The sequence below is a fragment of the Rhizobium sp. BK538 genome, assembly GCF_014197575.1.
GTDB lineage: Bacteria > Pseudomonadota > Alphaproteobacteria > Rhizobiales > Rhizobiaceae > Rhizobium.
Window position 1 is genome coordinate 1 of the sequence record NZ_JACIFT010000029.1, and the last position, 55,064, is coordinate 55,064.

Annotated in this window: 51 protein-coding genes, 1 tRNA gene and 3 pseudogenes; 30 read left to right on the forward strand and 25 right to left on the reverse strand. The window is 60.3% G+C overall.

The window, feature by feature from the left end:
- Window positions 1–62: 62 nt before the first annotated feature.
- From FHX09_RS26290 to FHX09_RS26295, 3 genes and pseudogenes are all read left to right on the forward strand, one after another.
- Window positions 63–709 (forward strand): annotated as a pseudogene (locus FHX09_RS26290) (IS66 family transposase); the annotation flags it as partial.
- Window positions 707–847, forward strand: a complete 141-nt coding sequence (locus FHX09_RS30140; protein WP_246699516.1) for a transposase domain-containing protein — start codon at window positions 707–709, stop codon at window positions 845–847. The pseudogene FHX09_RS26290 and the gene FHX09_RS30140, both read left to right, overlap by 3 nt.
- 196 nt (window positions 848–1,043) lie before the next feature.
- On the forward strand, window positions 1,044–1,430 hold the full coding sequence (locus tag FHX09_RS26295; RefSeq protein WP_184450846.1) for a hypothetical protein: 387 nt from the start codon (window positions 1,044–1,046) through the stop codon (window positions 1,428–1,430).
- A 44-nt stretch (window positions 1,431–1,474) separates the two neighbouring features.
- On the opposite strand, the gene FHX09_RS26300 is transcribed toward FHX09_RS26295, so the two are convergent.
- Window positions 1,475–2,101, reverse strand: coding sequence for a recombinase family protein (locus FHX09_RS26300; RefSeq protein WP_184450848.1), 627 nt, complete (start codon window positions 2,099–2,101; stop codon window positions 1,475–1,477).
- Window positions 2,102–2,314: 213 nt separating this feature from the next.
- On the opposite strand from FHX09_RS26300, the gene FHX09_RS26305 reads away from it, so the two are divergent.
- Window positions 2,315–2,644 (forward strand): hypothetical protein, encoded by a 330-nt coding sequence (locus FHX09_RS26305; protein ID WP_184450850.1) that lies wholly within the window; start codon window positions 2,315–2,317, stop codon window positions 2,642–2,644.
- A gap of 900 nt (window positions 2,645–3,544) precedes the next feature.
- Here FHX09_RS26305 and FHX09_RS26310 read toward each other — a convergent pair.
- The 3 genes from FHX09_RS26310 to FHX09_RS26320 all read right to left on the reverse strand — a co-directional run bounded on the left by FHX09_RS26310 (window position 3,545) and on the right by FHX09_RS26320 (window position 5,159).
- Window positions 3,545–3,751, reverse strand: coding sequence for a hypothetical protein (locus FHX09_RS26310; RefSeq protein ID WP_184450852.1), 207 nt, complete (start codon window positions 3,749–3,751; stop codon window positions 3,545–3,547).
- On the reverse strand, window positions 3,748–4,119 hold the full coding sequence (locus tag FHX09_RS26315) for a hypothetical protein (RefSeq protein WP_184450853.1): 372 nt from the start codon (window positions 4,117–4,119) through the stop codon (window positions 3,748–3,750). Before FHX09_RS26315 ends, FHX09_RS26310 begins: the two co-directional genes overlap by 4 nt.
- 731 nt (window positions 4,120–4,850) lie before the next feature.
- Window positions 4,851–5,159, reverse strand: a complete 309-nt coding sequence (locus tag FHX09_RS26320; protein ID WP_184450855.1) for a hypothetical protein — start codon at window positions 5,157–5,159, stop codon at window positions 4,851–4,853.
- Here FHX09_RS26320 and FHX09_RS26325 point away from each other — a divergent pair.
- On the forward strand, window positions 5,146–5,646 hold the full coding sequence (locus tag FHX09_RS26325) for a hypothetical protein (RefSeq protein ID WP_184450857.1): 501 nt from the start codon (window positions 5,146–5,148) through the stop codon (window positions 5,644–5,646). The two genes, FHX09_RS26320 and FHX09_RS26325, sit on opposite strands and share 14 nt — an antisense overlap.
- 470 nt (window positions 5,647–6,116) lie before the next feature.
- Here FHX09_RS26325 and FHX09_RS26330 read toward each other — a convergent pair whose 3' ends face one another.
- The 5 genes from FHX09_RS26330 to FHX09_RS26350 form a co-directional block, all read right to left on the reverse strand.
- Window positions 6,117–6,635, reverse strand: a complete 519-nt coding sequence (locus tag FHX09_RS26330) for a hypothetical protein (RefSeq protein ID WP_184450859.1) — start codon at window positions 6,633–6,635, stop codon at window positions 6,117–6,119.
- 1,009 nt (window positions 6,636–7,644) lie between these two features.
- Window positions 7,645–8,682 carry a site-specific integrase gene (locus FHX09_RS26335; RefSeq protein ID WP_184450861.1) on the reverse strand — a complete coding sequence of 346 codons (1,038 nt, stop codon included), beginning with the start codon at window positions 8,680–8,682 and terminating at the stop codon, window positions 7,645–7,647.
- 100 nt (window positions 8,683–8,782) lie between these two features.
- The gene (locus FHX09_RS26340) at window positions 8,783–9,232 is read right to left on the reverse strand and encodes a DUF6538 domain-containing protein (protein WP_184450862.1); all 450 of its coding nucleotides are present in this window, start codon (window positions 9,230–9,232) and stop codon (window positions 8,783–8,785) included.
- A gap of 83 nt (window positions 9,233–9,315) precedes the next feature.
- A tRNA-Leu gene (locus FHX09_RS26345) sits at window positions 9,316–9,400 on the reverse strand.
- 120 nt (window positions 9,401–9,520) lie between these two features.
- On the reverse strand, window positions 9,521–10,819 hold the full coding sequence (locus FHX09_RS26350; RefSeq protein ID WP_007790709.1) for an MFS transporter: 1,299 nt from the start codon (window positions 10,817–10,819) through the stop codon (window positions 9,521–9,523).
- A 124-nt stretch (window positions 10,820–10,943) separates the two neighbouring features.
- Here FHX09_RS26350 and FHX09_RS26355 point away from each other — a divergent pair, with 124 nt between their 5' ends.
- Window positions 10,944–11,528, forward strand: a complete 585-nt coding sequence (locus FHX09_RS26355) for a TetR/AcrR family transcriptional regulator (protein WP_007790708.1) — start codon at window positions 10,944–10,946, stop codon at window positions 11,526–11,528.
- Here the strand turns inward: FHX09_RS26355 and FHX09_RS26360 are convergent.
- Together FHX09_RS26360 and FHX09_RS26365 are read right to left on the reverse strand one after the other, a co-directional pair.
- Entirely contained in the window at window positions 11,525–12,319 is a 795-nt protein-coding gene (locus tag FHX09_RS26360; RefSeq protein ID WP_184450864.1) for a class I SAM-dependent methyltransferase, read from the reverse strand. The genes FHX09_RS26355 and FHX09_RS26360 overlap by 4 nt on opposite strands.
- Before the next feature lie 72 nt (window positions 12,320–12,391).
- Window positions 12,392–13,372 (reverse strand): aldo/keto reductase, encoded by a 981-nt coding sequence (locus FHX09_RS26365; RefSeq protein WP_007790704.1) that lies wholly within the window; start codon window positions 13,370–13,372, stop codon window positions 12,392–12,394.
- Between the two features lie 183 nt (window positions 13,373–13,555).
- Here FHX09_RS26365 and FHX09_RS26370 point away from each other — a divergent pair, with 183 nt between their 5' ends.
- A complete protein-coding gene (locus FHX09_RS26370) occupies window positions 13,556–15,184 on the forward strand; it encodes an AMP-binding protein (RefSeq protein WP_132594018.1) in 1,629 nt (542 codons plus the stop codon).
- Between the two features lie 15 nt (window positions 15,185–15,199).
- Here the strand turns inward: FHX09_RS26370 and FHX09_RS26375 are convergent, their stop codons facing one another.
- The 5 genes and pseudogenes from FHX09_RS26375 to secA form a co-directional block, all read right to left on the reverse strand.
- On the reverse strand, window positions 15,200–16,489 hold the full coding sequence (locus FHX09_RS26375) for a GNAT family N-acetyltransferase (RefSeq protein WP_132594020.1): 1,290 nt from the start codon (window positions 16,487–16,489) through the stop codon (window positions 15,200–15,202).
- Window position 16,490: 1 nt separating this feature from the next.
- Window positions 16,491–17,903, reverse strand: a complete 1,413-nt coding sequence (locus tag FHX09_RS26380) for an oligosaccharide flippase family protein (protein WP_184450874.1) — start codon at window positions 17,901–17,903, stop codon at window positions 16,491–16,493.
- A gap of 109 nt (window positions 17,904–18,012) precedes the next feature.
- Window positions 18,013–19,116, reverse strand: a complete 1,104-nt coding sequence (locus tag FHX09_RS26385) for a D-alanine--D-alanine ligase family protein (protein WP_132594022.1) — start codon at window positions 19,114–19,116, stop codon at window positions 18,013–18,015.
- A gap of 24 nt (window positions 19,117–19,140) precedes the next feature.
- Window positions 19,141–19,759 (reverse strand): annotated as a pseudogene (locus FHX09_RS26390) (C39 family peptidase).
- A gap of 186 nt (window positions 19,760–19,945) precedes the next feature.
- On the reverse strand, window positions 19,946–22,660 hold the full coding sequence (gene secA, locus FHX09_RS26395; RefSeq protein WP_132594024.1) for a preprotein translocase subunit SecA: 2,715 nt from the start codon (window positions 22,658–22,660) through the stop codon (window positions 19,946–19,948).
- Window positions 22,661–22,906: 246 nt separating this feature from the next.
- Here secA and FHX09_RS26400 point away from each other — a divergent pair, with 246 nt between their 5' ends.
- The 6 genes from FHX09_RS26400 (at window position 22,907) to FHX09_RS26425 (ending at window position 27,025) form a co-directional block, all read left to right on the forward strand.
- Window positions 22,907–23,794 carry a peptidylprolyl isomerase gene (locus FHX09_RS26400; protein WP_132594026.1) on the forward strand — a complete coding sequence of 296 codons (888 nt, stop codon included), beginning with the start codon at window positions 22,907–22,909 and terminating at the stop codon, window positions 23,792–23,794.
- A 118-nt stretch (window positions 23,795–23,912) separates the two neighbouring features.
- The gene (gene argJ, locus FHX09_RS26405) at window positions 23,913–25,154 is read left to right on the forward strand and encodes a bifunctional glutamate N-acetyltransferase/amino-acid acetyltransferase ArgJ (protein WP_132594028.1); all 1,242 of its coding nucleotides are present in this window, start codon (window positions 23,913–23,915) and stop codon (window positions 25,152–25,154) included.
- 7 nt (window positions 25,155–25,161) lie between these two features.
- Window positions 25,162–25,944: a GNAT family N-acetyltransferase gene (locus FHX09_RS26410; RefSeq protein ID WP_184450866.1), complete on the forward strand. Its 783-nt coding sequence runs from the start codon at window positions 25,162–25,164 to the stop codon at window positions 25,942–25,944.
- Complete coding sequence (gene mutT, locus FHX09_RS26415) at window positions 25,941–26,354, forward strand: 8-oxo-dGTP diphosphatase MutT (RefSeq protein WP_007790678.1); 414 nt, start codon at window positions 25,941–25,943, stop codon at window positions 26,352–26,354. The genes FHX09_RS26410 and mutT overlap by 4 nt, the downstream gene beginning before the upstream one ends.
- Before the next feature lie 123 nt (window positions 26,355–26,477).
- A complete protein-coding gene (locus FHX09_RS26420) occupies window positions 26,478–26,795 on the forward strand; it encodes a hypothetical protein (RefSeq protein WP_007790674.1) in 318 nt (105 codons plus the stop codon).
- A 65-nt stretch (window positions 26,796–26,860) separates the two neighbouring features.
- Entirely contained in the window at window positions 26,861–27,025 is a 165-nt protein-coding gene (locus FHX09_RS26425; protein WP_007790671.1) for a Flp family type IVb pilin, read from the forward strand.
- 8 nt (window positions 27,026–27,033) lie between these two features.
- On the opposite strand, the gene FHX09_RS26430 is transcribed toward FHX09_RS26425, so the two are convergent.
- Window positions 27,034–27,918: a methyltransferase domain-containing protein gene (locus FHX09_RS26430; protein WP_037082237.1), complete on the reverse strand. Its 885-nt coding sequence runs from the start codon at window positions 27,916–27,918 to the stop codon at window positions 27,034–27,036.
- 120 nt (window positions 27,919–28,038) lie between these two features.
- Between FHX09_RS26430 and FHX09_RS26435 the strand changes: the two are divergent.
- The 4 genes and pseudogenes from FHX09_RS26435 (at window position 28,039) to FHX09_RS26450 (ending at window position 30,368) form a co-directional block, all read left to right on the forward strand.
- Window positions 28,039–28,786: pseudogene (locus tag FHX09_RS26435) on the forward strand (ComF family protein).
- A 32-nt stretch (window positions 28,787–28,818) separates the two neighbouring features.
- Window positions 28,819–29,076, forward strand: a complete 258-nt coding sequence (gene grxC, locus FHX09_RS26440) for a glutaredoxin 3 (RefSeq protein ID WP_007790656.1) — start codon at window positions 28,819–28,821, stop codon at window positions 29,074–29,076.
- Between the two features lie 9 nt (window positions 29,077–29,085).
- Window positions 29,086–29,943, forward strand: coding sequence for a carbon-nitrogen hydrolase family protein (locus tag FHX09_RS26445; protein WP_132594034.1), 858 nt, complete (start codon window positions 29,086–29,088; stop codon window positions 29,941–29,943).
- Window positions 29,940–30,368, forward strand: a complete 429-nt coding sequence (locus FHX09_RS26450) for a DUF1178 family protein (RefSeq protein WP_007790650.1) — start codon at window positions 29,940–29,942, stop codon at window positions 30,366–30,368. The genes FHX09_RS26445 and FHX09_RS26450 overlap by 4 nt, the downstream gene beginning before the upstream one ends.
- Before the next feature lies 1 nt (window position 30,369).
- Here the strand turns inward: FHX09_RS26450 and FHX09_RS26455 are convergent, their stop codons facing one another.
- Window positions 30,370–31,125 (reverse strand): SDR family NAD(P)-dependent oxidoreductase, encoded by a 756-nt coding sequence (locus FHX09_RS26455; protein WP_007790648.1) that lies wholly within the window; start codon window positions 31,123–31,125, stop codon window positions 30,370–30,372.
- A gap of 292 nt (window positions 31,126–31,417) precedes the next feature.
- Between FHX09_RS26455 and FHX09_RS26460 the strand changes: the two genes are divergently transcribed.
- From FHX09_RS26460 to FHX09_RS26480, 6 genes are all read left to right on the forward strand, one after another.
- The gene (locus tag FHX09_RS26460; RefSeq protein WP_007790646.1) at window positions 31,418–31,993 is read left to right on the forward strand and encodes a L,D-transpeptidase; all 576 of its coding nucleotides are present in this window, start codon (window positions 31,418–31,420) and stop codon (window positions 31,991–31,993) included.
- A 170-nt stretch (window positions 31,994–32,163) separates the two neighbouring features.
- Window positions 32,164–32,295 carry an ABC transporter gene (locus tag FHX09_RS30145; RefSeq protein WP_081499031.1) on the forward strand — a complete coding sequence of 44 codons (132 nt, stop codon included), beginning with the start codon at window positions 32,164–32,166 and terminating at the stop codon, window positions 32,293–32,295.
- 151 nt (window positions 32,296–32,446) lie between these two features.
- A complete protein-coding gene (locus tag FHX09_RS26465; RefSeq protein WP_183722957.1) occupies window positions 32,447–33,025 on the forward strand; it encodes a hypothetical protein in 579 nt (192 codons plus the stop codon).
- Between the two features lie 64 nt (window positions 33,026–33,089).
- Window positions 33,090–33,677, forward strand: a complete 588-nt coding sequence (locus FHX09_RS26470) for a protein-S-isoprenylcysteine O-methyltransferase (protein WP_132594040.1) — start codon at window positions 33,090–33,092, stop codon at window positions 33,675–33,677.
- A 10-nt stretch (window positions 33,678–33,687) separates the two neighbouring features.
- The gene (locus FHX09_RS26475; RefSeq protein ID WP_132594068.1) at window positions 33,688–34,473 is read left to right on the forward strand and encodes a hypothetical protein; all 786 of its coding nucleotides are present in this window, start codon (window positions 33,688–33,690) and stop codon (window positions 34,471–34,473) included.
- Window positions 34,470–35,327, forward strand: coding sequence for an SDR family NAD(P)-dependent oxidoreductase (locus tag FHX09_RS26480; protein ID WP_132594042.1), 858 nt, complete (start codon window positions 34,470–34,472; stop codon window positions 35,325–35,327). The genes FHX09_RS26475 and FHX09_RS26480 overlap by 4 nt, the downstream gene beginning before the upstream one ends.
- Before the next feature lie 32 nt (window positions 35,328–35,359).
- On the opposite strand, the gene ubiG is transcribed toward FHX09_RS26480, so the two are convergent.
- Complete coding sequence (gene ubiG / locus FHX09_RS26485) at window positions 35,360–36,106, reverse strand: bifunctional 2-polyprenyl-6-hydroxyphenol methylase/3-demethylubiquinol 3-O-methyltransferase UbiG (protein ID WP_132594044.1); 747 nt, start codon at window positions 36,104–36,106, stop codon at window positions 35,360–35,362.
- 190 nt (window positions 36,107–36,296) lie between these two features.
- On the opposite strand from ubiG, the gene FHX09_RS26490 reads away from it, so the two are divergent.
- Window positions 36,297–37,265: a FecR domain-containing protein gene (locus FHX09_RS26490; protein WP_132594046.1), complete on the forward strand. Its 969-nt coding sequence runs from the start codon at window positions 36,297–36,299 to the stop codon at window positions 37,263–37,265.
- Here the strand turns inward: FHX09_RS26490 and FHX09_RS26495 are convergent.
- From FHX09_RS26495 to FHX09_RS26505, 3 genes are all read right to left on the reverse strand, one after another.
- On the reverse strand, window positions 37,262–39,469 hold the full coding sequence (locus FHX09_RS26495) for an adenylate/guanylate cyclase domain-containing protein (RefSeq protein ID WP_183722959.1): 2,208 nt from the start codon (window positions 39,467–39,469) through the stop codon (window positions 37,262–37,264). The genes FHX09_RS26490 and FHX09_RS26495 overlap by 4 nt on opposite strands.
- Window positions 39,470–39,638: 169 nt before the next feature.
- A complete protein-coding gene (locus FHX09_RS26500; protein WP_184450868.1) occupies window positions 39,639–40,742 on the reverse strand; it encodes an NADH:flavin oxidoreductase/NADH oxidase in 1,104 nt (367 codons plus the stop codon).
- A gap of 67 nt (window positions 40,743–40,809) precedes the next feature.
- Window positions 40,810–41,022: a hypothetical protein gene (locus tag FHX09_RS26505; protein WP_132594052.1), complete on the reverse strand. Its 213-nt coding sequence runs from the start codon at window positions 41,020–41,022 to the stop codon at window positions 40,810–40,812.
- 370 nt (window positions 41,023–41,392) lie between these two features.
- Between FHX09_RS26505 and FHX09_RS26510 the strand changes: the two genes are divergently transcribed.
- The 5 genes from FHX09_RS26510 to FHX09_RS26530 all read left to right on the forward strand — a co-directional run bounded on the left by FHX09_RS26510 (window position 41,393) and on the right by FHX09_RS26530 (window position 48,144).
- Window positions 41,393–42,667 (forward strand): aspartate kinase, encoded by a 1,275-nt coding sequence (locus FHX09_RS26510; RefSeq protein ID WP_007790625.1) that lies wholly within the window; start codon window positions 41,393–41,395, stop codon window positions 42,665–42,667.
- Between the two features lie 90 nt (window positions 42,668–42,757).
- The gene (ptsP, locus tag FHX09_RS26515) at window positions 42,758–45,025 is read left to right on the forward strand and encodes a phosphoenolpyruvate--protein phosphotransferase (protein WP_007790623.1); all 2,268 of its coding nucleotides are present in this window, start codon (window positions 42,758–42,760) and stop codon (window positions 45,023–45,025) included.
- A 28-nt stretch (window positions 45,026–45,053) separates the two neighbouring features.
- Window positions 45,054–46,133 (forward strand): peptide chain release factor 1, encoded by a 1,080-nt coding sequence (gene prfA / locus FHX09_RS26520; protein WP_132594054.1) that lies wholly within the window; start codon window positions 45,054–45,056, stop codon window positions 46,131–46,133.
- Window positions 46,130–47,011 (forward strand): peptide chain release factor N(5)-glutamine methyltransferase, encoded by an 882-nt coding sequence (gene prmC / locus FHX09_RS26525; RefSeq protein ID WP_132594056.1) that lies wholly within the window; start codon window positions 46,130–46,132, stop codon window positions 47,009–47,011. The genes prfA and prmC overlap by 4 nt, the downstream gene beginning before the upstream one ends.
- 344 nt (window positions 47,012–47,355) lie before the next feature.
- Window positions 47,356–48,144, forward strand: coding sequence for a DUF4167 domain-containing protein (locus FHX09_RS26530; RefSeq protein WP_132594058.1), 789 nt, complete (start codon window positions 47,356–47,358; stop codon window positions 48,142–48,144).
- Between the two features lie 168 nt (window positions 48,145–48,312).
- Here FHX09_RS26530 and FHX09_RS26535 read toward each other — a convergent pair whose 3' ends face one another.
- Window positions 48,313–49,755, reverse strand: a complete 1,443-nt coding sequence (locus FHX09_RS26535) for an FAD-binding oxidoreductase (RefSeq protein WP_007790611.1) — start codon at window positions 49,753–49,755, stop codon at window positions 48,313–48,315.
- Between the two features lie 315 nt (window positions 49,756–50,070).
- Between FHX09_RS26535 and clpB the strand changes: the two genes are divergently transcribed.
- A complete protein-coding gene (gene clpB, locus FHX09_RS26540; protein WP_184450870.1) occupies window positions 50,071–52,674 on the forward strand; it encodes an ATP-dependent chaperone ClpB in 2,604 nt (867 codons plus the stop codon).
- Window positions 52,675–52,728: 54 nt separating this feature from the next.
- Here clpB and FHX09_RS26545 read toward each other — a convergent pair whose 3' ends face one another.
- Both FHX09_RS26545 and FHX09_RS29490 read right to left on the reverse strand, forming a co-directional pair.
- Window positions 52,729–54,669: a M23 family metallopeptidase gene (locus tag FHX09_RS26545; RefSeq protein WP_184450872.1), complete on the reverse strand. Its 1,941-nt coding sequence runs from the start codon at window positions 54,667–54,669 to the stop codon at window positions 52,729–52,731.
- Between the two features lie 111 nt (window positions 54,670–54,780).
- Window positions 54,781–55,064: hypothetical protein (locus tag FHX09_RS29490; protein ID WP_207911689.1), on the reverse strand; the 284-nt coding region annotated here is incomplete at its 5' end.

A 55,064-nucleotide genomic window follows, 5' to 3' on the forward strand; every position in this document is an offset into this window, starting at 1 on the left:
GGTTGCGATCGCAGCCTCTCATTCATGGCGATGAGACGACGGTCCAAGTCCTCAAGGAAAAGGACAAGGAAGCCACCAGCACGTCGTACATGTGGCGTACCGCAGCGGCGAGGACAGTGACGAGCCGATCGTACTTCTCGACTACCAGCCCGGCCGCGGTCAGATCCACCCGCAGACCTTCCTCGGTGACTACCGTGGCATACTCGTCACTGATGGCTACACGGCCTGGCGCACATTGAATGGCGCCATCCATGTCGGATGCATGGCTCATTCCCGGCGGCGCTTCGTCGAGGCCCTCAAAACCAGGAAGAATGCAGGCGGCCCGCCGGAACAGGCACTCCGGTTCTTCGAGCAGCTCTACCGGATCGAAAAGCAGGCAAGAGACAAAACCCCAGATGCTGGGGAGACGAAGGTCGACTGCATTCGCCGCTTCCGCCAACAGCACAGCTTGCCTGTCCTGAGCGCCCTAAAGACGTGGCTCGACAACATCGCGCCAAAGATCGTGCCGGATACCAAGCTCGGCGATGCCGTGTCCTACACCCTGAACCAATGGGATTACCTGACGCGTTACACCAACGACGGCAGGATGCCGATCGATAACAACATTCTGGAACGCGAGATCAGAGTTTTTGCCACCGGCAGGAAATCGTGGCTGTTCAGCGATACCGTCGACGGAGCCAGCGCCAGCGCCGTGATCTACAGTCTGATGCTGACTTGCCGTGCCTGTGGCGTCGACCCGCTCGCCTGGCTACGCCACGTGCTCACTGAGTTGCCGCAGCGGGGCGAAGCGGCCGACATCGGCGACCTGCTGCCATTCAACTTCTCCAAGACTACTCCGGCCGGGTAGAGCGGGATCACGCTACCCCGCGTGGGCGTTCATCAGTCCCGCAGACGTCAATGCGCATCGAAAATCGCGCTTACTGAAACACTACTCATTCACGGGATGGAGAGAGTAGCTGCACGGCGGAAGGTTCAGCCCAAGATCGACGTGATGCTGAAGGTGTGGAAGAGGCAGCCTGCCTCAGAACAGCGGAGTTAACGATATGTCATCACGAATTGAATGGCCGGAAAGTCTAAACTTCATGCTCCTCCAATTGGAGGCGACGAAGCTGGAGAATATCATAGAGACGCAGATGAGCGACGGCTCCATTAAAAGAAGGCACATCCGCACAGCCAAGGACGCTTGGAAAGGGGAAGCCCGATTTACCGAATTGGACGAACAGCTGATGCGCACAATAGTTGGAAAGCGTGCTGTAGCAGATGTCCCCGGCGAGAACGCTCGGAGGCTGGTGAAGCTGATGGGCGACGACCCTTTTTACCCCGGCTATGCTCCACGGCAACTGCAACATACCTGGAGTAATGTTGAACCCACGTCCTCCTTTATTCGGTACTTCATCCTTGATGAAGGCCCCTTGAGCGAGGGTGCCTGAGGGCGAAAACACATAATCAGGGTAGAAGAAACGAAGCCCAAGAATTAGGACGCGGCCTGACCCGAAACACGTTTCGCCAACCGAGCCAGCGTAGACCGTGAGCAGCCCGTGGCAGCAACAATAGTGTTCCAGCTCATGCCGCTCTCAAGCATCTTGACGATGCCTGCGTTCCGCTCCTGGTCCTCAGGGCGACCCTTATAGGCCCCATCGGCTTTCGCCTTAGCGATGCCTTGGGCCTGCCGCCGTCTGCGGTCCTCGTAGTCTTTGCGGGCAATGGCTGCCAGCATGTCGAGCATCATCCCGTTGATGGCATCAAGCATGCGGCTCTGGATGTCATCCTTGCCAGCAGTGGCCATCATCCACGAGGTCGGTAGGTCGAGTGCGACCACCTTCACTCTGCGGGTCTGTATCTCGGTCTTGAGCCTTTCCCAGTCCTCAGCGTTCAGACGGCTGAGACGGTCTACCTGCTCAACGAGAAGGACATCGCCGGGGTGGCAGTCATTCAGAAGGCGGAACAGCTCAGGACGCTTCAGGGAGGCCCCGCTTTCGTTCTCCACGTAGCTGGCAGCGATCTTCAGCCCACGCTCCTCAGCGAACCGGAATAGGTCATCTCTGGCGCGGTTGGCATCTTGGTCTTTAGTGCTGGCACGAAGGTAAGCGCGAACATGCATTGAAACCACCTTAGTTCGTTTTGGGTGGTTCGCTTATAGATGGTTCGATTTAGATTGTCAATGGGGATTTATCGAACCAGTACTTTAGTGGTTCGCAAGAGGTGCACTTAAATGACACCTCCGATTTCCACCGGGATAAACGGTTATCGATGTAGCCGTCACAGCGCCCATGTGAATACATAGCGCCCGCAAATCATCTTATCGGGGCATTCCATGAAACGCTTAATTTCCTCCGCTATCTTCATCACCCTCTTGTCGGGCTGCGCAATGACCCTTCCCTTGAAGGGACAAACGGAGAGCGGAGACGAGACCTTCACCGGCAAGGCGACAGGCTACGTGGACGGTGGCGGCACCTTGGAGCTGGCAAGCAGCAAGGGCCTCAAATGCACCGGTAACTTTGTCTACGTCACCCGTCGCAATGGTGAGGGAACGTTCACATGTGGTAACGGGCAGAGCGGTTCGTTCACCTTCGTCTCGACAGGCGTACGTGGCACGGGCACAGGATCGATAGGCGGTCGTCGTTTCACATTCACTTTCGGCTGAGACTGCGACTTCCGCCCCTCACTGCAGCATCAAGCGACTTCGCCGGAAAGCAGTGGCAGGATGATGCCATGTTTCGAATGAGACGGCTCAGGCCTGTGAAGATGTCTGACGGAGGGGCGGCGGGGGGAACTGGCGGGTTCCCTATATATGATTGGGGTCTCGAAATTTTATACTGAATATTTCGGGGTGGTCGATGATGACCACGCCCCCTCACAGGCAGCCTCTGGATAACTACAGTCCCGCATGGAACGCATTGGAAGGTTGCCCGCAAGGGAGATGGCGGGAGCGCTGTTTGCGGTTACGCGGCGAGGCCGTTTAGAGGCGTTGTCCGGAATTAGATAGCAACTGCCACCAAAGCCCGCTTGGCGATCAAACGCCGTCAGGAGGCGCAAAAAAGCAGTTCATATGATAACGTCCACTCCGTCCTATCCCATCCGCCTCAGTGGGTTCGTCCGTTGGTTGAAGGCAGATATGAAAATTACCGTCTCCAGAGAGTGATTCAGCTCCATAGGGAATCAGGAACGACTGGTTTCTCGTCACCAAGTGATGGTCCCCCGGATGAAGGGTAACAGAGAATCCGTTGGGTCCCTTCCCCACCTGGGATCGAGGTACGGCCCGGCAGTCTTTACCGCTGCAGCACGATAGCGGGTATGTCCAACTACTGCCGGATTGATGGGCATCGCCCTGTGCACAAATGCCGACCGATATGACTGCGAAGGACACCATGGACACTGTTGAAGGTGTGAAAGACATCGCCCCCTCCAAACGAACATTCCGCCCCCGAAGCACAGAATTCTGCGCTGGTTACTCAAGCGGTGTAGCGGAAACTTCTGCCTCCAAGGTTCCCTATTGTAGCCAGATTGTCGTTCAATTCCCAGTAGCGCGACTATCGGGAGGTGGTCATGCCGAGGCCGGGGGTGACCGGTGGCGACTTTCACGGCCAACTCCCTCGATTTGCAGGAAGTCCAGATGACGGAGAACTGTCGTCGCCTGTCTTCGACCGAGACCGAGGAGGGTTGCGAGTTCGGTGATGGTGATCCAATCACCTTTGTCGACCGAGACCAATTCACCGGTCTTCCTGTCCAATATCTCCTCCACGTAAATCATGTGGCTGCTTCCGTCGCGGAGGCGGAAGAAGGGAACGGCTGATAAGGCACGATGCGGGGACCATGCGCCGCATTCTCAGCGACCGTCAGTTTCGCCGCCTTGCTGATGTCGGGGATGATCAGCCGGGGAAATGGCCGCTCATCGTCCCAGACCTCCAGACCGCCTGAGAGACCGAGGGCGACCAGACTGCGGCAGGCATCGGCGGTAGGGTTGCGGGTCTTAGCGATGAGGGGTCTTCCTTCGAGGGAGACCGAGTAATTCCGCCCACGCTTGTCGAGGCAGATGGGCTTGATAACGATTTTCGTGGTCGGGGCGACTGGAGACATAGCTTCGCCGTCCTCCCGACCGGGGGAGGTTTCATTGTGCATGGATTTCTCTGATGGCTGTGGTGGTGGTGATGTTGGCGGGGTGGCGAATAAGACCGGCCCTCTCGTCAGCAGGACAGCGACAAAGAGGACCGGGGGTCACCACACCCACGAGAACGGGTCAGTCATGACGACCGACCACCGCACTCTCGGTTGTCGAGTGTCCATTGAAAGGGACGATGCGGGATGGGATGGTTTTCTCGGAGGCGTTCCCGGAAAGGGTACCTCAAGGGAGAGGTGAAGGAGACTATAAGTGCATCAGGGTTATTTATGAATATCATACCCATGAAGAACAGATAGAGATCGTCCTGATTTCATCAGATTTCATCAGTCATCCTCTATTCCAGTTCATTCTCGATATTGGTCCTCTCCTCTCTTCTTAAGGGCGGGGTAATTCAGGGTTGCTCCATCCTGTAGAATACAACTGCCTTCTTTCTCCTCTTCCCTTAAGTGGGTCGTAATTCTCGATTGTGATTTCTGGTCTTCACACCCGGGGTACGAGACGTGGTCTGATAAGCTTTTCCCGCGCTGTGAGAACCCACGAATCTTTGCGTTGATGATGTTGTCTGGTGTCTTGTATCGTCCAGACACGCGGAGCCCCAAAATGACCGACACCGCTTAACGGGAATTGGCGTTGTAGTGACGATGTAGCTGGGTATTTCCGCTGCCCAGGGAGTGACGAAGCGGGAAACCTTCCGGCCACCCGATCCAAGTTGAATGGTTGACGGTTGTGTTTAGGCGACGAGGCTCATTGCATGCCGTAGGAGCAGACGAGCCAGTGCGTCGTGCTCGATGAAGTAACGTAACTCCTTAGTTTCCTGGTCTTCGATCATCCGCATATCTCGTACGAGCGTCTTGTTCTCGAGAAGGATAGAGATGTGGGGAATGTCCAGCAGTAGGCAAACATCGTGGGCCAGATACCAAAACCCGTCCTCGGTCAGGTTGGTCTCGATATACGTATCCCACTTGATGCGATCGCCCTCGAAATGGGCGAGGTTCCACTCCGTCGTTTCATTCTTGGTGGCGGTCTTGGTGTTGGTCATAGCTAATCCTTTGCGCCTCGGGGCGCTCGTGGTTCTCGGGGTTGATGGTGAAGAAGTTGGAGACAGTCAGACGCTGATGCGGGCCGGGGCTTTAGTGTCAGGCGACAATGGGCACATCGCCCTGCCTGATACCATTCGCCGCTTGGAGGATGGCTCGAGCGTCGTCTCCCGCAAGCCCGTCAGCCGCTTCCATGCTGATCCTATCAGCCAGCGACGCTACATAATGAATGCCATATGCCTGCTCCAAGAGGTCAACCAGAACCTCTACTGTGGCCTCGCCTATGGTCATGTTTGGGTTTTGGGTGAGCAGCGCTTCGCGGCCATCGTTGTAATCTTCCGCGAGGCGCTTCGCCTTGGGGTGGCCGCTCTCGACTATACCTCTGATTACGCGGTCGATGATAAAGGCGGGGTATGGGTCATGGAAATTGTCATTGCTGATCCTCTCGCACCTCATAGGGCGCGTTTTCGTTGTCGTAGGTTGTGGTGATGGAGGACAGGCAGCGCGCACACGGAGACGCTGCGAGGAGGACCGGCGCAGGGCACTGGTCTTTCAAGTTGCAGAGGCTTGCCTCGTAGCGATCCTCGAATGGACGCCGCCTGTTTTGCTTAGGTGGGTAGTAATTGGCTGAGCCCGTGTTTCAGGGCCGCGCCGTGGGTTTGCTTAAGGGAGGGGTAATTGGTCTGGCGGAAACTTTCCGGAGGTCAGACGACACATGAAAGACTCGAGTGTTCACTCATCCCAATATTTCGTCGCGCTCGGCAGCGGACGAGCAGCGCATAGCATCACCATGTAGCCAGTGCGGATGTCGATTGGACGACGAATACCGACGGCAGCAGCAAGGCCATGTGGAGGTCACGGGTACTGAGAGTGAATGTATGTCAATGGCTTAGCGGAGAGACCCGTGGATCGATGGAGAAATTGGTAGGGTAAAGGCGCAATATTTACTCGTAGTCTCACTACCCGTTTCCGATGATCTTGTTCGCAAGCTCGATCACGCCATCCTTGGACCAAGGGTCATTTGCGCATTTCACGCCCATGACAACGGTGGCCTTCGACCTCGGACCGAGGAGGGCGTTGGCCTGACAGATGATCTTTTCGGAAAGCTCGCGATTGACGTCAACAACCTTCGAAGGATCGGACGTAGCCGGTGTTCGGGGAGCAACGATCACCGCACCCAGCAGCGTCTGCGTGGAGGCTGCTGGAGACCCGTTCCCTATTATCTTATTGGCAAGAATGATGACCTTGTTTGCTGCTGCTTCGTCTTCTGGCTCCACAGTGCCGCTCTCAGGCTGGCCGCCAACCTGGGAGACTTGCTTTAAAAGACAGATAATGCCGTCCTTTAGCGCCTGATTATTGCTGATGGTGCCCGGATCGAGGAGAGCCTCAGGGACAGAACACCCAGACGTTTGCGCCGCGCTGGGCAGACCCACAGCCAGCATCAGAAATGGAATGACAGCAACACGATTCCTCCACATCGAGACCACTCCCCACGGCACCAATACATTAGAACAATCTCATAGATTGTATGTTGCGTCCACCGGCTGCGCTAACGACGTTGCAAAGGCAGAAGGTTCGCTGTGCGGACCTTGAGATGCTGCTTAGGGCGTCTATCCACACCAAGGTCGTGGCGTCGGCGGGCAACCTGACGTACCGCAGACGAACGGCACGGCGAGACCCTCAGAGATTAAGATTTGTCCCACGTCCCGGCCATCGGCACGAAGTATTCCGCAGCTTCGCCCGAAGTTGCACTGCTCCGTTCCCTCGGTGCCAGGGCGACACGAGCAAGCCACCTTCGTCAGTTGCAGGCTTGACTTGCTGACGATCTCCTTCAAGCGAGCTGAGGCCCGATTACCGAGTTCCTGTTCACGCTCACATTGAGGCGAGAAGACTTCGGGGGTGTTGAAGCCCACAAGGCGGGTGCCGTTGGCCTCGCCATTTGCCCGTATGGTGTCACCGTCAGTAACCGAGAAGGTCTGCTGATCAATCGTCTTGGCGTAGGTCTTCTCGGCTGGGCCAAACCACAATGACCAATTCAGCCGCTCGAAACCTGAATGGCGAGCGCCAAGGACGACCAAGATGGCAATGATGGTCAAGTCTCGTATGAGGCGTCTCGTAGACCAGTGACCCGCTTTCGCGATGAACGACCTGCACCGTGTTCGTTGCCAACGTGTCTGCTGTGTCACAGGCTCTTGGCGTGGGCGAAACGGGACCACCTTCATGGGCTCAGCGCTGCCGACGATCTCTTCGAGCTTGCGGCGCTGCTTCTCAGTCAGGCGCGTGTTGTCACCGTACCGCGTCAGCCTTGATTGCATATCGAGAAGGAATGTGCGCTGCCAGTCACTCAGCCGAGCCGTTGCCAAGGTGGCATTGATCCTTGCGATCAAGCTGATGGTCGAATTGTCCACGGTCTCGGTGCCCTAATGATTGTCACCGGGAGTGTAGGTGAGTAAACGCTAAAGGAGTGTTTCAACCAACACTACAACTCTATGCGATCACGCGGCCATCCTGAGCGCTATCGACTGAAGGCGCGTTCAAACCGCAAGCTCGCTCCATAGCCCGCTTCAACCTGACCCGCTTCGCAGCTTCAGAGCCATAGTGTTTCTCACTGGCACTGACATTCAGGTGGCCAAGGATTGCCTCTTTGTCAGTTGGATGAACGCCAGCGAGGTCACACCGATCAGCCATGTTATGACGCAGCGAGTGGACGGCATGCAGCGGGTTGTCGGTGACCTTGCGAAGCCATTTCATCAGCGACTGTGAGGCCGTGTTAGGGCCTGTAGGGCCTGAGTAACGCGGGAAAGCGTAGGTGTTGTCCTTGGCTGCCCCTACGATTTCCTTGGCAATTGCGAGTGCGTCACCGACCAGAGGAACGTCACGTTTGGAAGAGGCGTTCTTGAGTTGCCGCGCTTCATGGGCGACGATCTTGATATGAGGCGTCCCGCCTTCGGTGCTGATGTCTTGAACCCGCAGGCCGGTGATTTCTGCCAGTCGGCATCCGGTCCCTTCGAGCAAGCGCCAGATGGCCTTGAGGTCTGGATTGGCGTTCTCGATGATGAGCTTGCGCGTCGCTGTCACCACATCATCGGGCAGTGCGTCTCTAACCTCCTTGTCGGAGATGAGGCTTTTAGGCAGCTCAAGTCCAGCAAACGGATTGTCCATGCTCCTGAGCTTCTTGTCCTTGTAGAGCGAGAACACGCCCCTCAGGTCGTTGAGGTCACGCCGCACGGTGGACGGCTTTATGCCTTTCTTCGACAACAGGAAGTCACGGACCTTATATGCATGGTCAATGGTCCAATCAGACAGCGCTGGAACGTCACCACCTAATGCCTCGCTGACCTGCCGCATCATCGCGGCGAGGCGGGTCTTGCGCTTCTTCTGGGCGAACTCGCTACCTGACACCCTCTCGGTGATGTAGAAGTTCTTGGCCTCCTCCAGCGTCGGTTTCTCCTTCGACAGGGTAACAGGCCCTGCTGGTGTCTTGGGGGTCTCCACCACAGCACCGGTATTGCGCTGGCGGCGCACTGCGCACCTCGTCCGCTTTGATTCGAGCCTTGTAGATTTCCCTGACCACCCTCGGCCAACTGAGGGAGGTCTCGGCTAAGTGAAGGTCGACATTCTCCCATCATAAAACCTCTGCTGCTTCGTCCAGCATGAAAGGCGAGAGCTTCCCACGGGCGAACTCATATCGGTTGTCCGCGTCCAGCATCTCCAGCCATTCAGCATCCTCGTCGAAGTTCCTGCCTTCAAAGCCTTCCTCACGGGTCTCCTCATCTTCCTCCAGCAGGTGAACGAAGTAGGCGTCATGAACGGCCTTGAGCTGTGCCTCAGTCAGTTCCTGAAGAGGAGGTTCCAGCAGTCGCGCCTGTTTCCGTCTGTGGTCTTCGAAGAGGGCAGTTACAGCAGCGCTCTCATGACGAAGCCGGTCAATGGCGATTCGCCTATCCTGTGTCCGCAGGGACTTCCAGATTTCCGACTTCCCCAAGGCCTTCTGGATGTCAGTCGGTACAGGGGCACGGAGATAGTAAGTACGGCTTCGTAGGGTCAGCCACGGGTAAATGGTCACGTCTTCCATGCCTCGCTGTAGCAGTTTGCTGTAGCAGATGGAAGCTCAAGCCATTGAAATCGCAGCAAGTATTTGACTTGCTTAGAGATTTTTGGTGCCCCATGCCGGGGTCGAACCAGCACTTCTTTCGAAACTCGATTTTGAGTCGAGCGCGTCTACCAATTCCGCCAATGGGGCAACGGATACCGACGAGGCGGCTGTCTAGCATGCGTTCGCCCGCGCGCGCAAGACGGCGGGCGAAGTTCTCGGCTTGATTTATTGGAGTTCCCGGCCTGCCACCTGCGGCCGGAAACAGCATCAATGCGCGCCAGCGGCGGCGGGCTGGTGGAGACCGGACTTCTTCAACGTGATCGCAAGGATCGAGGCGAGCAGGCAGAAGGCGCCGGCGATGAAGAAGGCGGGCAGATAGCTCTGCAGTTCGGTGCGCGACCAGCCGGCGCCGTAGGCGGCGGTTGCCGCTCCCAGCTGATGTCCGGCGAAGACCCAGCCAAAGACGAGACCAGCCTTTTCGCGGCCGAAGCGGTCGGCGGCGATCTTGACCGTGGGTGGGACGGTGGCGATCCAGTCGAGGCCGTAAAAGACAGCAAAAATCGACAGGCCGTAGAAGCTGAAATCGCTGAAGGGCAGGAAGAGCAGCGAGAGGCCCCGCAGACCGTAGTACCAGAAGAGCAGCCAGCGATTGTCGAAGCGGTCGGAGAGCCAGCCGGAGCCGATGGTGCCGAAGAAATCGAAGATGCCCATGACGGCGAGGACGCTCGCGGCAGCGACCGGCATGATGCCGAAGTCACCGCATAGCGTGACGAAATGCGTCTGGATCAGGCCGTTGGTGCTGAGGCCGCAGATGAAGAAGGTGGCAAACAGAATCCAGAAGGTCGACGTGCCGGAGATTTCCTTGAGAACCGTGATCGGAGTTGCCAGCATCGCCAGCAGGCCGGACTGCGTCGGCGGCGGCTGGGTGACGTGTTCTTCACCGAAGGCGGGCAGGTTGAGGTCGGAGGGGCGGTCGCGCATGAAGGCCAGCACGATGAGGGCGGCGAACATGATCATGCCGCAGACCAGAAAGACCGTTGCGCGCCAGCCGTAGCGCTCCGTCAGCTCGGCCATCAGCGGCAGGAAGACCAGCTGCCCGGTCGCCGAGCTTGCCGACAGCATGCCGACCACGAGGCCGCGATGCTTGGTGAACCAGCGGGCAGATACGGTTGCTGCGAGCACCATTGCGGTCAGTCCCGTGCCGAAGCCAACGACGACGCCCCAGAGCAGAAGCAGCTGCCAGAGCTCAGTCATGAAGAGCGAGCCGACGAAGCCACCGCCGATCAGGGCCATGGCGAAGACGATGACCTTACGGACGCCGAAGTAGTTCATGAAGGCGGCGGAGAACGGTCCCATGAGCCCGAACAGGATCAGGCGGACGGCGAGTGCGGAGGATATCTGCGAGGTCTCCCAGCCGAACTCGTCCTGAAGCGGCTTGATGAGGACGCCGGGGGCGCCCATCGCGCCGGCGGTCACCAGCATGGTGAGGAAGGTTGCCGCGACAACCACCCATCCATAGTGGATGTTGCGTCGCGCCAGCGATGAGGCAAGTGCAGTCGATACCATGTGGCCGTCCCGTCTTGAGGTTGTCGGAGACTATCGGAAGCTTTTAGATGATGGTCATCATAATTGTTGCGTATTGATGATGGACGTCATATAAATTGTCAAGCTGCCAATTGCGGAGAAGCGAATGCGGGTCAGCCGAGAGAAATTTGCCGAAAATCGCGAGAAGATCCTGCAGGTCGCAGGCGTGCTGTTTCGCGAAAAGGGCTTCGACGGCATCGGCGTTGCCGACATCATGAAGGCCGCCGGAATGACGCATGGCGGATTCTACGGTCATTTCGAATCCAAGGAAGAGCTGGCGCTGGAAGTCAGCCGCGCGCTGATCGAGAAGGTGAAGATCCGCTGGAATGAGATCATCGCTTCGGCGCCGGGGCGGCCGCTCGATGCGCTGCTCAATCACTATTTGTCGCGTTGCAGCGTCGACGATCCGGGCGGCAGCTGCGTCTTCGCCTCGCTTGCCCAGGAGGTTAGCCGCAGCCGCGGGGCGGTGCGCGAAACCTTTAACGATGGGCTTTCAATGCTCGTCGACGTTCTGTCCGAGATCGTTCCCGGCGAGACCTCGGAGGAGCGACGCGAGAGGGGGTTTACAACGCTTTCCGCGATGATGGGGGCGGTAATTCTGGCGCGCGCCGTCGAGAGCCGCGAACTCTCCGATAGTTTTCTTTATACGACGCGCGACGCACTTTCCCTAGCAAGCAGGACCGACGGTTAGCCTCGGCGCGCGATCAGACCGCCGATTTCCACCACCTCCGCGAACGTGCCCTCGGGCGAAAGTTTGAGAAGGGTGGCGCGAAGTTCGGTCTCGAAGGCTGCAGTCCTTTCGCCGAGCGCCTGTGGCGGCGTCACCGAGGTCGAGAAGGCCCGGCCGACGACATCGTCGAGGCTGAGCCTGCGTTCCCTGACAACGGAGATTCGTTCCAGATCGTTAAAGGTGGAACGGAGCAGGATGCTCTCATGCTCGATCCAATCCGGTCCCTTTCGCCGTTCGCGATCGGCATTGCGCTCCGGCGCGAAGGTTTTCGCCAGTTTATTTACGGACTGCCGCCAGTCCGGCGTTGAGGAGATGTGACGGCCGCCGAACAAGACGACACAGCCGTCGGCAAGGGTGATCGCGTCGAGAGCCTTTAGCGTCGCCGGGCGGTCCATCCAATGAAAGGAGCGTCCCATGACCGTCATCTTGAGAGGCGCGAAGCGCGAATCAAGATCGTAGGAAGAGCCCTTGACGAAGGTGACATCGACACCGGCGGCGGTTGCATCGGTGCGCGCCGCATCCAGCATTTCCGGTTCGGGATCGAGGCCGGTCACGGCGGCTTTGGCAAGTCGCGCGAAGGCGATGCCGAGTTGAGCGGGGCCGCAGCCGAGGTCAAGCACGCGCTCGCCGGCTGCGAGTCCGGCACGGGCCGCGACCCGATCGATGAGTTCATCCGGATAAGGAACGCGATAGCGCGTATAGTAGGCGGCCGTGGACTGAAAGCGGCGCGCCTCGAAGGGAATGGTCGTCATGGCAATATCCTTGAGCGGAACGGCCGGTCGCCGGCTCAATATAAGCGACCGGGCATTCTCCAAACGATCTCGTTATTTGAAGCCTTCGACCCTGTGAGGAACGTACGGTTCTTCCAGCGCCGCAATGTCCTCGGTCGTCAGCTTGACGGACAAGGCGGCAACCGCGTCGGCCAGATGATTGGCTTTCGACGCGCCGATGATCGGCGCCGTAACAGCACCTTTCTGCAGGATCCAGGCGGTAGCGATCCGGGCGCGGGAGACGCCATGTTTCTCGGCCAGCTTGCCGACGATGCCGATGATGGCGCGATCGGCCTCTTCCGCCTGCTTGTAGAGTGTCTTGCCGAATTCGTCGGTCTCGCTGCGGACCGTCTTCTCATCCCAGTCGCGCGTCAGCCGGCCGCGGGCGAGCGGGCTCCACGGGATCACCGCGATCTTCTGATCCTGGCAGAAGGGCAGCATTTCGCGTTCCTCCTCGCGGTAGAGCAGGTTCAGGTGGTCCTGCATGCTGACGAAGGACGCCCAGCCGTTGGCGCGCGACGTGTAAAGCATCTTGGCAAATTGCCAGGCATACATGGAGGAGGCGCCGATATAGCGTGCCTTGCCTGCCTTCACGACATCATGCAGGGCTTCCAGCGTTTCCTCGATCGGCGTCGTGTGATCGAAACGATGGATCTGATAGAGGTCGACATAGTCGGTGCCGAGGCGACGCAAGCTATTGTCGATCTCGTCAAAGATGGCTTTCCGTGAGAGGCCGGCGCCGTTCGGGCCGGGTCGCATGCGATTGAAAACCTTGGTCGCGAGCACGATGTCGTCCCGCCTGGAGAAGTCCCTTATCGCCCTGCCGACGATCTCCTCCGAGGAGCCATCCGAATAGGTGTTGGCGGTGTCGAGAAAGTTGATGCCGAGGTCGAGCGCCTGCTTGATCAGTGCCCGGCTGTCTTCTTCACCGAGCGTCCAGCTGTGGTTGCCGCGGCCAGGCTCGCCGAAGGTCATGCAGCCCAGGCAGATTCTCGACACTTCCAGCCCAGTGCCGCCAAATTTGATGTAGTCCATGAGATTGCTCCAAACATCAGATCGCTACCCAGCGCGTCCTTTGATCTAGCGCGGCAAGCGCGAAAGTGTCGGCCACTCACACAAAAGTTTTGTGACCGATCCAAGGATGTCCGGCCGATCTCGCGCTTGCGTCGGCCGGGTTCTGGGTGTTAGCTGCTGCAGCATCTGACTGGATTTCTGCCGATGAGACTGCCGCAGCGCGATCGCTACGAAGACCTTTACCGCGATTTTGCGTGGGACATACCGCAGGATTTCAATATCGGCCGTGCGGTCAGCGACGACTGGGCCGCGCGGGCGCCGGATCGCGTCTGCCTCGAGCATTTCAGCCCTGGTGGCAGTCACCTTTCCATGACCTACCGGGAGTTGGCAGATCGATCATCATCGCTCGCCAATGCGCTTGTGTCACTGGGGTTGAAGAAGGGCGATCGGGTCGCGCTGCTGCTGCCGCAGTCTTTCGAGACGGTCGTCGCGCATGTCGCGATCTACAAGATGGGCGCGATCGCATTGCCGCTGGCTTTGCTCTTCGGCGTCGAAGCCTTGGAGTACCGGCTGCGGACGGCGGGTGTTTCCGCCGTCATCACCAATGCATTCGGACTTGAGCGCATCAGCCTGATCCGGGAACGACTGCCTGACTTGGCCGAGGTCATCAGTGTTGACGGCGATAAGCCCGGCGCACGATCCTTCGCGGCGCTGGTGGAAGGCCATCCGCTAGTCTTCGAGGTCGCGAAGACGGCGCCACATGATCCGGCATTGATGATCTTCACGTCGGGAACGACGGGTCCGCCGAAGGGAGCCCTTCACGGCCACCAGGTGCTTGCCGGGCATCTACCGGGGATGCAGTTTGCCCATGAGGGCTTCCCGCAGCCGGGCGACAAGGTCTGGACGCCGTCCGACTGGGCCTGGGCTGGCGGCTTGCTGAATGCGCTCCTGCCCAGCCTGCTGCTCGGCGTTCCCGTCGTCTCGTCGCCGGCGCAGAAGTTCGATGCGGACATGGCTTATCGCATCATGGCCGAGATGAGGGTGCGCAACGGCTTCATCCCGCCGACGGCACTCCGGCTACTGAAGTCGGTGCCCGATCCGCGCTCGAAGTATGACCTCGTGCTGCGTACGATTGGCTCGGCGGGCGAGTCGCTCGGCGCCGAAACGCTGGAATGGGCCAAACGCACGCTCGGGATCACCGTCAACGAGTTCTACGGCCAGACGGAGTGCAATTTCGTGCTCTCGTCGAATGCCGCAATCGGTGTCAGCCGTCCCGGTGCGATCGGTCGGTCGGTGCCGGGGCATTGCGTAGCGATTATCAGCGAGACAGGCGAAGTGCTGCCGGCTGGCGAAGCCGGGCAGATCGCGATCCGTCGGCCGGATCCGGTGATGTTCCTCGGCTATTGGAACGATGGCGCGGCGACCGAACGGAAGTTTGTCGGCGACTGGCTGCTGACGGGCGATATCGGGCGCCAAGATGCGGACGGCTATGTCACCTTCTTCGGGCGGGACGACGATGTCATCACGTCCTCAGGTTATCGCATCGGACCGGCGGAAATCGAGGATTGTCTTATCGGCCATCCGGCTGTGCAACTCGCTGCCGCCGTTGGTAAGCCCGATCCCGTGCGCACCGAGATCGTCAAGGCCTATGTCGTACTGGCGCCCGGCTTCGAGCCAAGTGGCCGATTGGCCTGCGATATCAGGGAGTGGGTGAAGATGCGGCTCTCGATGCATGAGTATCCGCGCGAAGTGGAATTCGTCTCGGAACTGCCATTGACGACGACAGGCAAGGTGATCCGCCGCATACTTCGCGAGCGCGCCAGCGCTAGCTGAGACCGTTTGGCGTGACTACTGAGGAGACTTGCCGCGCCTGGCAAGCGACATGATCTTTTGGCGCAGCATCTTCGCAACATTGCGGGTGCTGCTGTACATATGAAGTTGCGCGGCCACCTGGCGAACGTCGCGGTCACCGTTCTGGTGAAGCCCGATCACCATGGTGCCCATCTCCTCCCGCTCCTGCCAGAAGCGGTTGATCATCGGATGATCGGGAATAGCGCAGGAGTCGGAGCGCACGATGTTGGCGTCGTCGAGGTGCCATTCCGTCAACTCGCCCATCAGCAGCTTGCCTGGCGAATAGCGCGCGTAGGCTTCGTCGTAGGCCGTCTTCCACGTATAAGCCTCGCTGCCCATCATCAAGACCACCATCGAGGCGATCGCCTTGCCGTTGAGGTCGATCGTGTGGATACGTACCGCATCGACCGCGGCGAGATTGGAAACGGCCTCGCGGGCAAAGGCGGTGTGGTAGCGGTCGGTGACCAGGGCGGTGCGCTTCTTGCCCTTCCAGCCGCCTGCTTCAAGCGCGAGGAATTCCTCGAAGCGCATATGGATGTCACGGGGCTGGCGGGCGACGCTGTAGACCACTGTGCCCTGCTCCTCGAGCAGACGCCATTGCCGGCGCATCTCCTTCAGATGCGATGAAGAAATCGCATCGCGCAGATAGGTGGCTGCGTCCTCGTCGCTCTGCAGTATGGCACGTTGATAGGGATTCGTTATGGTGATCGGCAGGTTGCGGCTAATGGCGACTGCCCTTGCCATGCGCGCAAAGATGCCGTTCAGCCTGACATCCGGCAGCACGAGAATTGGCGGCAGGCGCAGGTCGCGATGGGTCAGACCGTCATAGAGATTGTCCAGCGTCTCGCCTGCATCCTCGGCATCGATGAGTGGCGTGCCGAGCGGCGCAAAGCTGTTCGACCAGACACGCACGATCGAGGGGCCGACGGCGAAGCCGGGCTTTTCCACGGAGAACGGCATCAGGAAGCGCATCCGGCTTCGCGTGTCGCTCTGGTCCCGCAGCAGGGCGAAGTTCACCTGTCTGTCGTCCAGCCTCGGCATGGCCGGCGCGAGAAAGCGCCCAGTGAAGAAGACATTCGGCTCCATCGCGCGGTTGGACAGGAAATCAAGCTCTTCCTGCAACTCGTAGCCCAGCTTGCCGGAGTAGAGGCAGAGCTCGCGGCCCGTGCGGCCGACTTCCACGCGGGCATCCGCCTGCGGCGTGTCGAAATCGAGAGCTGCGAGCTCGTGAACCATGCGGTTCGTTGTGAGATCGGTCGTTTCGCTGGCTGGGGGATTGCGCACCATTCTATCGGGCTTCCATGTCTGTTTTGGCCGGAGGCGTGGCAAATGCGAAGAGCGCGATGCCAAGCGCGCGCCGGACGGCAAAATGCAGGAGGATGGCTTCCACGCCCATGGCCGAGGCCGTGGCGATGGCGGCGCCCTTGATACCCAGTCCGGGAATGAGGAGCACGTTGAGGCTGATATTCGCGATCAGGGCTCCGGCATAGAGCAGAACGCAGATGTTCTGCTTGCCGGCCATCATCAGCAGCGTTTCTGCCGGTCCGACCAGCGCCTTGGCGAGAATACCGGCCAGCAGGATCGCCATCACGACATAGCCGGCCGTGAAAGCGCCGCCAAACAGGGAGAGCAGAAAGTGACCGGTGGCGATGACGGCAAGGCCGATGGCCAGCGCAGGCCAGAACGTCCACCTGGCGGCGTCGATGGCGGCGGCCGCGAGCTGCTGGCGTGTCCCCTCGGCGATGAGGCTTGAGAAGCGTGGACCGGATGCCGCCTTTACCGAGAAATTGATAAAGTGGACCAGCGCCATGGTCTTGGCGGCGGCAAAGTAGATGGCGACGTCGTGTGGTTCGAGAAAGATGCCGACCACGACGACGTCCGAATTGGTCAGGAGGAAGCTGACACCCTCGATGAGGAAGATCGGGAAGGCTACGCCAAGCCAGCCGAGAAAATCGACCGCGCGCGGACCTTCCTGGTAGTGCCGACGCAGGCGCAGGAGGGTTGCCACGTATTGCCCGACGGCGGTGACATAGGTAGCCGCGAGCGCTGCTTGCATCGCCGTCACCGCCGTATGCGGGGCGCCGAGGCCGATCGCGGTCAGCATGAAGAGGATGATGAGGATCGGCCGGACGATGTAAGCGGGGCTCAACGCCATGACCGGCCAGTGGTTGGCACGCGATGTGCCTTCCAGAATATCGCCGAGGGCGATCATCGGCATGGCGATCAGTCCGAGGAAGATCGGCACGACGTAGTAGTTCTCGATCCTGTCGCGGAAGACTTGCAGAGCGATCATGCCGATGGCAAGCGCGGCCGTGCCCGAAAGCAATCCGAAGATGCGGGCGGTGCCCGTCAGCCCGCGGATCTTCTCAAGAGCGCCTGCTGCCTTGTATTGCGGCAGGAAGCGGACGATCGCGGTGTGGAAGCCGAGGCAGGAAAGATCGCCGAAGAGGACGATCAGCACCCAGATGAATACGAAGATTCCGTACTCGTATTCGCCCATCAGGCGCGCCAGGACGATCTGCGACAGAAAGGCGAGGGCGGCGCTGGCAATGCGGATGGAGAAGGCGATCAGCGCCATGCGCTGGGCGGCGGCCTTCTCGCCCCGCGCGGTGAGAACGGCAGCGAGGGAGCGCAGCATACGACTCCCCGCCGGGCGCAGACCCGCAGGCAGCATCTTTTCCGCCGTCTCAATGACCGCCATCACAAACACGCAAAACTCTTCAGGCAAATCCTAGCGGAAGTCTTGCCAGAACAGCGTTAAGAAACGGTTGTGACAGCGTCATTCGGCCGAACCGCTGGAGCGGCTGATATCAGCGATCTGGCCGGGAAAGCGCACGTTCGATCAACCGGTCGAGAACCTCGGCATAGCTGACGCCGCTCGCCGCCATGGCCTTGGCATACATGCTGATATTGGTGAAGCCAGGTATGGTGTTGAGTTCGTTGACGACGAAGGACATGTCGGGCGTTAAAAAGAAATCGACCCTCGCCATTCCATCGCAGCCGAGCGCCTTGAAAGCATTGGCTGCGGTGCGGCGCAGCTCGTCCTCGATCTCTTTCGGCAGTTGTGCTGGGACCCTGAGCGCTGCGCCGTTCTCGTCGATATATTTGGCCTCGTAGCTGTAAAAGCCGTGGGCTTCGGCTGGCGCTATCTCGCCCGGCAGTGACACGAAGAGCGAGCCATCGGCATGTTCCAGCACGCTGAATTCGATCTCGCGGCCGGCGATGAATTCCTCGGCGAGCAGCTTGCTGTCGTGCCGGAAGCCTTCGGCCAGGGCGGCTGCGAAGCTTTCGGCGCTCGTTACCTTGCTGACGCCGACGGAGGAGCCCTGACGCGCCGGCTTGATGAACAGCGGTAGACCGAGTTCCTTTACGACATCGTCGAAGGACGGCTGCGCGTCTTCTTCGATGCAGACGGCCTTCGCCACCGGTAGACCGGCCTCCTTCAGCAGGCGTTTGGCGATGTTCTTGTCGATGGCGGTTGCCGAGCCGAGGATGCCACAGCCGGCGAGCGGCATGCGGGCGACGGCGGCCAGCCCCTGGACCGACCCATCTTCTCCGTGCATGCCGTGCAGGACCGGAAACAGGATATCGATCGGTGGCACTTCGTAGGGGGCTGCATTCTGAGGAATGGCGAGCAAGCGACCGCGACCGCCAGGCAGCAGTGCGAGTTCCGGGGCGTCGCTAGCAACCGCCGCGGTCGCCAGTTCCGTCTGCCGTGCCGTCAGCAACCACTGACCTTCCTTCGTCACGAAGACAGGAAGAACGTCGTAGCGGTCGGGATCGAGGGCATTGACGACATTGGTTGCCGACAGGATCGAGACATCATGCTCGGGCGAGCGCCCGCCGAACAGGACAGCTACCCGCAAGCGCGAGGATCGGGGCCGGTCACTTTCGACAGAACGCGTGGTCGGCATGATGATTGTTCCCTGTTGATGTTGTCAGAGCGTGATGGCCACGCCGCGATTAGCGAAGAAGCGGTCGAAGGTCGAGAGCGACAGCACGATGTCTGCCTGGCTTTGAACGTCATGGCCGGATGGATTGTGGAAGCGGATGGTCTCGGGCGTTGCCGCCGCCACCAGTACGAGATGGCCGCCGCGCGAGGGCGGCTCGCGATCCGGCCACCGGATCTGGCTCTTGACCGAGGCGATGAAGAATGTGCCTCCGGAGCAGATCGGGAATATCAGTGGTCGGCAGATTGGTGATCGTTTCGGCCTTGAGGCCGAAGCTCTGTCCGACGAAGGTGACGAACGGCGCGTAGATCAGCCCCTTGATCGATTGGTCCGCCTCGTTGACGACGTATCCGCCAAAGGCAGTGCAGGCCCGCGCCAGATCGATTGTCCGGTGTGTCTCACCGCGTGCGGCAAGTGCCATCTTCAGGCATGCCATGCCGCAGATATTAACGGCCCAGCGGGCATATTCCTCGGTGGTCTCGGCGCCTGACTGGCGCCAGAGCGGGTCTTTCATCAGTGCAGACGCCCCGCTTTCAAGTACGGGCAGCGTCATCGACGCCGTTTCCCATTGACTGAAATAGGGAGCCGTCAGGGCACCAATGTTCATCACGTTCTCGGCAATCTGGTTGAATATGGCGCCAAGCTCGATGAACAAAGCGACGGTTATGTGGCTGAAATTCGCGCGGATTATAAAATCAAGAGTTGTGCATGGGCCGGAGCGGGCATCCGGAAGTGAGAAAGCCCTCGCGACGTTCCCATCGCAAGGGCCTTGTACTCAGCGTGCCGGCCAGGCTCAAGCCTGTGCGAAGGCGCCGTGGCAGTGTTTGAACTTCTTGCCGGAGCCGCAGGGGCAGGCTTCGTTGCGGCCAACATGGCCCCAGGTTGACGGGTCGGCCGGATTGCGGTTTTCCGGGGCGACAACCACTTCCGAGGCCAGGTAGGCGGGCGCGAAATCATCTTCGCCGGTATTCGGATCGAGGTGGTGCGCCTGCATGAATGGTGGTTCCGGCTCGGCCGGCGCCTGCTGCACGAGCTCGACGCGCATCATCTGTGCGGTTACGGCTTCGCGCAGGTTGTTGAGCAGCGAGGTGAAGAGCTCGAACGCTTCCGACTTGTATTCCTGCAGCGGATCGCGCTGCGCGTAGCCGCGGAAGCCGATGACGGAGCGCAGGTGGTCGAGGTTGACGATATGCTCGCGCCACAGGTGGTCGAGCGTCTGCATCACGATCGAGCGCTCGACATAGTGCATGATATCGGGACCGAAGCGCTCGGCCTTCTCGGTGAAGGCCGCATTCGACGCTTCCGTCAGGCGCTCGCGAATGTTGTCCTCGCCAATACCTTCTTCCTTCACCCAGTCCTCGATCGGCATATCGAGATTGAGCAGAGCGGCGGTCCGTTCCTTCAGGCCGGCGACATCCCACTGCTCGGCATAGGCGCGTTCTGGAATATGCTTCTCGACAAGGTCTTCGATGACCTCACGGCGCATATCGGAAACGGTCTCGGAGATGTTCGGCGATTCCATCAGCTCAAGGCGCTGCTCGAAGATCACCTTGCGCTGATCGTTCAGAACGTCGTCGTACTTCAGGAGATTTTTACGGATATCGAAGTTGCGGGCTTCGACCTTCTTCTGCGCGCGCTCCAGAGCCTTGTTGATCCAGGGATGGACGATGGCTTCGCCTTCCTTGAGACCGAGCTTCTGCAGCATGCTGTCCATGCGGTCAGAGCCGAAGATGCGCATCAGGTCATCCTGAAGCGACAGGTAGAACTTCGAGCGGCCGGGGTCACCCTGACGGCCGGAACGGCCGCGCAGCTGGTTGTCGATGCGGCGGCTTTCGTGGCGCTCGGTGGCGATCACGTAAAGGCCACCGGCGGCAAGCGCCTTTTCCTTGAGCTGCTTGATCTCTTCGCGGATCGCTTCGGCTTTGGCGTCGCGTTCGGGACCGGGCTCAACGTCGCCAAGCTCGCGCTCGACACGCATTTCAAGGTTGCCGCCGAGCTGGATGTCGGTACCGCGGCCTGCCATGTTGGTGGCGATCGTGACCGCACCCGGCACGCCGGCCTGCGCGACGATATAGGCTTCCTGCTCATGGTAGCGGGCGTTCAGGACCTGAAAGTCCTTGAAGCCCTGCTTGCGCATCAGGTCGGCCAAGTATTCGGACTTTTCGATCGAGGTCGTGCCGACAAGAACCGGCTGGCCGCGCTTCTGCGCGTCGGCGATCTCGGCGATGATCGCCTTGTACTTCTCCTCGAAGGTCCGGTAGACCTCGTCGTCCTCGTCGCTACGCTGGATCGGCAGGTTGGTCGGCACCTCGATGACGTCGAGGCCGTAGATGTTGCCGAACTCCTCCGCTTCGGTCTGCGCTGTACCGGTCATACCGGCCAGCTTGTCGTACATGCGGAAATAGTTCTGGAAGGTGATCTGGGCCAGCGTCTGGTTTTCCGGCTGGATCTGCACCTTTTCCTTGGCTTCCAGCGCCTGGTGCTGGCCTTCCGAATAACGGCGGCCCGGCATCATGCGGCCGGTGAATTCGTCGATGATGACGATCTCGTCGTTGCGGACGATGTAGTCCTTGTCGCGCTGGAACAGCTTGTGAGCCTTGAGCGCGTTGTTGACGTGATGGACGATCGCCACGTTCTCGATATCGTAGAGCGAAGCGCCCTTCAGCAGGCCAGCCTGGCGTAGCAGGTTCTCCAGCTTTTCCGTGCCTTCCTCGGAGAAGTTGGCGGAGCGTTGCTTCTCGTCGATCTCGTAATCGCCTTCCGACAAAAGCGGGATGAAGGCGTCGATCGTGTTGTAGAGATCGGAGCGGTCGTCGAGCGGTCCCGAGATGATCAGCGGCGTGCGCGCTTCGTCGACGAGGATCGAGTCCACTTCGTCGACGATCGCGAAGTTATGGCCGCGCTGGACCATCTGGCTCTTCTCGTACTTCATGTTATCGCGCAGATAATCAAAGCCGAGTTCGTTGTTGGTCGCGTAGGTGATGTCGCAGTTATAGGCTGCTGCGCGCTCTTCGTCCGAGAGGCCGTGGACGATGACGCCCGTGGTCAAGCCGAGGAAGCCGTAGATCTTGCCCATGGTGGCGGCGTCGCGCCGGGCGAGGTAGTCGTTTACGGTGACGACGTGCACGCCCTTGCCGGCGAGCGCGTTCAGGTAGACCGGGAGCGTAGCGACGAGGGTCTTACCTTCGCCGGTCTTCATCTCGGCGATGGCGCCGTCATTGAGGATCATGCCGCCAATCAGCTGTACGTCAAAGGGTCGCATGCCGAGAACGCGGCGCGACGCCTCGCGCACGACCGCAAAGGCCGGAACGAGGATGTCGTCCAGCGTCTTGCCGTCTGCAAGCATCTTGCGGAACTCGACCGTCTGCGCAGCCAGCTGCTCGTCGCTCAAGGCCTTCGTCTTTTCTTCGATGGCATTGATGGCTGCGACGTTCGGCTGGAAGGACCGCACGCGGCGATCATTGGCAGAGCCAAATATTTTGCGGGCTATACCGCCAAAGCTGACCATATGACTGGTCCTTTCTCAATATTCTTCCCCGGCTTTTCTTATCCGTAGCCCGGCCGAATTTCAGGCACACGTCTCGAAACGCCAGGAAACTTTTCTGGACGCGAGGTTGCGTGACAGATAAGAGGGGGGTCGAATGATGTCAACGGATTTGGCTGATATAGAAAGGCCACATTCCGGTGTTGATGGCTGTTTCAGGCTGGATTCACGACGTTGAAGCCGGTGGGTTTAACTGTGAAGGGTTATTTGATGTTGAACTACAACAAAATCGCTGTGATGGCGTTCGCAACGTTCGTTGCGTTTCATGCGCCGGTCCATGCGGAAGACAAGCCAGATGCCGTCGTTGCCAAGGTCGGCGATGTCGAGATTCATCAGTCGGATCTCGATCTGGCCGTCGCCAATCTCGACCCGCAACTCGCACAGCTTCCGGACGACCAGAAAAAGGTCGCCGCCCTGTCCGCTGCCATCGACGTCAAGCTGCTGGCGCAGGACGCGATTGCCGAAAAGCTCGACCAGACAGCCGAATTCAAGAAGCGCATGCAGTATCTCGCCGATCGCGAACTGCACAACGCTTATTTCAAGAAGCACGTCGTCGATACGGTCACCGATGAGGAAGTCAAAGCGCGCTACGACAAGGAAGTTGCAGCACTCCCGAAGCAGGAAGAAGTGCACGCCCGCCATATCCTGGTGAAGACCGAGGATGAGGCCAAGGACGTCATTAAGCAGCTCGACGCCGGCAAGAACTTCGCGGACCTGGCGAAGGAAAAGTCCACCGATCCGAACAAGGCTGACGGCGGCGATCTCGGCTATTTCACCAAGGGCCGCATGGTCAAGGAATTCGAAGTGGCTGCCTTCGCACTTGAGAAGGGTACCTATACCAAGACCCCTGTGAAAACCGATTTTGGCTATCACGTGATCCTCGTCGAGGATAAGCGCGACGCCCCTCCGCCGGCCTTCGATCAGGTCAAGGACCAGGTTCGCCAGCTCGTCATGCGTGACAAGTATCTCGCGCTTCTCGCTGCCGCCAAGGAAAAGTCCAAGGTCGAGATCACCGACGAGCCGCTGCGCAAGGGCTACGAGGATGCCAACAAGCAGCCGCAGCCGGGTGATGAGCCCGCCGCGCAGCCGCAACAGTAATCTAGAATGCAGGGCCCGGTTCTTCCGGGCCCTTCACCATAACAGTTGTCGTATTTCCGCAGGGCGAGCCGGCTTATACTTCGCCCGGAAAATCCTTCCAGCCACCAGGTCGATCGCCATGTCCGGTTCCGTTTCTCCGCTCGCTCCGAAATCCTATGCCACCGTGCCGGCCTTGCGTGGCGTGCGCATGGCCACTGCATCAGCCGGCATCAAGTACAAGAACCGCACCGACGTGCTGATGATGGTGTTCGACAAGCCGGCCGCGGTCGCCGGCGTTTTTACCCGCTCGAAGTGCCCGTCGGCACCTGTCGACTTCTGCCGCGCAAACCTGCCGCATGGCGCTGCACGCGCCGTCGTCGTCAATTCCGGCAATGCCAATGCATTTACCGGACTTAAGGGCCGCGAGGCGACGGCGCTGACGGCAAAGTCCGCTGCTGCCGCTGTCGGCTGCGGCGAGGACGAAGTTTACCTCGCTTCCACTGGCGTCATCGGCGAACCGCTGGACGCGACGAAATTCTCCGGCGTTCTTGACCAGATGTACAAGGATGCGACCGGCGACTTCTGGTTCGAGGCAGCCAAGGCGATCATGACGACCGACACCTATCCGAAGGTCGCCACCCGCAGCGCGGAGATCGGCGGCGTGAAGGTGACGATCAACGGGATCGCAAAGGGCGCCGGCATGATTGCGCCTGATATGGCGACCATGCTCTCTTTCGTCGTCACCGACGCTGATATTGCCCCCGCCGCGCTGCAGTCGCTCCTGTCTGCCGGTGTCGATCCGACGTTCAATTCGATGACGGTCGATAGCGATACCTCGACATCGGACACGCTGATGCTGTTTGCAACGGGTGCGGCCGCCGAAGACGGTCAGGCTCGTGTTGAGAACGCCGGTGACGCGCGCCTTGCCTCCTTCCGCGCTGCCCTTAACGATCTTCTCAAGGATCTTGCGTTGCAGGTCGTTCGCGACGGCGAAGGCGCGACCAAGATGCTCGAGATTACCGTGACAGGCGCCGAAAGCCATGCCGCGGCCAAGAAGATCGCTCTCTCGATCGCCAATTCGCCACTCGTCAAGACCGCAGCCGCCGGCGAGGATGCCAACTGGGGCCGCATCGTCATGGCCGTCGGCAAGTCGGGCGAAATGGCCGACCGCGACCGGCTGGCGATCTGGTTCGGTGATGTGCGTGTTGCCGTCAACGGCGAGCGCGACGCCGGCTATTCCGAGGAAGCTGCAACCAACGTGATGAGAAAGCAGGATATCCCTGTGAAGGTGGACATTGGTCTCGGAAACGGGACCGCCACGGTCTGGACGTGCGACCTTACAAAGGAGTATGTCGCCATCAACGGTGACTACCGGAGCTGATCTTTCATTGACTGAAACATTACCCAAGAAGGCGAATCTGCCGCTCGTGCGCAGGCTGGAGGCCGTCGGCTTCCGGGCCTGGCCTGCCTCATCCGTGCAGTATGACGGCAGTTGGCAGGTACGGCTAACCGCGGGGCATCCGTCCAATCGGCTGAACTCGATCGTGCCGCTCGATCCTTCGGATCACCGCGACGTCGAGATTCGGCTTGCCAAGGCAAGCCGCAAGTTCGAAGCTTATGGTCGCCCGGCGGTCCTGCGGCAGACGCCGCTCGCCTCGTCGGTGCTGATCGACCTCGTGCGGGAGCAGCAGTGGACCTCGTTCGACGAGACGATCGTCATGACCTGCGATCTCGCGCACGCAGACCTGCCGGACACGCTCGATCACCTGCCAACGCACGATATCGGCCGTTTCGTGGATGCCAATCTGGCCACCGACGGCGTCTCGTCCAAGCTCAAGCCGGCGCTTGCGGAGATCATCAACGCGATCAAGCCGCCCTCGGGCCTGTTCATGATCGAGGATCCGCAGACGGGGCCGCTTGCGACCGTGCTTTGCGTCCAGGACAATGATCTTGCCGGCATCATGTCGCTTTCCGTCGCAAAGGAGCGACGCCGCGAAGGGCTTGGCCTGGAAATCCTGGCGTCCGCCCTGCGCTGGGCGAGGATGCGCAGCGCCCGTTCCGCCTGGTTGCAGGTGAAGGCGACGAACGCTCCGGCTTTGGCGCTCTACGAACGGCTCGGCTTCCACGAGGCTTACCGCTATTCCTATTGGCGGCAGGAACCGTCGCGATGAGCGACGCCGCCCGAAGCATCCTTCTTGTTGCTGCCTGCGCGCTGATCGATTCCGACGGGCGCATTTTGCTGGCGCAGCGCCCCGCGGGAAAGTCGCTTGCCGGACTTTGGGAGTTTCCGGGCGGCAAGGTCGAGCCGGGCGAGACGCCGGAGGAATCGCTGGTGCGCGAGCTTCACGAAGAGCTTGGGATCACGACCAAGGTCGCATGTCTGGCGCCGCTCAGTTTTGCCAGCCATACCTATGAGAAGTTCCATCTTCTGATGCCGCTCTATGTCTGCCGGCGCTATGAAGGAATTCCGCACGGGAAAGAAGGGCAAGCGTTGAAATGGGTGAAGCCGCAGGCTCTACGCGACTACCCGATGCCACCCGCTGACGAGCCGCTTATTCCGATTTTGCAGGATCTACTTTAGAAGCTTCTGATTATTATCCTGCGCGCGTCCAATTTGCGTGTGGATATTAATGGATCGTTTAACACCTTCTGCCAAATATCGGCCTCAATCAAGCAACTGGCGTGTGTGTAGAAGGCTTGACGCATGGACGACGATTTCTGGAAAGCTGTGAGAGAGAAAGAACAGGCCTCGACTGCCTCGAGCAGAACGGGAGTGCTGAACATCGCGCTGCTGTTTGGTACGGCTGTTGTGGCCTTGACTTTGATCTTGACGCCGATGCTCGCCGACAAGTCCAAGTCGAGCGTCTTCGCGAGTGCGCCGTCCGAATTCGATACAATTACGACGGGCTCAATTCCGAAGACCGAGAGCGGCAAGCGCTATACGATCCGCCGGAGCGTCCTTCAGGAGACGCCAGGTTCCGTTTGCGTGGTGCAGGGTTACGGAAGCGGGGCTGGCTGCTGAGACTGGCGTTGCTGCAGCGGCAGCCGCAACGTGATAGATGACTGCCGCTTAGCGCCGAGGTGGGTATGCGAGTAGTAAGGGCATTTCTGGCAGACATCCGTGGCGCAACCGCGATCGAATACGGCCTGATTGCGGCCCTCATATCCGTCGCTCTCATTGGTGGGGCGCAGGTGCTTGGCGGTGATATCAACAGCATCTTGAGCTATATCGCCAACCAGTTCCCCAACTAAGCCGATTTCTATTGCTTCAGCTTATGCTCCTCGACCTTCAGCGCGTCGGCGAGCCTCACCTTTGCCGAGCCAGGGCGAAGCGGCTTTTGCTGGCTTTCGTGCGGCGCCCATCCCGAGACATAGATAATTGAGAAGGTCGCTCTGATCCGGCCGTCCGAATCGGCATAGCGTTCGGCATAGATTTCAGCCGCCCGCATGAAAAAGGCGCGCGTCAAAGGCTTGCGACTGCGCGCGACGAGCGGGTTGGTCATGCCCATTGCCCGCAGGTCCCTCATCAGCGGAAAGATCGAATCGTAGCGAACCGTATAGGTCTCGGCGTCGATCACCGGCAGGGCAAAGCCGGCGCGCTGCATCAGACCGCCGACATCGCGGACGTCAGCGAAGGGGATCACCCGCGGGCTCGCACCACCCGTCATCTCTATCTCGGTTGCGAGCAGCACCTCGCGCAATTCCTGCAACGTGCCCGACCCGGGAACCGCGGCAAGAAAGAGCCCATCTGGCTTGAGGGCGCGACGAATTTGGATGAAGACGCCGGGGGTGTCGTTGGTTAGGTGAAGGCTGAGCGGCGCCAGCACAAGGTTGACCGACTGCGGCTCCAGGGGAACCTCCTCCAGCGCGGCTTCGATGAAGGCCTCTTGCGCCTCAGCATAAGCTCGTTCGCTCTCGACGCGCGTCAGTTGTCCGATCTTGCCGGTCGCGATCGCAGCGCGGGCCGCAGCACCCGTGGCGCCATGGAGTTCGACCGCGTGCTCGAAGGTCCGTTCGACCACGGCGAGGCGCTCGCCGAGTTCTTCTGCGGCGATATCGAGGAGGAAGGTCGCCTTCGGGTCGTGGTTGAAAAGCGCGCGATGCCGGTTCGTGGCGATCCGGGCCTGGTCGAAGATGATATCCATGGCGCGTTGCATAGTCCCGCGGAACCAGTGCCGCAAGGCGATTTTCCTCAGAGGCGAAACGCGCTAGTCTTTCCCGACAGGGTTGAGGGGGCAATGGGACCTAGGAGATTGCCATTGCCCATGCAGCTGAAAGGGCTGCTTCTGATGCGTTCCTTCGGGCTGCTGGTTGACCTCGTCTATCCGCCGGGATGCGTGGTTTGCGGGACCGCCACCGGCCGCCACAACGGCCTTTGTCCGACGTGCTGGTCCAAAATGCGCTTCATTGAACGGCCGTATTGCGAAGTCCTTGGCATACCGTTCTCGCATGATCTTGGGTCTGGCATCCTCATGCTGAGGCGATTGCCAATCTGCCGCCTTTCGAGCGGCTGCGGTCTGCCGCTTTTCCTGACGAGCCGGTGCGCCAGCTGGTGCATGGTCTGATATGTCGCGACCGAACAGATCTCGCGCCGATGATGGCCGAGTGGATGCTCAGGGCGAGTGACGGGATGGTCGAGTGCTGTGACGCCATCTTGCCGATACCGCTGCATCGAAGCCGCATGTTTTCGCGCAAATTCAACCAGGCGGCCGAGCTGGCGCGTCATCTCGCGCAGCAATCCGGCAAGACGCTTTGCCTGCAACATTGATGCGTGTCAAACGCACCCGCCCTCAGGTGGGCCTCGGCGCAAAGGCGCGCGAAGAAAATGTTGGCAGTGTCTTTGCCATCGCCAAGGCGCGGGACAACGACGCCTTCGGCAAACGGCTTATCCTTGTCGACGATGTCTACACGACCGGTGCCACGGTTCCCGCGGCAGCGAAGGTATTGCGCAAGGCAGGAGCGGCGGACATCATGGTTTTGACCTTTGCAAGGGCTCTTTCAGAAACTATATGACGAAAAGATAACCTGTATTGTCTGGAGTCCTCATGGCACCCGTCACCATCTATACGCGCCAAGCCTGCGGTTATTGCGCGCGCGCCAAAACGCTGCTGTCCGAAAAGGGCGTCGATTTCGTCGAGCACGATGCAACCTCTGCGCCGGAGCTTCGCCAGGAGATGATCGGCAAGTCCAACGGTCGCACGACCTTCCCGCAGATTTTTATTGGCGAGCAGCATGTCGGCGGATGTGATGATCTCTATGCGTTGGATCGTGCCGGTGGGCTTGATCCTCTGCTTGCTGCGTAAGGAAGAGCGATGACGTTTACGGCGGCCGCCATCCAGATGTGTTCCGGCGTCGATCCCGAGAGGAACGCGGCGGCGATGGCGCGCCTCGTCCGCGAGGCTGCGGGCCTGGGCGCGACGTATGTGCAGACACCTGAGATGACAGGCATGCTGCAGCGCGACCGGGCGGCTGCCAAGGCCCTCCTGCGCGACGAAACCACTGATGTCATCGTCCGGACCGGTTCGGAGCTAGCACGGGATCTGGGCATCTTCATGCACGTGGGATCTACCGCAATCGCGCTGGATGACGGGAAGCTCGCCAACCGCGGCTATCTCTTCGGCCCTGATGGCAGGATCCTCAATCGTTATGACAAGATCCACATGTTCGACGTCGATCTCGACAACGGCGAAAGCTGGCGCGAGAGCGCGGCCTACCGCCCGGGGTCCGAGGTGCGCGTATTGTCGCTTCCCTTCGCCGAAATGGGCTTTGCGATCTGCTACGATGTTCGCTTCCCCGCACTTTTCCGCGCCCAGGCCGTTGCGGGCGCTGAAGTGATGACGGTGCCTGCCGCCTTCACGAAGCAGACCGGCGAAGCGCATTGGGAAATCCTGCTGCGCGCGCGCGCAATCGAGAACGGCGTTTTTGTGATTGCCGCTGCTCAGGCGGGTCGTCACGAGGACGGACGAGAGACTTTTGGTCATTCGATGATCATCGATCCGTGGGGCCGTGTACTGGCTTCGGCCGGCCCAACCGAGGAGGCCGTCATCATCGCCGACATTGACACCGCTGCCGTCAAGGCCGCCCATGACAAGATTCCGAACCTGAAAAATGGCCGTGATTTTTCCATCGAGAGGGTTACAGGGGCAGCTGCAGGAGGTGTGGCCGCTTGATCCGTTATTCCCTGCGTTGTGAAAATACCCATGAATTCGAAGGCTGGTTTTCCGAAAGCGCCGATTTCGATCGCCAGGTCGCATCAGGATTTCTAACCTGTCCCGTCTGCAATTCCGCGTCCATCTCCAAGCTCCTGATGGCGCCGTCCGTTTCGACGGCGCGCAAGAAGGACGAAATGCAGACGCTCGCGATGGATACGATGCGTCGGGACGCGTTCCAGAAGCTAAAAGAGGCTGTTGCGACGATCAAGGCGAATTCCGAGGATGTCGGAACACGGTTTCCCGAGGAAGCGCGCAAGATCCACTATGGAGAGAGCGACGCCCGCGGGATCATCGGGCAGACCACTATGGATGAAGCCCAAGCACTCCTTGAGGAGGGCATCGAGATTGCCGCCCTGCCTGTTCTGCCCGACGATGTGAATTAAGCTAGTGCGCGCTGTATGCTCCGTCCACGAGATGGTAGCTGCCGGTGATGAAGCTTGCTTGCTCTGACAATAGGAAGCAGACGAGCGCTGCCACTTCCTCCGGCGTGCCGCGCCGGCCCATCGGCTGCAGTGCCTCCATGCGGCGACTGCTCGCAATATCGCGATGTTCTGACGAAAGCGGTGTTTCAATCCAGCCGGGGCCGACCGCATTGATGCGGATGCCCAAGCGCGCATATTCGATAGCCGCGGCCTTTGTCAGCCCGACGACGCCGTGCTTGGCCGCCGTATAGGCACATGCAATTGGCAATGCGACGGCACCGAGCACGGACGACACGTTGACGATCGCCCCGCCACCGCCGGCCAGCATGGCCGCGATCTCGTACTTCATGCAGTAGAAAACGCTGTTGAGGTTGACGTCCATCAGTTTGTGCCAGTTGTCGAGCGGGTAGTCGCCCGTCGCCCTGCGCACGCCGTCGACGCCGGCATTGTTGACTGCAAGATGCGGGCCTCCGCACATTTCGGCGACCGTTGCAATCAGCTTTTCAACCGCCGCCGCATCGGTGACATCGACGACAAAATGGCGAGATTTGCCCCCCTTTCCGCGAATCTCCGCGGCAACGCGCTCTGCTGCTTCGGCATTGATATCCGCGACAACAACCTCCGCACCCTCCTCGGCCAATTGCCGGGAGATGGCCGCGCCGATGCCAGAGCCCGCGCCGGTGACAATCGCTACTTTTCCTTCGAAACCAAGATTCATCGTTTCTTGCTACCGCTCCCTGCAGCCAGACCAATTCAAACGCGAACAGTTGCAACCTGCCTGAAAGCCCGTGTAGGGCACCGGCGCTACGGCGCGAACCGTTCCAACCTAGCTTTGCGGCACCTGTTGCCGCAAGAGGCGCCCTCTGACGGGACGACATTATGAAGGACTTATACAACGATAGGGAGGTTTCTGCACAGAAGAGCGCTGCAGCGGTCCGCCGATGACTTGGCCAGAAAACAACGGGATGCTAAAGGAAAACGATAGGGCTCACCATTATCAGCAGGTAACGATGGATAACGACCATATTACGCGCCGTAGCCTAATCTTGGGCTGTGTGGCTTTGATGGCCTCTGGATGCACGACGGCGAGTTGGCCGATAGAGAATCCCTTTTCTTCGACGAGTTCCCGTATCCGGCGACGGGAGGTTGCATATTCGGGCAGCGAGCAGCCGGGCAGTATCGTTGTCAACACCTACGAACGCTACCTTTACTACGTCGAGCCAGAGGGCCGCGCGACACGCTATGGCGTCGCAGTCGGCGAGGAAGGTCTTACTCTGAAGGGCAATGCCGTTGTCGGGCGAAAGGCCGAGTGGCCATCGTGGACGCCGACTGCTAGCATGATCGAACGCAAGCCGCGGTTGGCGCAGTATGCCGGCGGGGTTCCCGGAGGGGAAAACAATCCTCTCGGTGCGGCGGCACTTTATCTCTACCGCGGCGGGCAGGATACCTACTTCCGAATCCATGGAACGAACGAGCCGTGGCTGATCGGACAGGCGGTGTCGAATGGTTGCATCCGTATGACCAATGAAGACATCGTTCACCTCTACGGTCGGGCGCCCGTGGGGACCAGCGTTTTGGTCATATGATACTTACATTTTGTATCGATATTGCCACCGTCTGTTAGCACTGCGGGTCGCTTGCGCGACGCGACGGGCGCACTGTGCCCTTTCTGCACTTGGCTTGGGGCTATTTTACCGCTATTAGTAGAATCGTTGCCTTCGATAACCTATTCCATGCTAACGGAGAGGACTACTTGATGAGCAGAATCCTAATAATGTGCCTTGTTGCGTTGTTTTCCGTTTCGAGCCTGACGGCTTGCGGATCAGTTGGTAAAGGCAAGGGCAAAGCCCCGCCGCCAGTGGCAGAGGCCGCACCAATCACCAAGTAACATCTGACCTTTGAGGAAGGGGGAGGGACTTCGTGGCCCCTCCCCCAAATCGTTGTCGGAGCCGGGCTGCCTGCGGGCAAATGCACAACCTTAGGCTGGCACTTTTGCGTGGTAGTCTGTGCTCATTCGATCTCGGAGATGAAGCGTAGTTATGACGCTTGCAAAAGGCCACCAATCCCTCCTGTTTCTCATCGCCCTCGCGCTCACATCTTGCCAATCGGACGACAAGCCGCCACAACCGAGGTTCACCTCGAACGCAAGTGGCGCGCAGGTCAGCAAAGCCTCCCAGCGGGAGGGCCAGTATTTCATCGAATTCCGTTCACGCTACGCGCTGACCTATGGCCATACCTATGCGGTCTTCGGGCGCCTGAACAAGTCCGGCGGGATGATCAATCCGCAGGTCGCCGGGCTTGCGCCTGCTTCTGAAGACGCCGCGCCTTACGTTCTCGGGCACTTCATTCCCGTTCCCGCGTCGACCGGAGCGACAGATGGAGACCTTGAAGAAGCCTATCGTTCGGCAAGTTGGCGCATATTGTTGACGGAAGCCGAGTACAACAAGACCGTCGCCTTCATTCGCCAACTGCAGGCAAAATCGAAGCTGTGGCAGGCCACGGTCGACAATTGCAACAATTTCGTCGGCGAGATCGCACGTTCCATGGGATACAAGACACCCAGCATCTGGCTTCGTCCGCAAGAGTTCATTACAAAGCTTCGAGAGATGAATACGTGACTGCGGAGCGAGCCCATCGGGTCATCGCGTCCGCATGATCGACGAAGGGCTCCGGTGATCTGAATTGAGTGTTGCTCTCATTGGTAAAATTGTGTGGGTACTTGGCATTATCGCCTGGTACGCAATTCGCTATCCTTCGGAACGTCGCGCGAGGCGAACGAGGGTCGTCAGCGACCGTCGTTCGGGAGTTGAATCGGTAGGTCTTTCGGCCGCGCTCCTGGGGCTTGCCTTCGTTCCCGGCTTCTATGTCGCGACGGGGAGGCCGGAGGCTGCCGACTATACGGCGCATTCATGGGCGGTGATCCTTGGCGCAATATTGTTTTGCACAGCCATGTGGGTCTTCCGCAGGACGCATAAGGCGCTCGGCCGCAACTGGTCGATCACCCTGCAGATTCGCGAGAAGCACGAGCTGATTTCCCACGGTCCCTACGCATTTGTGCGCCACCCCATGTACACGTCCTTTCTGCTGATGGCGCTCGGCCAGGTATTTCTGCTGGCAAATTGGGTGGTTGGGCTGGCGGGCGTGATCGGCTTCGCAGTCCTCTACTTTTTGCGGGTGGACAAGGAGGAGCGCATGATGCTGGAGATTTTTGGCCCTGAGTATCGTGCCTACATGGACCGGACAAAGCGAATTATCCCCTACATCTACTAGAGGACGCATGATGCGGGGACGTGCCATCAAGCTTTCGCCATCACGACGTCTGGTCGGAGACCTCATGCGGTTCTCGATCGGCGTGCCGCGCGTCACGGTGCAGCGGCAGATGAACCTCGGGCCATTACAGCAAGCGAGGATGGCGCAACAGAGCAAGACATCCTGGACCGTGTTGTTCCTGAAGGGTTATGCGCTTCTCAGCCAGGACGTGCCGGAACTGCGGCGCGCTTATGTCAAGCTGCCCCGGCCCCAGCTCTACGAATATCCGGTCAGTATTGCCTCCGTTGCTCACGAGCGCGAGCACGAGGGCGAGCGGATCGTGCTATTGAGCACGATCCAAGATCCGGAGCATCGGTCAATAGGGGAGATCGAGGAACTGTTTCTGGCCGCCAGGTCAAAGCCTGTTCAGGAGATCAAGCAGTTCCGCAAGGCTCTGAAATTTGCGCGCGCGCCTGGCCCGATTCGTTGGCTGCTGATGTGGCTGGGGCTCAACCTCGGGCGGCAGCGCGGACGCCGCTTCGGTACATTCCAGCTGTCGGTCTATTCGGGCCTGGGCGCAGAATCGCTGAACCCGCTGACGCCGCTGACCACCATTTTCAATTATGGCCCGATTTCCGAAGACGGAACGGTCACCGTCCGCATCCACTATGACCATCGGGTGATGGATGGCGCCAATGTAGCCCGCGCCCTGATTCGCTTCGAAAACATTTTGAACGGAGCCATCACGGATGAAGTCCGAGACATGGCTTCAAGTGGAGCGATCCCCGGCGAGGCGGCGTCGGGAAAGGCATCATGACTGACAAACAACGTGAAACATTGCGCCCCGCCGTCGTCGTGGTCGGCGCGTCCCGCGGCATTGGCCGGGCGATCGCTAAGGTCGCCGCATGCGAAGGTGCGATTGTCGTCCTCGTTGCGCGGTCGTTGGACGGGCTGGCTGCCGCCGCAGACGATGTGAAAGCGGCCGGTGGCGAAGCATCCACCTTCTCGCTCGACCTTCTCGCGGTCGACGCCTCGACGCGACTGAAGGACTTCCTCACGGCCAACGGCTTGGTCTGCGACGTTTTGGTGAACAGTGCCGGCTATGGTTTGCGCGGTCCGGCGACAGCGCTTCCGATTGCAGACCAGCTCGGCATGGTCGACGTCAACATTCGCGCGCTGACCGATATGACGCTGCATTTCCTGCCGGGAATGGTGGCCCGTGGGCGCGGCGGCGTACTCAACCTCGGTTCCATTGCCGGCTTCACCCCGGGTCCGAACATGGCGCTGTACTACGCCAGCAAGGCCTTCGTTCGCTCCTTTTCGGAGGCGTTGCATCAGGAAGTCAAATCGACGGGCGTGACGGTGACCTGTGTCGCGCCCGGACCTGTTGCGACGGAGTTCCTGGAGCGGTCAGGCGCGGGCCGGGCTGCACTGTTCAAGATCCTGCCCAAGCTCAGCTCCGACTATGTGGCCGAGCGCGCGTGGCGCGGGTTCAAATCCGGCCGTCGCCTGGTGGTGCCAGGTCTTTCGGCAAAGTTGGCGGCTTTCGTGGCATCGTCGCTGCCGTCGGCGGCGAAGGTGCGCTTGATCGGTCGTCTGCAACGACGCAGTCGCGACCTGTGCCCATGCGGCTCCGGCAAACCCTTCAAAGAATGCTGTGGCTCACGGTAGGCACGCCGAGGGGCATCTGCCCCCCGCAAACTCTATACGGTACGTTTCGCCAGCATCATGTAGTTTACGTCCATGTCCTTCGACAGATTCCACTGATTTGACAGCGGATTGAAGAAGACGCCCGTGCGATCGATGATCGAGAGGCCGTTTGCCGTCACGGGCTTTTCGATCTCTTCCGGACGGACCAGCTTCTCATACTGATGCGTGCCACGCGGCAGCCACCGCAGGATATTTTCTGCGGCAAAAATGGCGAGTGCGGCTGCCTTCATCGTCCGATTGATAGTCGCGACGAACATCAGGCCACCCGGGCGAACCATCCCGGCGCAGGTGGTCAGGAAAAAATCGACGTCGGCGACGTGTTCCACGACTTCCATGTTGAGGACGATGTCGAAAGTTTCGCCGGCCTCCGCAAGTTGTTCGGCCGTCACCGCCCGATAATCGACAGGCACACCGGAGGCCTTCGCATGCGTCGAGGCAATGCCGATGTTCTTCTCCGATGGATCCGCACCAACGACGCTGGCGCCCATCCGCGCAACCGGCTCCGACAGCAAGCCGCCACCGCAGCCGATATCGAGGACGCGAAGACCGTCCAGCGGCTTCGCGCTACGGATGTCGCGTCCGAAGTTTTCCGCTGCTCTGTCGCGGATGTAGGCGAGCCGTACGGGATTGAACTTGTGCAGCGGCTTGAACTTGCCGGTAGGGCTCCACCATTCCGCCGCCATCGCCGAGAAGCGGTCCACCTCTTCCTGATCGATCGTGCTTTTTGCCGCTTCGCTCATGTTTCCGTCCTCGCATTTCGTTTCGAGTGAAGTCGGACGAAGCTGTGAGGAAGTCAAGAGCTGACCGCGGACGCAGTGTCGCAAGCAACTTTCAAATGAGGCGAACTGCAGCGCAGCCTACACCAAGAAGATGAGGAGACGTTAAAGTTAACAATATGCTAATATACTGACAGTTTGTTGGGGATCGACCATGTCACGCTTCTGTGGTGCTGTCGCTGCAGGTATCCTTTTTGCTTTGTTTGGCCCGATGCAGGCCTTTTCCGCCGAGCCGGTGGGGCAGGCGACACTGATCCGCACCGAGGTGACGGGTGAAACCGGTCCGCTCGTCGTTCGATCGCCGGTTCACCGCGACGAGCGCATCCGAACCTCTAAATCGGGCCTCGGGCAGTTCATATTCAAGGACGGTACGAAGCTCGCTGTCGGCGCTGGCTCGACGGTTGTGATCGACAAGTTCGTCTATGACGATTCCGCCTCTGTGAAGCGCCTTTCGATCAAGGCGGCGAAGGGGACGTTCCGATGGATCAGCGGCAATTCTGCCTCCTCGGCCTATTCGATCGTGACGCCGGCCGGGACAATCGGGGTACGTGGCACGGCCTTCGATTTCTACGTCGGAGCCAACGGCACGACCGCCATCGTATTGCTCAACGGAGCGGCGAGCTTCTGCGGCCCGGGCGGCTGCAGACAGTTGCGTCAGCAGTGCGATTGCGTGATTGCAACACGCGGCGGCAGGATGACCGATCCCAGCCAGGTCGACCGCCGTACACTCCAGACACTCAGCAATCCGCGAGCACTGCCATTCCTTTCGGGGGATCAGCAGCTTTCCGGGGCGCTTGGCGGCATCCGCACCAGTTGTGGGTTGGCATCGCTGCGCCAGGACCGCCAGGATCGGCCGCAGCCACAACAACGGCAGGAGCGACCTGCGCCACAGGCACCACAGCAAGCACCGCAGGCTCCACAGCAGACGCCGCAACAGCCACAGCAACAGGCACCGGACACGCCAGATCCGCCAGATAAACCGGACAAGCCTGATCATCATCATGACCGGGATCACCACGGTCGAGACCACCATGATCGCGATCATCGCGGACATGGCGGGGACGACAACGATCACGATCGCGACGGTCGTCGTGGTCGCGAAGGCCGAAGCGGTAATTATTAAGGTTCAAGATGCACCTTGGGTTCGCGCGGCAAGCCCGCATGAGTGCTGTCATCGTCGTTGCCGGGACTGTCACGGAAGTGTGCGGCCCGGCGCCCAAGGCGGCTGTAAAACTGAGGTAGAGTTGCTGTTAGTTCCGCCGCCTTGAGCTTGGCGACGCTGAGCATTTTCCGGCTCTCCGCCGAATGGGCGCGCAGTGCCGTGACAAGCTCGGTGTGAATGCGCTGCATGTCAGCAAAGGCGCTGGAGCTTCGAACCTGTTCGCCGCCGATAACTGCATAAAGGTGCGCTCTGCTGCTCTTGCCCTTCAGTCCAAGTAGGCCGGCGTCGAGGAGCGCAAAATGCAACAACTCGCCAGCCGTGTTCTCGGAGACGAGAATGTCGAAACCAACCTCCTTGCAGGCGGACTCGATGCGTGCCGCGACGTTGACGGCATCGCCGACAGCGGAATAGTTGAAGCGCGTCTCGGCCCCCATGTTGCCGACGCAGGCAAGGCCTGTATGAATGCCGATACCGATGCCAACTTGGTACTCCTTGCCGAAGCCGAAGGCATCCGATGCGTTAAGTGTGGCGAGCGTCTCACGCATCGCAAGGGCTGCTCGGACCGCCTTGGCAGGATGGTTCAGGACATCCACCGGAGCGTTCCAGAAGGCCATGATCGAGTCGCCGATAAACTTGTCGAGCGTGCCTTCATTGGCGGTCACGTGGCGGCTCAGCGCATCGAGCAACGTGTTCAAGAAGCGGACGACTTCGGCCGGCTGCAGCCGCTCGCTGAGTTCGGTGAAACCGCGAACGTCGACGAACATCACGGTCAGTTGGCGGTCGTCGCCTCCGAGGCGCATCGCATCGCGGGTGTGCTCGATCCGATAAAGCAGTGAGGGTGAAAGATATTGCCCGAAGGCGCGGCGGACTTCGCGCCGTTCGCGGTCGATGACGAGAATGCGAAAGGAGGTCGCGGCGAAATGGATGATCGAGCCGGCGATGATTGGTGCGAGCGGATCCAAAAGCAGGCCCCAGGCAGAAAAGGCAAACCATGAGGCAGCAAGCGCCAGCGCCGTAATGCAGAGGCCACAGGCGAGCGCTACGGCCGGGCTGACGAAGGTGGTCAGCACAACCAGGATCGTGCCCAGCACGGCAATCGCAAGGATTTCCATTCCATCCGCCCAGTCGGGCCGGGAGAGAAAATGACCGGTCAGGATCTGCTCGACGGTCTGGGCATGCATGGAAACACCAGGGACGTTCTGGCCGAGAGCCGTCGTCCGGATATCCTGCAGACCGGCCGAGGACGTCCCGACAAAGACGATGCTTCCTTCGATGGCGGCAGCGATTTGCGGATCGACGCCCTGCGGGGCCAGGATCTTGCCGGCGGAGATATAGCGTTCTGCAACATCGGGACTGGTATACAGCCACAGTTCGCCGCTGGCCGTCACCGGCACGATGAACTCGCCGATCTTGGCCGATGTCAGTGTGTCGGGAGCTTCGGGGGCGGCCGCCAGCACATAGGTTGAAGCGCCTTGGGCAACGCGCAGAGCCTCGATCGCCAGATTCGGATAGAGTTGCTCGCCGTCCGTCAAAAAGAGCGGCACCTTGCGTACGACAGCGGAGGGATTGCCGGGATTGAGGCTGATATGGCCGAGGCCCGCGGCATTGATCTGCAATTGTGGGCGTATCGGGGTCGCTGCATCGAGGCGGGGAGGAGCGTTAACTGGGCTTTCGCCGGTAAAGGCAAAGCCCGCCTTGACCGGTGGTCGGTAGCTACCCTCGGTCGTCAGGCCGAAGCCGAGCACGACGGGGCGTCCGGCGATCGCCTCGGCGAAAAACTCGTCATTGTCAGGCAGGCGGTTTAGCAACGTTGGGTCAACGCCGGCAACATCGCGCATGACGGTGCGCGGCGAGAGGCGGTCAGGCTCGGCGAACAGGACGTCGAAGGCGATCGCAGCAGCACCCAGATCCGATAGCCGTTCTACGAGAACGGCCAGCCGGTCGCGCGGCCAGGGCCACTGGCCGAACTCCTTGAGCGATGCCTCGTCGATGTCGATAATGCGGACCGGCGTTGGCTCGAAAGCGCGTGGTGAAATGCGCTGATATTCGTCGAAGGTGATGTCGCGGATCTGCCGCAAGAGTGGCGGATCGCTTGCCCGCAGCACCGTGAAGGCCGCGACAATGGCGAGGCCAATGATTACGCCGATTTGCTGCGCACGCGTCATATGCGATCGAAGCCCTTGCGTCGGAGCCGATGGACGCAGATGGACGGCCGGCGTCTTCTCGGCGCAGTCAGGCTGCCTGTTTCCGTGGCGTGATGCAACTGCGCCTTTCGGGCGGTTGGAGCTCCGACATATAGTCCCGGCTGAATGCTTACGGGGCCGGTGCGCGCCGTCAGGTCATGAACAGCGATTTGAACTGCGGAGGCTGGCAGCGGAGATATTGATTGGCGGCCTTCACCTTGCCGCCGAGTTTTGCTGCAGCGTGCCAGGGCCAACGAGGATCGTAGAGCACCGCGCGGGCGAGAGCGATCAGATCGGCATCGCCGGTAGCGACAATAGCCTCGGCCTGTATAGGCTCGGTGATCAGGCCAACTGCGACAATAGGTATATCGACGGCAGATTTGATCGCACGTGCAAGCGGCACTTGGTAGTTGGGCGCGACAAGAATCTGCTGGGCCGAATGCAACCCTCCGCTCGATACGTGGATTGCATCGCACCCCCTTGATTTGAGATTCTGGGCAAAGGTTATGACTTGGTCGATGTCCAGGCCGCCCTCCACCCAGTCTGTCGCTGAGACCCGCATCGTGACAGTTCTGTCGGACGGCAAGGCCGCTCTGACGGCATCGAAGACTTCAAGCGGAAACCGCATGCGGTTTTCGAGCGAGCCGCCATACTCGTCGGAACGGTGATTGGATAGCGGCGATAGGAACTGATGCAGCAAATAGCCGTGCGCGCCATGAATTTGAACGGCATCGATGCCGATCCTTGCTGCGCGTACGGCCGCGGCAGCGAAGGCGTCCCGCACGCGCTTCAGGCCTTCCTGGTTCAGCGCCGTCGGCGGCACATAGTTGGGATTGAAAGCGATCGCCGATGGTGCCTGGGTCTGCCAGCCATGCGAATGATCGGGTGGGAACTGCGCGCCACCGCGCCACGGAACCTCCGTGGATGCCTTGCGGCCTGCATGGGCAAGCTGAACGGCAATTGGTATATCGGACCAGCGGCGGATGGCTTCGAGAGTGCGGGCCATCGCCGCTTCGGCGGCATCGTCGTAGAGCCCGACATCCGCAAATGTGATCCGCCCTTCGGGAACGACAGCCGTCGCCTCAATGGTCAGCAACGCCGCGCCCGACAAAGCCAGCTGGCCGAGATGGATCATATGCCAATCGGTCATGCAGCCATTTTCGGCAGAGTACTGGCACATCGGCGCAATCACGATCCGATTTGCAAGCTCAACATTGCGGACGCGAAACGGGGTGAACAGTACGGGTTGTGACAAGCTTGATCCCCTCTAAAATACGGACGCAAGGCGGGACGGGCGCCGGTTCTTCTGTCGTCCTGATATGCTAATGAACGGTGCCGGAACGGAGGCCCATCGTCAGCCTGAATTCGATCTCTGCGACGATTTGAACGGCTTCCTCGACAATTTCATCGGCGACCGGATTGGCTGCTTCGGCCACATCGTCAAGACTGTCTCGCAAAAGTGCCTGCACCCGCGTCATCGCCACGCAGAGCTTCGTGTTCTCGTTCGCATTGGCAAGAGGTTTCAGGATTACCATCAGTCCTTCTAGGTGCACCAAGCTCCGCCGGCGCTCAGCGTGGTTCATTTCGCGCAAAACAAATCGCTCCCTATGCTGTCCTGTCTGCGTCAAAGGTGAAGGCCGATGGGGGAATTAGCGCCGCGCCCACCCACTTCAAGGATAGCCATCCGCCTTCGGCGCCAGCACGCCGCCATTCTCCGTTCCACACCTTGCCACCCCCCCACAAACTCGCTAAGAGACGCGGCAACTTGGGCCCTTGGGGCGCAAGGCTTTAGAAGGGTTCCAGAAACTCCCAATTCCTGGCTCTTCGGCCGTGCGGTTCCGTGTGGGGCTCGTGATGCCGGGTCTGGCTTTGGTCTCTCTCGGCACTAGGTCGTGGTAGAGGCATATGGCACGCATCGTAATGAAATTCGGCGGAACCTCCGTCGCTGACCTGGACCGCATCAAGAACGTTGCCCGCCATGTGAAACGTGAAGTCGATGCCGGCCATGAAGTGGCGGTCGTCGTATCCGCCATGTCCGGCAAGACCAACGAACTGGTCGGCTGGGTGCAGGGAACGCCGAAGGTCGTTGGCGCCAATTCGCCGTTCTACGATGCGCGCGAATATGATGCGGTCGTCGCGTCGGGCGAGCAGGTGACCTCCGGATTGCTCGCGATCGCGCTGCAGGCGATGGATATCAACGCCCGCTCCTGGCAGGGCTGGCAGATCCCGATCCGCACTGACAATGCCCATGGCGCCGCGCGCATTCTCGATATCGATGGCTCCGACATCATCAAGCGCATGAGCGAGGGGCAGGTGGCCGTCGTCGCCGGCTTCCAGGGCCTCGGCCCCGACAACCGCATCGCGACGCTTGGCCGCGGTGGCTCCGATACGTCGGCGGTGGCGATCGCCGCTGCGGTCAAGGCCGATCGCTGCGATATCTATACCGATGTCGACGGCGTCTATACGACGGACCCGCGCATCGTGCCGCAGGCACGCCGCCTGAAGAAGATCGCCTTCGAGGAAATGCTCGAAATGGCTTCGCTTGGCGCTAAGGTTCTGCAGGTGCGTTCCGTGGAACTCGCTATGGTGCACAAGGTTCGTACCTTCGTGCGCTCCTCTTTCGAAGATCCCGATGCTCCGGGCATGGGTGATTTCCTGAATCCGCCCGGAACGCTGATTTGTGACGAGGATGAAATCGTGGAACAGGAAGTAGTCACCGGCATCGCCTATGCCAAGGATGAGGCTCAGATCTCGCTTCGCCGTCTTGCCGACCGGCCGGGTGTTTCCGCGGCGATCTTCGGACCGCTGGCCGAAAGCCACATCAACGTCGACATGATCGTCCAGAACATTTCCGAAGACGGCTCGAAGACCGACATGACCTTCACGGTTCCGTCGGGCGATGTCGAAAAGGCGATCAAGGTTCTCGGCGAGAACAAGGAAAAGATCGGCTACGACGTCGTTCAGAACGAATCGGGCCTGGTGAAGGTGTCGGTCATCGGCATCGGCATGCGCAGCCATGCGGGCGTCGCCGCCACCGCGTTCAAGGCACTGGCCGACAAGGGCATCAATATCAAGGCCATTACCACGTCGGAGATCAAAATTTCGATCCTGATCGACGGTCCTTATGCGGAACTCGCTGTCAGGACTTTGCATTCCTGCTACGGTCTGGATAAGAACTGATTCTGAACAGGCTTGCCGCGCGTTCAAGTTGAAAAGTCACGCGGCTGTTGGCTGTGAGACTTTGATGTTTGTTTTGGAGCTTGAGACGCAATGAGAGACCTTTCGGGCGGTCCGCGCGTGCTGCTCAAGCGGCTGCGCGAGTTGATGGCGGAGCCGCTGGAGCCGCAGGAGCGTCTCGATCGGATCGTTCGCCAGATTGCAGCTAACATGGTGGCGGAGGTGTGCTCCGTCTACGTGTTGCGCGCCGACGGCGTTCTCGAGCTCTATGCAACCGAAGGTCTGAAGAAGGAAGCGGTCCACCTGTCCCAGCTCAAGATGGGCCAGGGTCTGGTCGGCACGATCGCCGCATCGGCGCAGCCGCTCAATCTCTCCGACGCGCAATCGCATCCGGCCTTCCGCTACCTGCCTGAAACCGGCGAAGAGATCTATCATTCCTTCCTCGGCGTGCCGATCCTGCGCACCGGCCGTTCGCTCGGCGTTCTGGTCGTGCAGAACAAGGCAAGCCGCACCTATCGCGAAGAAGAGCTCGAAGCGCTCGAGACGACCGCGATGGTGCTTGCCGAGATGATCGCCACCGGCGAGCTCAAGAAGATCACCAAGCCCGGCCTCGAACTCGACCTGACACGTTCGGTGACCATCGACGGCGACACCTATAACGAAGGTATCGGCTTGGGTTACGTCGTGCTGCACGAGCCGCGTATCGTCGTCACCAACCTGCTGAACGAGGATTCCGAGAAGGAAATCCGCCGTCTCAGCGAGGCGCTCGGATCGCTGCGCATCTCGATTGATGACCTTTTGTCGCAGCGTGACGTTTCGATGGAGGGCGAGCACCGCGAGGTTCTCGAAACCTACCGCATGTTCGCCTATGACCAGGGCTGGGTGCGCAAGCTCGAGGAAGCGATCCGCAACGGCCTGACGGCGGAAGCCGCGGTCGAGAAGGTGCAGAGCGACACCAAGGCGCGCATGATCCGCATGACCGATCCCTATTTGCGGGAGCGGATGCACGATTTCGAAGATCTCGCCAACCGGCTGCTGCGGCAGTTGACCGGCTATACGGGCCGCACCGCGGGGGATGGTTTCCCGAGCGACGCCATTATCCTGGCGCGTGCGATGGGCGCGGCCGAGCTACTGGATTATCCGCGCGCCAATGTGCGCGGCCTGGTGTTGGAAGAAGGCGCGGTGACGAGCCATGTGGTGATCGTCGCGCGTGCCATGGGCATTCCCGTTATCGGCCAGGCGGCGGGCGTGGTGGCGCTTGCCGAAAACGGCGATGCCGTCATCATCGATGGCGATGGCGGGCATGTGCATCTTCGCCCCATGCCGGAGCATCAGCGTTCCTACGAGGAAAAAGTGCGGTTCCGCGCCCGTCGGCAGGAGCAGTTCCGGGCGCTGCGCTCCGTCGAGCCGCGCACCAAGGACGGGCAGCGCGTGTCGTTGATGATGAATGCCGGGCTGCTGGTCGATTTGCCGCAGCTTTCGGACTCGGGCGCCGAAGGCATCGGGCTGTTCCGCACCGAGCTGCAGTTCATGATCGCCTCCACGATGCCGAAGGCGGAAGAGCAGGAGCTGTTCTATCGCAACGTGCTGAAGCAGGCGGCCGGACGGGTCGTGACGTTCCGCACGCTTGATATCGGCGGCGACAAGGTCGTTCCCTATTTCCGCGGCCATGAAGAAGAAAATCCGGCTCTCGGCTGGCGGGCGATCCGCCTGTCGCTCGATCGTCCGGGTCTGTTGCGCACGCAGCTGCGCGCCATGCTGAAGGCGGCGGCCGGCATCGAGCTGAAGCTGATGGTGCCGATGGTGACCGAGGTTTCCGAGATCGCTGCGGTGCGTGAGCTTCTGCAGAAGGAAGTGCAGCATCTCTCCCGCTTTGGCCATGGCCTGCCGCGCAAGCTGCAGTTCGGCGCGATGCTGGAGGTGCCGGCACTGCTCTGGCAGCTCGACGAACTGATGTCGGCGGTCGATTTCGTCTCGGTCGGCTCGAACGACCTGTTCCAGTTTTCGATGGCGGTCGATCGCGGCAATGCGCGCGTTTCCGACCGCTTCGATCCGCTTGGCAAGCCGTTCCTCAGGATCCTGCGCGACATCGTGCGGGCGGGCGAGCGCAACAACACGCCGGTGACGCTGTGTGGCGAGCTTGCCGGCAAGCCGATCTCGGCAATGGCACTGCTCGGCATCGGCTTCCGTTCGGTATCGATGTCGCCGGCGTCAATCGGTCCGGTGAAGGCGATGTTGCTCGGTCTCGACGCCGAGGCGCTGGCAAAGGTGATGAACGAGGCGCTTGACGATACCAAGTCAGCGACCCCGATGCGTGACGTGCTTGCCCACTTCGCCGATGCTCACAATATTCCTCTTTAGTTCAAGACAAGCAGAATCGGAGTGAAGGGTGGCGAAGCTTCCCGTTGAAAAGATGCGCGAGCTGGAACGCCGTTTTGGCGAGATCGAAGCGCGCATGTCGGCTGGCCCCTCGGCCGATGTCTACGTCAAGCTCGCCTCCGAATATTCAGAGCTGCAGCCCGTCGTTACGAAGATCCGCGCCTACGAGAAGGCAATTGCGGAGCTTGCGGACCTCGAAACCCTGCTGAATGACAAATCAGTCGACCGCGAGATGCGCGATCTGGCCGAGCTGGAGCTGCCTGAGGTGAAGGAGCGGCTGGAAGCGCTGGAGCAGGAAATCCAGATCCTGTTGCTGCCGAAGGACGCCGCCGACGAAAAGAGCGCGATTTTGGAAATCCGCGCCGGAACCGGTGGTTCGGAAGCCGCACTCTTTGCCGGCGACCTGTTCCGGATGTATGAGCGCTATGCCGCCGCTCACGGCTGGAAGGTGGAAGTGCTGTCGTCGAGCGAAGGCGAAGCTGGCGGTTTCAAGGAAATCATCGCGACGATCACCGGCAAGGGCGTGTTCGCCAAGCTGAAGTTCGAATCCGGTGTCCATCGCGTCCAGCGCGTGCCGGAAACGGAAGCGGGGGGCCGCATCCATACCTCGGCCGCGACGGTGGCGGTTTTGCCGGAGGCGGAGGAGATCGACATCGAGATCCGGCCGGAAGACATCCGCATCGATACGATGCGCTCCTCCGGTGCTGGCGGTCAGCACGTCAACACCACCGACTCCGCGGTGCGCATCACCCACCTGCCGACCGGCATCGTCGTCACCAGCTCGGAGAAGTCTCAGCACCAGAACCGCGCCAAGGCGATGCAGGTTCTGCGCTCGCGGCTCTATGACGCCGAGCGTCAACGCGCCGACAGTGAGCGTTCTGCCGACCGCAAGAGCCAGGTCGGCTCCGGTGACCGTTCCGAGCGCATCCGCACCTACAACTTCCCGCAGGGGCGGGTGACGGACCACCGCATCAACCTGACGCTCTACAAGCTCGACCGGATGATGGTCGGCGAGATCGACGAGGTGGTTGACGCGCTGATGGCCGACTATCAGGCGAGCCAGTTGGCTCAACTCGGCGAGCAGCAATGAGCATGAGCGGGAAACAGGCCGAGCCTACGGTTTCCCAAATGCTGGCTGAGGCTCGGCGTCGCTTCACCGAAGCCGGCATAGAGAGCGCTGCCGCGGATGCTCGTGTGCTGGTCGCAGGGCTGCTTGGACTCTCGACGACTGCTATCGTGACGCGCGGTGGCGAGACCGTCGCCACGGAGCAGGCGGCCTTGCTCGAGCAAGCGATCGAGCGCCGGCTGGCGCATGAGCCGGTTCATCGCATTCTTGGCGAACGCGAGTTCTATGGCCTGCCACTATCTTTGTCGGCGGAAACCCTTGAGCCCAGGCCCGATACGGAAATTCTCGTCGATACGATGCTTCCTTATCTGCGCGATCTTGCAAATACCGAGGGCCGTATCCATATCCTTGATCTAGGAACCGGAACCGGGGCGATATGCCTGGCGCTATTGAGCGAATGTCCGGAAGCGTCAGGCGTCGGCAGCGATATATCGACCGATGCGTTGAGGACGGCGAAATCAAACGCGGAAAGAAACGGATTACAGGATCGCTTCGAAGCCATTCGGTCCAGCTGGTTTGAAAACATCCACGGCGCGTTTCATGCGATTGTCTCAAATCCGCCCTATATCGCTTCTAAGGTTGTTCACACTCTCGCTCCCGAAGTGACGAAATTTGATCCACCTGCCGCACTGGATGGCGGCGCGGATGGGCTTGACGCCTACAGAACCATCGCCAAGGATGCGGCAAGGTTCATGCAGCCGAATGGCGTTGTGGGACTTGAGATCGGCTACGACCAGCGAAGCGACGTGACAGACGTTTTCGAGGCTGAAGGCTTCAAGCTTCTGGAATCCGTAAAGGATTACGGCCAGAATGACCGGGCGCTTGTGTTCGCGCTCAAGTGATGCGCGGCAACCCAAAGCATTGAACAGGACATTGGTGTCATTGCGAAGAAAAGGCTTGGATTTCCACGGGAAGCAATATAGGTTGACCCCACGCGTTGGAGAGATAGGACAGAACGACGAGTCGTTCGATACTAGCTCGGCCTAGGGGGTCCGCTCTTTTAAACGAGAGCTTCAAAGGTTGAACACGACCCAACGCGTGAATCAGTCAAACTGACTTGAGAACAAGCGGCAGGTTGGCGCGAAGGCGCAGTATGCTTGCGGCACGAGGGCCCTGAGCCGGTGAACCGGCCACGGCGGTTGGTGCCATAACTCCACAACAAACAGAGAATTCAGGTGAACGATCTATGAGGCCAGGACAGCAGAACAAGCGCGGTCGCGGGCGTGGCAACAACGGCGGCGGCGGTGGTGGAAATAACAATAACAACAACTTCAACCGCAAGGGTGGCAATCCGCTGACGCGGACTTATGACAGCTCCGGCCCAGACGTTAAGATCCGTGGTACCGCGCAGCATATCGCTGAAAAGTATGCGCAGCTCGCTCGCGACGCGCAGAGCTCGGGTGACCGTGTCATCGCCGAAAACTACCTGCAACACGCCGAACACTACAATCGCATCATTGCCGCCGCACAGGCGCAGATGCAGGAGCGCTTTCAGCGCGACGACCGTAATGAATTCAGTGAAGGCGCCGAGCGCGAAGGAGACGACGTCGAGGGCATCGACAACGACGACGTCGTCATCGTCCAGCCGCCGCGTCAGCAGCACGAGCATCAGCAGCGCCGTTCGGACGAGCAGTCGCAGCGTCGCCGCGATGAACAGCCGCGTCGCAACGACGAGCAACCTCGCCAGCCGCGGCGTCAGGAACCGCAGCCAGCTCCGGTTGAAGCCGTTGCTGTAGCGCCGCAACCCGAAGTCATCGATGGCAGCGGTCCGCAGCCGGAGATCGAAGGTATCCCGGTGGAGGTTTCGATGGACGAGGAAAGCGCCGCAGGCCAGCCGCGCGAACGTCAGCCACGTCGCCGCACTGCCGGCAGCCGCCCGCGTCGTTCGCGTCGCGCTGCGGAAGGCGAGGCTCAGGATGAGGGAGAAGCCACTTCCGGCGAACCGCCCGTCCTGGTAGACGTCACCTCGGATTAATGGATTGCACTTGCCCTTAGGAAGACGTGGGGCCCTCCAGGAGAAGTGGGGAGTGAATGAGAGGCCGTCCTGGGACGGCCTCTTTTTTGATGTCTAACGGCCTTTACGGTCTTGGCATCTCGTCTGGCATTGTCGCCGGATCCTGACCGCTGCCGCTTTGCTTGCCGGTCAGCTGGCAGCCCGCATCTCCGTCTCCGGCTTCACATTCTGGTTCATCCTAAAAAGGTTCTGCGGATCGTAGTGCTGCTTGATCGCCGCTAGGCGCCTGTAATTGGCACCATAGGCCGCTTCAACACGATCGGCTTCATCCTCCGGCATGAAGTTGATGTAGGCAGTGCCGATGGCATTCTTCTTTGTCGCCTCAAAAAGCGCGCGCGCCCAACCGATGCAAGTGTCGTCCATCGACTTCTCACGCCAGCGTGCATGAACGTTCATGACGAAATGCGAGTTTCGCTGCGGGAAGGCCGTGGCCTCCACGGGGATGCGGCCTGCCGCGCCGCCTACATGGCCAATGAAGATTTCGCACTCCGGACCGGGAAGCTTGCGTACGGCGTCGAGAAGTATCGCGATCGTCGCGTCCGAAAGCTCGGCGAAGTCCTGGCTCTTCCAGTAGTTGCGCGCACCCGGTGTCAGCAGCGGATCGAAAGCCTGCTGCCAGGCGGCGAAGGGCATCGGAGCGACGACGTCGGCGATCGGACGACCGATGGCGCGAAGCTCGGCGGTCGCCGCCTTTCCCTTTTCGACGTCGCCGCAATAGCACATGGCAAGCACTACGATTTCCTTGCCATGCCATTCTGCCGGCAGGAAGGGAAGCGGTGGTGCTCTGCGCATGACGACCCAGCACGTCAGTTCGTCAGGCGCGGTTTCGAGTGCCTGGCGATATTGCTTGAGCACAGTGTCTGCATCGGCGAAGGGATGAACGACCAGACCCGCGAGGACATCTCCAGGCAGGTCGTGAAGCCGGAATTCGAAGGAGGTCACCACACCGAAGTTGCCGCCACCGCCGCGCAAGGCCCAAAAAAGGTCCGGCTCCTCGCGTTCACTGGCGCGCATGAACTTCCCTTCCGCTGTCACGACGTCCATCGAAATGAGGTTGTCGATCGTCAGTCCAAATTTGCGGGTTAGCCATCCAAAGCCGCCACCGAGTGTCAATCCCGCGATGCCGGTCGTGGAGTTGATGCCGGTGGGCAGGGCAAGCCCGAAAGCTTGCGTCTCTCCGTCCACGTCGGCGAGTGTCGCGCCCGGCTCAACGCGCAGGCGTCTCGTGCCTGGGTCAACCCTTACCGATTTCATCGGCGACAGGTCTATAACGACGCCGCCTTCGCAGACGGCATTGCCGGCGATGTTATGCCCCCCGCCGCGAACAGCCAGCAAGAGTCCATTGTCGCGCGCAAACCGAACTGCTCTCATGACATCGGCTGCGCCAGCGCAGCGCGCGATAAGGCCGGGGCGCCGGTCGACCATGGCATTCCATATAGCCCGCGCCGCGTCGTAATCTGCATCCTTTCCACTCAGCAACTTGCCGCGCAACCCTGCCGCAAGGCCTTCGATGACTACGTCTTTCACTAACGCTTGACCCTTTTTGAGGGTCGTGAGGTTCAGGTCGTCCATGATTTCCTCCCCAAGGCGAGATAGCGCGTTTCCGCCGCGGCATCTTGCGCTCCGCGCCCGCCATTCACAAGCGGTAGCTAATATGCGGTAGGCCGAGAAGCGCGGCGACAGCTTCCATCAGGTCCTGGCGTTTGATGTCGTGGTTTTTCGCCTGGTAGCCTCTTTAAACTGTTAAAATCCTCCACCATATCCAGCCAAAGTTCGTCGGCCGCAAATCCCGACCGCGGCGGAACAATGGGCTTGCCATTTAAGGGAGCTCAATCTCAGTCATCGGCCTGTGCCTTATGAGGGCAGGGCGATTCATGGAGGTACAGTATGAATATTGAAAAATACTCCGAGCGGGTGCGCGGTTTCATTCAATCCGCCCAGACCTATGCGCTTGCGCAGGGGCACCAGCAGTTCACCCCCGAACATGTTCTCAAGGTGCTGCTTGACGACGATCAGGGCATGGCCGCTTCGCTGATCGAGCGCGCAGGCGGTGACCCGAAGGCTGCGCGTCTTGCCAACGATGCCGCACTTGCTAAGCTGCCGAAGGTTTCCGGCGGCAACGGGCAGATCTATCTTGCTCAGCCGCTTGCCAAGGTTCTTTCGACTGCTGAAGAGGCAGCGAAAAAGGCTGGCGACAGCTTCGTCACCGTCGAGCGTCTGCTGCAGGCATTGGCGATCGAGTCTTCGGCGTCGACGTCTACCACGCTGAAGAACGCTGGCGTGACTGCGCTTGCGCTCAATCAGGTGATCAACGAGATCCGCAAGGGCCGCACGGCCGACAGCTCGAATGCCGAACAGGGCTTCGACTCCTTGAAGAAGTACGCACGCGATCTGACTGGCGAGGCTCGCGAGGGCAAGCTTGATCCCGTCATCGGCCGCGACGACGAAATCCGCCGCACGATCCAGGTTCTCTCGCGCCGCACCAAGAACAACCCGGTGCTGATCGGCGAGCCCGGCGTCGGCAAGACCGCCATCGTCGAAGGTCTTGCGCTGCGTATCGTCAACGGCGACGTGCCGGAATCGCTCAAGGACAAGAAGCTGATGGCGCTCGACATGGGCGCGCTGATTGCCGGCGCAAAGTATCGTGGCGAGTTCGAGGAGCGGCTGAAGGCCGTACTCAACGAGGTGCAGGCCGAGAACGGCGAGATCATCCTGTTCATTGACGAAATGCACACGCTGGTCGGTGCCGGCAAGGCGGATGGGGCGATGGACGCCTCCAACCTGCTGAAGCCTGCGCTTGCCCGCGGCGAGCTGCACTGCGTCGGTGCGACCACACTCGACGAATACCGCAAGCATGTCGAGAAGGACCCGGCCCTTGCCCGCCGCTTCCAGCCAGTCATGGTCGAGGAGCCGACGGTCGAGGACACGATCTCGATCCTGCGCGGCCTCAAGGAAAAATACGAGCAACACCACAAGGTCCGCATCTCGGATTCGGCCCTGGTCGCGGCTGCGACGCTTTCCAATCGCTACATCACCGACCGCTTCCTGCCCGACAAGGCAATCGACCTGATGGACGAAGCTGCTGCGCGGCTGCGCATGCAGGTGGATTCCAAGCCTGAGGAGCTGGACGAACTCGATCGGCGCATCATGCAGCTGAAGATCGAGCGCGAGGCGCTGAAGAAGGAAACCGACACGGCATCCGCCGACCGGCTGGTGCGGCTTGAAACCGAGTTGACGGGTCTTGAGGAAGAGGCCGATGCCCTCACGGCCCGCTGGCAGGCGGAAAAGCAGAAGCTTGGCCTTGCCGCGGACCTAAAGAAGCAGCTGGACGAAGCACGCAACGAACTCGCGATCGCACAGCGCAAGGGCGAGTTCCAGCGTGCCGGCGAGCTGACGTATGGCGTCATTCCGGAACTGGAAAAGAAGCTTGGTGAGGCCGAACAGCAGGATAGCGATCGCAGCGCCATGGTGCAGGAGGTCGTGATCCCCGACAACATTGCGCATGTCGTCTCTCGCTGGACCGGCATCCCGGTTGATAAGATGCTGGAAGGCGAGCGCGACAAGCTGCTTCGGATGGAAGACGAACTGGCGAAATCGGTGATCGGTCAGGGTGACGCGGTTCAGGCCGTTTCGCGTGCGGTGCGCCGTGCGCGTGCCGGCTTACAGGATCCGAACCGACCGATCGGCTCGTTCATCTTCCTCGGCCCGACCGGTGTCGGCAAGACGGAGCTCACCAAGGCGCTTGCCCGCTTCCTCTTCGACGACGAGACGGCAATGGCGCGCATGGATATGTCCGAGTATATGGAGAAGCACTCCGTGGCCCGGCTGATCGGCGCCCCTCCCGGCTATGTCGGCTATGATGAAGGTGGTGCGCTGACGGAAGCCGTTCGCCGCCGGCCGTATCAGGTCGTGCTGTTCGACGAGATCGAGAAGGCGCACCCTGATGTCTTCAACATCCTGCTGCAGGTTCTGGACGATGGCCGCTTGACGGATGGTCAGGGCCGGACGGTCGATTTCCGCAACACGATGATCATCATGACGTCGAACCTCGGCGCCGAATACCTGACCCAGCTCAAGGAAGGCGACGACAGCGAGGTGGTTCGCGAGCAGGTGATGGAGGTCGTGCGCAGTCACTTCCGGCCGGAGTTCCTGAATCGCATCGACGAGATCATCCTGTTCCATCGCCTGAAGCGCGAGGAAATGGGCGCGATCGTCGACATTCAGCTGAAGCGTCTGGTGGCGCTGCTTGCCGAGCGCAAGATCACGCTCGAGCTCGACGACGATGCGCGGACCTGGCTCGCCAACAAGGGCTACGATCCGGTCTATGGCGCGCGGCCGCTGAAGCGGGTGATCCAGAAGTATGTTCAGGATCCGCTGGCCGAACAGATCCTCTCCGGCCAGGTGCCGGATGGATCGACGGTGAAGATCACCAGCGGTACCGACCGGTTGTTGTTCCGCACCCGGAATACCGCGGTCAACGAAGCGGCCTAAGATCCTTCGATCTCAGTAAGAAAATGGCGGCCTCGGCCGCCATTTTTGTGGATGCTATTTGCTTGCCACCTGCGGCGGCGGCTGGTTGCCGAGAAGGGTGTCGATACGCTGCCGCTCGTCTTCGAACTTTGCCAGCGCTTCACCCTTCAACGACTTGCCACCCGGAAGGCGCACGCGCAGGGGATCGACCTTGGTGCCGTTGACGATCATCTCGTAGTGCAGATGCGGGCCAGTGGATTCGCCTGTCGTACCGACCCAGCCGATCACCTGGCCCTGGCGCACCTTGGCGCCGGGAATGATGCCCTTGGCGATGGCGCTCTGGTGATTGTAGGAGGATTCGTAGCCATTGGCGTGGCGGATGATGGTCTGGTTGCCGTAGCCGCCAGAATCCCAGCCCGCCTTTTCGACGGTACCGTTGCCGACGGCGATGATCGCCGTGCCGCGCGGAGCGGCCCAATCGACGCCGGTGTGCATGCGGGCAAAACCCAGGATCGGGTGCCGGCGCATGCCGAAGCCCGACTTGAAAATGCCGTTCGGCACGGGATTGCGCAGCAGGAATTGCCGAATGCTCTTACCGTCCTGATCGAAGTAGTCGATCGAACCATCTTCCGGATCCTGGAAGCGGTAGAAGCGGGTCTGCGTGTCGCCGAAGCGCGCATTCACGTAGAGAAGCTCGGAATCGGCCGTTGCCTGTCCGCTGGAATCGGTGACCGAAAAGAAAGCCTCCAGAGTATCGGTCGGGCGCAATTCCGCCTGGAAATCAACGCTGCTCGCCAGCAGCTTGATAATCAGCGCGGTCATGTCCTTGGTCATGCCGTAGGAGAGCGCAGCACGATAGATGCCGTCATAAACGCGCGGCAGGTTCTGGTTGGACGGGATCGATGTCGAGCTGTCGTCGAAGGCGGTCGTGACCGCATCGATTTGCGGCGGCTCGTGCCCGGCGACGAACCGGTCGTGGTCGTCGAGCGCCACGGTGACAAGATGGCGGGTGCCGCGATAGACGCTGGCGCGGATGATCTTGGCCTGCTCGCCTCTTTGCAGGATGCCGATCCGCAACACATCGCCCTTCGAGAGATCGTCCGATCCGATCATGGGCGACAGATAGGCAGACAGGCCCTTGGCCTGCGGCTCCGGATAGCCCGACTCCGTCATTGTTTTGATGATCGAGGTGTCCTGGCGTACCGGGATGATGTCGTCGGCAAACTCTTCCGTTTGCGGCGTGATCGATTCCGGTGCGGAGACCGTCATGTTCTGCTCGAGGACACGGGCCGTCAGGCCAGCCGTCAGGTCAACGTCATTGTCATCGTTGGAGAAGCGGCGCGGGTCCACATAGTAGAGTGCTGCGACCTGGGCCGCACCGTCGGTCAGGACGGAGCCGTTGGAGCGCACGTTCTCCTCGATCTCGTCGAGGGTCATACCGGCTGCTACCGGGAGATCGGATTTTGCCGTGGGGTAGGCTACCGTTTTCAGACTGACCTCAGACTCCACGTCCGAACCGTAGATCTGTCCGGTGCGAACGTTTGGCTGTGCATCGGGCTCGTCCGCCGAGAAGATCGTCAGCGGGTTGAAGCTTGGATAGTCCTCGGTCGCGACGTGGTTGGCGGCAAGCGTTATCTTCACACGTGCAAAGGGCTGGCGGCGGACAACCTCCTTGTCGCCCTCGCGGACGACGGTCGAGACCTCCATGATCTTGCGGTCCGACGGCTTGGCTGCAATCGCGGAGGCAATCAGGCGGCTGCCGCGCGTCACGTCGGTATCGGCATGCGCCTCGGCATTGATATTGGCGTAAGCCTCGGCAGGGATCGCCAGCTGCTGGCGACCGTCGAGTGCGGCGAAGAGCGCCACGCCCATCAGCACGCTCGATGTTATGCCGGTGAGGAACGTACCCGAAAGCCAGCGCAATGAAACCTCGCGGCGGTCCGGCGCACGTCTGCCATCGGCGAGAAGCGGCGGCTCGTTGCCGAACGAGCGGATCATCATCTTCTCCGTCATCATGGCAGGTGGATCCGCGTCCTTTCGGTGGGCGTCTTCGGGCAGCTGTGGCTGGCGCCGAAAAGTGCATAGTTTGGCAATAGAAGTCAAATGGGCCGGGTGCGCACACCCAAATCATTCGCCCTTGAGACCATCTGAATGTGAAGATGTGAGGGCGAAGTACCTCGCCATTGCGTTTTGGGACCCTATTTTCTTAGAAATGATCCGGCTGGCCGCGCAATCGCGGAGCCGAGAAGCTGGCCTCGGGAAATCCGCGTTAAAATTCAATGTCATGCAAGAAATCTGGTTTTTTTTGAAAACCGCTGTTGACTTAGAAAAGGGGCAGGGTCTATAAGCCCGATCACTGACGAGGGCGGCGGCGCTGCTGGCGACGAAGTCCTTCGCTCTGAAGTTTCTTT

Bases quoted from the DNA above. Each gene is read 5' to 3' on its own strand.
- FHX09_RS30140 (WP_246699516.1), top strand. From the start codon at position 707: ATGCTGACTTGCCGTGCCTGTGGCGTCGACCCGCTCGCCTGGCTACGC.
- FHX09_RS26295 (WP_184450846.1), top strand. From the start codon at position 1,044: ATGTCATCACGAATTGAATGGCCGGAAAGTCTAAACTTCATGCTCCTC.
- FHX09_RS26300 (WP_184450848.1), bottom strand. From the start codon at position 2,101: ATGCATGTTCGCGCTTACCTTCGTGCCAGCACTAAAGACCAAGATGCC.
- FHX09_RS26305 (WP_184450850.1), top strand. From the start codon at position 2,315: ATGAAACGCTTAATTTCCTCCGCTATCTTCATCACCCTCTTGTCGGGC.
- FHX09_RS26310 (WP_184450852.1), bottom strand. From the start codon at position 3,751: ATGATTTACGTGGAGGAGATATTGGACAGGAAGACCGGTGAATTGGTC.
- FHX09_RS26315 (WP_184450853.1), bottom strand. From the start codon at position 4,119: ATGCACAATGAAACCTCCCCCGGTCGGGAGGACGGCGAAGCTATGTCT.
- FHX09_RS26320 (WP_184450855.1), bottom strand. From the start codon at position 5,159: ATGACCAACACCAAGACCGCCACCAAGAATGAAACGACGGAGTGGAAC.
- FHX09_RS26330 (WP_184450859.1), bottom strand. From the start codon at position 6,635: ATGTGGAGGAATCGTGTTGCTGTCATTCCATTTCTGATGCTGGCTGTG.
- FHX09_RS26340 (WP_184450862.1), bottom strand. From the start codon at position 9,232: ATGGAAGACGTGACCATTTACCCGTGGCTGACCCTACGAAGCCGTACT.
- FHX09_RS26350 (WP_007790709.1), bottom strand. From the start codon at position 10,819: ATGGTATCGACTGCACTTGCCTCATCGCTGGCGCGACGCAACATCCAC.
- FHX09_RS26355 (WP_007790708.1), top strand. From the start codon at position 10,944: ATGCGGGTCAGCCGAGAGAAATTTGCCGAAAATCGCGAGAAGATCCTG.
- FHX09_RS26360 (WP_184450864.1), bottom strand. From the start codon at position 12,319: ATGACGACCATTCCCTTCGAGGCGCGCCGCTTTCAGTCCACGGCCGCC.
- FHX09_RS26365 (WP_007790704.1), bottom strand. From the start codon at position 13,372: ATGGACTACATCAAATTTGGCGGCACTGGGCTGGAAGTGTCGAGAATC.
- FHX09_RS26370 (WP_132594018.1), top strand. From the start codon at position 13,556: ATGAGACTGCCGCAGCGCGATCGCTACGAAGACCTTTACCGCGATTTT.
- FHX09_RS26375 (WP_132594020.1), bottom strand. From the start codon at position 16,489: ATGGTGCGCAATCCCCCAGCCAGCGAAACGACCGATCTCACAACGAAC.
- FHX09_RS26380 (WP_184450874.1), bottom strand. From the start codon at position 17,903: ATGGCGGTCATTGAGACGGCGGAAAAGATGCTGCCTGCGGGTCTGCGC.
- FHX09_RS26385 (WP_132594022.1), bottom strand. From the start codon at position 19,116: ATGCCGACCACGCGTTCTGTCGAAAGTGACCGGCCCCGATCCTCGCGC.
- secA (WP_132594024.1), bottom strand. From the start codon at position 22,660: ATGGTCAGCTTTGGCGGTATAGCCCGCAAAATATTTGGCTCTGCCAAT.
- FHX09_RS26400 (WP_132594026.1), top strand. From the start codon at position 22,907: ATGTTGAACTACAACAAAATCGCTGTGATGGCGTTCGCAACGTTCGTT.
- argJ (WP_132594028.1), top strand. From the start codon at position 23,913: ATGTCCGGTTCCGTTTCTCCGCTCGCTCCGAAATCCTATGCCACCGTG.
- mutT (WP_007790678.1), top strand. From the start codon at position 25,941: ATGAGCGACGCCGCCCGAAGCATCCTTCTTGTTGCTGCCTGCGCGCTG.
- FHX09_RS26420 (WP_007790674.1), top strand. From the start codon at position 26,478: ATGGACGACGATTTCTGGAAAGCTGTGAGAGAGAAAGAACAGGCCTCG.
- FHX09_RS26425 (WP_007790671.1), top strand. From the start codon at position 26,861: ATGCGAGTAGTAAGGGCATTTCTGGCAGACATCCGTGGCGCAACCGCG.
- FHX09_RS26430 (WP_037082237.1), bottom strand. From the start codon at position 27,918: ATGGATATCATCTTCGACCAGGCCCGGATCGCCACGAACCGGCATCGC.
- grxC (WP_007790656.1), top strand. From the start codon at position 28,819: ATGGCACCCGTCACCATCTATACGCGCCAAGCCTGCGGTTATTGCGCG.
- FHX09_RS26445 (WP_132594034.1), top strand. From the start codon at position 29,086: ATGACGTTTACGGCGGCCGCCATCCAGATGTGTTCCGGCGTCGATCCC.
- FHX09_RS26455 (WP_007790648.1), bottom strand. From the start codon at position 31,125: ATGAATCTTGGTTTCGAAGGAAAAGTAGCGATTGTCACCGGCGCGGGC.
- FHX09_RS26460 (WP_007790646.1), top strand. From the start codon at position 31,418: ATGGATAACGACCATATTACGCGCCGTAGCCTAATCTTGGGCTGTGTG.
- FHX09_RS30145 (WP_081499031.1), top strand. From the start codon at position 32,164: ATGAGCAGAATCCTAATAATGTGCCTTGTTGCGTTGTTTTCCGTTTCG.
- FHX09_RS26465 (WP_183722957.1), top strand. From the start codon at position 32,447: ATGACGCTTGCAAAAGGCCACCAATCCCTCCTGTTTCTCATCGCCCTC.
- FHX09_RS26475 (WP_132594068.1), top strand. From the start codon at position 33,688: ATGCGGGGACGTGCCATCAAGCTTTCGCCATCACGACGTCTGGTCGGA.
- FHX09_RS26480 (WP_132594042.1), top strand. From the start codon at position 34,470: ATGACTGACAAACAACGTGAAACATTGCGCCCCGCCGTCGTCGTGGTC.
- ubiG (WP_132594044.1), bottom strand. From the start codon at position 36,106: ATGAGCGAAGCGGCAAAAAGCACGATCGATCAGGAAGAGGTGGACCGC.
- FHX09_RS26490 (WP_132594046.1), top strand. From the start codon at position 36,297: ATGTCACGCTTCTGTGGTGCTGTCGCTGCAGGTATCCTTTTTGCTTTG.
- FHX09_RS26495 (WP_183722959.1), bottom strand. From the start codon at position 39,469: ATGACGCGTGCGCAGCAAATCGGCGTAATCATTGGCCTCGCCATTGTC.
- FHX09_RS26505 (WP_132594052.1), bottom strand. From the start codon at position 41,022: ATGGTAATCCTGAAACCTCTTGCCAATGCGAACGAGAACACGAAGCTC.
- FHX09_RS26510 (WP_007790625.1), top strand. From the start codon at position 41,393: ATGGCACGCATCGTAATGAAATTCGGCGGAACCTCCGTCGCTGACCTG.
- ptsP (WP_007790623.1), top strand. From the start codon at position 42,758: ATGAGAGACCTTTCGGGCGGTCCGCGCGTGCTGCTCAAGCGGCTGCGC.
- prmC (WP_132594056.1), top strand. From the start codon at position 46,130: ATGAGCATGAGCGGGAAACAGGCCGAGCCTACGGTTTCCCAAATGCTG.
- FHX09_RS26530 (WP_132594058.1), top strand. From the start codon at position 47,356: ATGAGGCCAGGACAGCAGAACAAGCGCGGTCGCGGGCGTGGCAACAAC.
- FHX09_RS26535 (WP_007790611.1), bottom strand. From the start codon at position 49,755: ATGGACGACCTGAACCTCACGACCCTCAAAAAGGGTCAAGCGTTAGTG.
- clpB (WP_184450870.1), top strand. From the start codon at position 50,071: ATGAATATTGAAAAATACTCCGAGCGGGTGCGCGGTTTCATTCAATCC.
- FHX09_RS26545 (WP_184450872.1), bottom strand. From the start codon at position 54,669: ATGATGACGGAGAAGATGATGATCCGCTCGTTCGGCAACGAGCCGCCG.